The sequence below is a fragment of the Burkholderia ambifaria AMMD genome, assembly GCF_000203915.1.
In the GTDB taxonomy this organism is placed as follows: Bacteria; Pseudomonadota; Gammaproteobacteria; order Burkholderiales; family Burkholderiaceae; genus Burkholderia; species Burkholderia ambifaria.
The window spans coordinates 976,493-1,034,163 of record NC_008392.1; the positions used below are offsets into that span (position 1 = coordinate 976,493).

Annotated in this window: 44 protein-coding genes (1 of these 44 cut by a window edge); 18 read left to right on the forward strand and 26 right to left on the reverse strand. The window is 64.7% G+C overall.

The features are described 5' to 3' along the window. A protein-coding gene (locus BAMB_RS31695; RefSeq protein ID WP_011661236.1) for a GNAT family N-acetyltransferase crosses the window boundary here: on the forward strand, nt 1-714 show its 3' portion. Its footprint begins 189 nt before the window's first position; the window shows 714 of its 903 coding nt (coding positions 190-903); the start codon falls outside the window, past its left edge; the stop codon is at nt 712-714. 31 nt (nt 715-745) lie between these two features. Here BAMB_RS31695 and BAMB_RS31700 read toward each other — a convergent pair whose 3' ends face one another. Next, complete coding sequence (locus BAMB_RS31700; RefSeq protein WP_011661237.1) at nt 746-2,965, reverse strand: LamG-like jellyroll fold domain-containing protein; 2,220 nt, start codon at nt 2,963-2,965, stop codon at nt 746-748. Nucleotides 2,966-3,677: 712 nt separating this feature from the next. Here BAMB_RS31700 and BAMB_RS31705 point away from each other — a divergent pair. Beyond that, nucleotides 3,678-5,867 carry a TonB-dependent siderophore receptor gene (locus BAMB_RS31705; RefSeq protein ID WP_011661238.1) on the forward strand — a complete coding sequence of 730 codons (2,190 nt, stop codon included), beginning with the start codon at nt 3,678-3,680 and terminating at the stop codon, nt 5,865-5,867. Between the two features lie 24 nt (nt 5,868-5,891). Here the strand turns inward: BAMB_RS31705 and BAMB_RS31710 are convergent, their stop codons facing one another. Then, nucleotides 5,892-6,707 (reverse strand): response regulator transcription factor, encoded by an 816-nt coding sequence (locus BAMB_RS31710; RefSeq protein ID WP_011661239.1) that lies wholly within the window; start codon nt 6,705-6,707, stop codon nt 5,892-5,894. A 907-nt stretch (nt 6,708-7,614) separates the two neighbouring features. On the opposite strand from BAMB_RS31710, the gene BAMB_RS31715 reads away from it, so the two are divergent. After that, nucleotides 7,615-11,229: a YadA family autotransporter adhesin gene (locus tag BAMB_RS31715; protein ID WP_011661240.1), complete on the forward strand. Its 3,615-nt coding sequence runs from the start codon at nt 7,615-7,617 to the stop codon at nt 11,227-11,229. Nucleotides 11,230-11,344: 115 nt separating this feature from the next. Here BAMB_RS31715 and BAMB_RS31720 read toward each other — a convergent pair whose 3' ends face one another. From BAMB_RS31720 to BAMB_RS31755, 8 genes are all read right to left on the reverse strand, one after another. Then, nucleotides 11,345-12,715, reverse strand: a complete 1,371-nt coding sequence (locus BAMB_RS31720; RefSeq protein WP_011661241.1) for a TolC family outer membrane protein — start codon at nt 12,713-12,715, stop codon at nt 11,345-11,347. Nucleotides 12,716-12,895: 180 nt separating this feature from the next. Further along, complete coding sequence (locus tag BAMB_RS31725) at nt 12,896-24,106, reverse strand: Ig-like domain repeat protein (RefSeq protein ID WP_011661242.1); 11,211 nt, start codon at nt 24,104-24,106, stop codon at nt 12,896-12,898. An 89-nt stretch (nt 24,107-24,195) separates the two neighbouring features. After that, nucleotides 24,196-25,620, reverse strand: a complete 1,425-nt coding sequence (locus BAMB_RS31730) for an HlyD family type I secretion periplasmic adaptor subunit (protein ID WP_011661243.1) — start codon at nt 25,618-25,620, stop codon at nt 24,196-24,198. Beyond that, nucleotides 25,604-27,799 carry a type I secretion system permease/ATPase gene (locus BAMB_RS31735; protein WP_011661244.1) on the reverse strand — a complete coding sequence of 732 codons (2,196 nt, stop codon included), beginning with the start codon at nt 27,797-27,799 and terminating at the stop codon, nt 25,604-25,606. The genes BAMB_RS31730 and BAMB_RS31735 overlap by 17 nt, the downstream gene beginning before the upstream one ends. 595 nt (nt 27,800-28,394) lie before the next feature. Next, a complete protein-coding gene (locus BAMB_RS31740) occupies nt 28,395-29,636 on the reverse strand; it encodes a citrate/2-methylcitrate synthase (protein ID WP_011661245.1) in 1,242 nt (413 codons plus the stop codon). A 60-nt stretch (nt 29,637-29,696) separates the two neighbouring features. Next, nucleotides 29,697-30,089: a VOC family protein gene (locus BAMB_RS31745; RefSeq protein ID WP_011661246.1), complete on the reverse strand. Its 393-nt coding sequence runs from the start codon at nt 30,087-30,089 to the stop codon at nt 29,697-29,699. A gap of 60 nt (nt 30,090-30,149) precedes the next feature. Beyond that, a complete protein-coding gene (locus BAMB_RS31750) occupies nt 30,150-31,436 on the reverse strand; it encodes an MFS transporter (RefSeq protein WP_011661247.1) in 1,287 nt (428 codons plus the stop codon). Between the two features lie 96 nt (nt 31,437-31,532). Next, nucleotides 31,533-32,291, reverse strand: a complete 759-nt coding sequence (locus BAMB_RS31755) for an SDR family oxidoreductase (RefSeq protein WP_011661248.1) — start codon at nt 32,289-32,291, stop codon at nt 31,533-31,535. A 314-nt stretch (nt 32,292-32,605) separates the two neighbouring features. On the opposite strand from BAMB_RS31755, the gene BAMB_RS31760 reads away from it, so the two are divergent. From BAMB_RS31760 to BAMB_RS31775, 4 genes are all read left to right on the forward strand, one after another. Beyond that, nucleotides 32,606-33,568, forward strand: a complete 963-nt coding sequence (locus BAMB_RS31760) for a 2-hydroxyacid dehydrogenase (RefSeq protein ID WP_011661249.1) — start codon at nt 32,606-32,608, stop codon at nt 33,566-33,568. A 622-nt stretch (nt 33,569-34,190) separates the two neighbouring features. Further along, on the forward strand, nt 34,191-36,311 hold the full coding sequence (locus BAMB_RS31765; protein WP_011661251.1) for a polysaccharide deacetylase family protein: 2,121 nt from the start codon (nt 34,191-34,193) through the stop codon (nt 36,309-36,311). A 34-nt stretch (nt 36,312-36,345) separates the two neighbouring features. Next, complete coding sequence (locus tag BAMB_RS31770) at nt 36,346-37,578, forward strand: S53 family peptidase (RefSeq protein WP_011661252.1); 1,233 nt, start codon at nt 36,346-36,348, stop codon at nt 37,576-37,578. Nucleotides 37,579-38,113: 535 nt separating this feature from the next. Then, entirely contained in the window at nt 38,114-38,413 is a 300-nt protein-coding gene (locus BAMB_RS31775; RefSeq protein ID WP_011661253.1) for an H-NS histone family protein, read from the forward strand. 28 nt (nt 38,414-38,441) lie between these two features. Here BAMB_RS31775 and BAMB_RS36225 read toward each other — a convergent pair whose 3' ends face one another. The 4 genes from BAMB_RS36225 to pdxR form a co-directional block, all read right to left on the reverse strand. After that, nucleotides 38,442-38,885, reverse strand: coding sequence for a hypothetical protein (locus BAMB_RS36225; protein WP_158380556.1), 444 nt, complete (start codon nt 38,883-38,885; stop codon nt 38,442-38,444). A 48-nt stretch (nt 38,886-38,933) separates the two neighbouring features. Next, nucleotides 38,934-39,389: a carboxymuconolactone decarboxylase family protein gene (locus BAMB_RS31785; protein ID WP_011661255.1), complete on the reverse strand. Its 456-nt coding sequence runs from the start codon at nt 39,387-39,389 to the stop codon at nt 38,934-38,936. Nucleotides 39,390-39,414: 25 nt separating this feature from the next. Then, nucleotides 39,415-39,831: a cupin domain-containing protein gene (locus BAMB_RS31790; protein ID WP_011661256.1), complete on the reverse strand. Its 417-nt coding sequence runs from the start codon at nt 39,829-39,831 to the stop codon at nt 39,415-39,417. Nucleotides 39,832-39,950: 119 nt separating this feature from the next. Next, nucleotides 39,951-41,363 carry a MocR-like pyridoxine biosynthesis transcription factor PdxR gene (pdxR, locus tag BAMB_RS31795; RefSeq protein WP_011661257.1) on the reverse strand — a complete coding sequence of 471 codons (1,413 nt, stop codon included), beginning with the start codon at nt 41,361-41,363 and terminating at the stop codon, nt 39,951-39,953. A 147-nt stretch (nt 41,364-41,510) separates the two neighbouring features. Here pdxR and BAMB_RS31800 point away from each other — a divergent pair, with 147 nt between their 5' ends. From BAMB_RS31800 to BAMB_RS31815, 4 genes are all read left to right on the forward strand, one after another. Beyond that, nucleotides 41,511-42,167: an HD domain-containing protein gene (locus BAMB_RS31800; RefSeq protein WP_011661258.1), complete on the forward strand. Its 657-nt coding sequence runs from the start codon at nt 41,511-41,513 to the stop codon at nt 42,165-42,167. 313 nt (nt 42,168-42,480) lie between these two features. After that, nucleotides 42,481-42,921, forward strand: a complete 441-nt coding sequence (locus BAMB_RS31805; RefSeq protein ID WP_011661259.1) for an Hsp20/alpha crystallin family protein — start codon at nt 42,481-42,483, stop codon at nt 42,919-42,921. Nucleotides 42,922-42,936: 15 nt separating this feature from the next. Next, nucleotides 42,937-43,344 (forward strand): Hsp20/alpha crystallin family protein, encoded by a 408-nt coding sequence (locus tag BAMB_RS31810; protein WP_011661260.1) that lies wholly within the window; start codon nt 42,937-42,939, stop codon nt 43,342-43,344. Between the two features lie 95 nt (nt 43,345-43,439). After that, nucleotides 43,440-44,003: an Hsp20/alpha crystallin family protein gene (locus BAMB_RS31815; protein WP_011661261.1), complete on the forward strand. Its 564-nt coding sequence runs from the start codon at nt 43,440-43,442 to the stop codon at nt 44,001-44,003. A 36-nt stretch (nt 44,004-44,039) separates the two neighbouring features. On the opposite strand, the gene BAMB_RS31820 is transcribed toward BAMB_RS31815, so the two are convergent. The 4 genes from BAMB_RS31820 to BAMB_RS31835 all read right to left on the reverse strand — a co-directional run bounded on the left by BAMB_RS31820 (nt 44,040) and on the right by BAMB_RS31835 (nt 47,227). Next, a complete protein-coding gene (locus BAMB_RS31820; RefSeq protein WP_011661262.1) occupies nt 44,040-44,294 on the reverse strand; it encodes a hypothetical protein in 255 nt (84 codons plus the stop codon). Between the two features lie 105 nt (nt 44,295-44,399). Beyond that, on the reverse strand, nt 44,400-46,022 hold the full coding sequence (groL, locus tag BAMB_RS31825; protein WP_011661263.1) for a chaperonin GroEL: 1,623 nt from the start codon (nt 46,020-46,022) through the stop codon (nt 44,400-44,402). Nucleotides 46,023-46,099: 77 nt separating this feature from the next. After that, nucleotides 46,100-46,417: a co-chaperone GroES gene (locus BAMB_RS31830; protein ID WP_006759515.1), complete on the reverse strand. Its 318-nt coding sequence runs from the start codon at nt 46,415-46,417 to the stop codon at nt 46,100-46,102. A gap of 171 nt (nt 46,418-46,588) precedes the next feature. Beyond that, the gene (locus BAMB_RS31835; protein WP_011661264.1) at nt 46,589-47,227 is read right to left on the reverse strand and encodes a hypothetical protein; all 639 of its coding nucleotides are present in this window, start codon (nt 47,225-47,227) and stop codon (nt 46,589-46,591) included. Between the two features lie 198 nt (nt 47,228-47,425). Here BAMB_RS31835 and BAMB_RS34735 point away from each other — a divergent pair, with 198 nt between their 5' ends. The 5 genes from BAMB_RS34735 to BAMB_RS31855 all read left to right on the forward strand — a co-directional run bounded on the left by BAMB_RS34735 (nt 47,426) and on the right by BAMB_RS31855 (nt 49,321). Next, complete coding sequence (locus BAMB_RS34735) at nt 47,426-47,614, forward strand: hypothetical protein (RefSeq protein WP_227739247.1); 189 nt, start codon at nt 47,426-47,428, stop codon at nt 47,612-47,614. Nucleotides 47,615-47,850: 236 nt separating this feature from the next. Next, nucleotides 47,851-48,087 (forward strand): hypothetical protein, encoded by a 237-nt coding sequence (locus BAMB_RS31840; RefSeq protein WP_011661265.1) that lies wholly within the window; start codon nt 47,851-47,853, stop codon nt 48,085-48,087. A 145-nt stretch (nt 48,088-48,232) separates the two neighbouring features. Next, a complete protein-coding gene (locus tag BAMB_RS31845) occupies nt 48,233-48,475 on the forward strand; it encodes a hypothetical protein (protein ID WP_012372434.1) in 243 nt (80 codons plus the stop codon). Between the two features lie 214 nt (nt 48,476-48,689). Next, nucleotides 48,690-48,929 carry a hypothetical protein gene (locus BAMB_RS31850; RefSeq protein ID WP_011661267.1) on the forward strand — a complete coding sequence of 80 codons (240 nt, stop codon included), beginning with the start codon at nt 48,690-48,692 and terminating at the stop codon, nt 48,927-48,929. 176 nt (nt 48,930-49,105) lie between these two features. Continuing rightward, nucleotides 49,106-49,321, forward strand: coding sequence for a hypothetical protein (locus BAMB_RS31855; RefSeq protein ID WP_011661268.1), 216 nt, complete (start codon nt 49,106-49,108; stop codon nt 49,319-49,321). A 49-nt stretch (nt 49,322-49,370) separates the two neighbouring features. Here the strand turns inward: BAMB_RS31855 and BAMB_RS31860 are convergent, their stop codons facing one another. The 4 genes from BAMB_RS31860 to BAMB_RS31875 form a co-directional block, all read right to left on the reverse strand. After that, on the reverse strand, nt 49,371-49,682 hold the full coding sequence (locus tag BAMB_RS31860) for a hypothetical protein (protein WP_011661269.1): 312 nt from the start codon (nt 49,680-49,682) through the stop codon (nt 49,371-49,373). A 69-nt stretch (nt 49,683-49,751) separates the two neighbouring features. Further along, nucleotides 49,752-49,988: a hypothetical protein gene (locus BAMB_RS34740; RefSeq protein ID WP_011661270.1), complete on the reverse strand. Its 237-nt coding sequence runs from the start codon at nt 49,986-49,988 to the stop codon at nt 49,752-49,754. Between the two features lie 561 nt (nt 49,989-50,549). Beyond that, a complete protein-coding gene (locus BAMB_RS31870) occupies nt 50,550-50,864 on the reverse strand; it encodes a hypothetical protein (protein WP_011661271.1) in 315 nt (104 codons plus the stop codon). A 165-nt stretch (nt 50,865-51,029) separates the two neighbouring features. Beyond that, complete coding sequence (locus BAMB_RS31875; RefSeq protein ID WP_011661272.1) at nt 51,030-51,395, reverse strand: winged helix-turn-helix transcriptional regulator; 366 nt, start codon at nt 51,393-51,395, stop codon at nt 51,030-51,032. Between the two features lie 91 nt (nt 51,396-51,486). On the opposite strand from BAMB_RS31875, the gene BAMB_RS31880 reads away from it, so the two are divergent. Together BAMB_RS31880 and BAMB_RS31885 are read left to right on the forward strand one after the other, a co-directional pair. Next, nucleotides 51,487-51,813: a nuclear transport factor 2 family protein gene (locus BAMB_RS31880; protein ID WP_011661273.1), complete on the forward strand. Its 327-nt coding sequence runs from the start codon at nt 51,487-51,489 to the stop codon at nt 51,811-51,813. Further along, entirely contained in the window at nt 51,813-52,592 is a 780-nt protein-coding gene (locus BAMB_RS31885) for an SDR family oxidoreductase (protein ID WP_011661274.1), read from the forward strand. Before BAMB_RS31880 ends, BAMB_RS31885 begins: the two co-directional genes overlap by 1 nt. 49 nt (nt 52,593-52,641) lie before the next feature. Here the strand turns inward: BAMB_RS31885 and BAMB_RS31890 are convergent, their stop codons facing one another. The 4 genes from BAMB_RS31890 to BAMB_RS31905 form a co-directional block, all read right to left on the reverse strand. Next, nucleotides 52,642-54,096 carry an amidase gene (locus BAMB_RS31890; protein ID WP_041491818.1) on the reverse strand — a complete coding sequence of 485 codons (1,455 nt, stop codon included), beginning with the start codon at nt 54,094-54,096 and terminating at the stop codon, nt 52,642-52,644. 36 nt (nt 54,097-54,132) lie between these two features. Beyond that, complete coding sequence (locus BAMB_RS31895) at nt 54,133-55,362, reverse strand: MFS transporter (protein ID WP_011661276.1); 1,230 nt, start codon at nt 55,360-55,362, stop codon at nt 54,133-54,135. Between the two features lie 22 nt (nt 55,363-55,384). Continuing rightward, nucleotides 55,385-56,323 carry a SphA family protein gene (locus BAMB_RS31900; protein WP_011661277.1) on the reverse strand — a complete coding sequence of 313 codons (939 nt, stop codon included), beginning with the start codon at nt 56,321-56,323 and terminating at the stop codon, nt 55,385-55,387. Nucleotides 56,324-56,401: 78 nt separating this feature from the next. Continuing rightward, nucleotides 56,402-57,367, reverse strand: a complete 966-nt coding sequence (locus tag BAMB_RS31905) for a helix-turn-helix domain-containing protein (protein ID WP_227739246.1) — start codon at nt 57,365-57,367, stop codon at nt 56,402-56,404. Between the last annotated feature and the right edge of the window lie 304 nt (nt 57,368-57,671).

Here is a 57,671-nt window from a genome sequence, read left to right on the forward strand (position 1 = left end):
ATCGGTACGGCGATGTGCTGGAAGTATGGTGCGGACCGTGCCGCGATCGGACACGTGATCGTGTCGTCCGAGCATCAGGGCCGAGGGATCGGCCGCGCGCTGATGGAGATCCTCCTCGACGAGCTGGGGCAGCGCATCGTGTTCCTGCATGCGACGCCAGCCGGCCAGCCGCTCTACGAAAAGCTCGGTTTCAACGTGTGCGGATCGCTGGATCAATTTCAAGGGAACGTGAGTCAGCCGGCAGCGGTGGCGCTGCCCGACGGCGCTCGACTGCGGGCTGGCACGTCTGCCGATCTGAGCCGCTTCGTCGAGCTGGACGCGCATGCTTCCGGCCTCGAGCGCGACGCGCTGATGTCGGCGTTGATGAAGCGAGGCGAAAGTGTCGTGCTCGAGCAGGATGGCGAGATCGCCGGATTCTCAGTGCTGCGCCGCTTCGGTCGCGGTTACGTGGTCGGCCCGGTCGTTGCACGGCGTTCGAGCGACGACGCGCAGGCGAAGGCGCTGATCAGTCATTGGCTGAGCGCACGCGAGAACGAATTCGTTCGCATCGACGTACCGTCGGGTACGAGTTTGCCGGACTGGCTCGACGCGCAGGGGTTGAAACGCGTCGACACCTGCTCGAAGATGGTTCGCAACGCGCCGGCCGACGCGCACAGCGGCGCGACCGATCCGGTATATGTGCAGTACGGTTTGATCAGTCAGGCGATGTTGTAAGCGCCGGCCGCGCGGCCCGCGGCAGCGGGCATCACGCTCCCTGCGCGAGCGCCTTCACCTGTTCGGCCGACATCGCACCGCGATAGATGCGGAATTCGTCGATCAGGCCGTTGAAGAACGGATCGCCCGGATACTGCGAACGTCCGATCCAGTTCTGCGCGGTTTTCCCGATGCGCCACGGCGCGAAGATCACGTCGTTCGCCGAACCGATCGCATTGCCGTTCAGATAGAGCGTCGCGGTGTCGGCCGCCAGCGTGACGGCGACGTGCGCCCATTGCCCCGCCGGCAGTGCCGCGTTGCCGTCGATCGTGCACTCGCCATGTCCGCCGTTTGTCGTGATCGCGAAGCGCATCGTGCCGCCGAGGCTCTTCGGCGTGACGAACAGATAGCGGCCGGTGCCCGAACCGAAATCGAAGAGGCGCGCCCACGTCTGGCCGCCGCGCCAGTTGACCCACGCCGCGATCGTGAAATCCGACACGTCCGCGACGATGTCGTTCGGCAACGCGACGTAGCCTGTCGAGCCGTCGAGCGCCACCGCATTGCCCGTTTTGCCGGCCCCGCGCGATGCGCTGCCGACGAGCGTGCCCGCATGACCGTTGCCGCTCGCATCCGCCGCACTCGTGCCGCTTGTCTCGTCGAACGTCAGCAGCGTATGCAGTTGCAGTGCTGTCGATGCGGCCACTTCCGCCGAATTCGCGGATTCGCCCGATGCGGTGCGCGCGCTGATCGCGTAGTACCAGGTGCCCGCGGCCGGGTGGTCGGTATACGTCAACGGATCGACGATGCCGGTCGCGATGGTCGTATACGGACCGCCCGCGGTGGCGGCACGCTTCACGTCGTAGCTGACCGCGTTCGCGATGCCCCACCACGACAGCACGACCTTCCCTGCGGCCGGCCACGCGGTCAGCCCGCTCGGTGCGGTTGCGGGCGCAACGGGATCGCGCGTGCAGGTCAGCGTGCCGTAGCCGAGCTGGTCGTAGCCGCCGCTCGTTTCGCCGTAGTTGCCGCCGCCGCCTTCGGGCTGGATCGCGCGCGCGAACTTCTGAGACCACGGTGCGGCGAGTCCCCTGCGGTTCACGTAATGGTTGTAGACGAGCGCCCAGCACGGACGAATCACGCCCTGGCTGCCGGTCGAGAATTGCGCTTGCGTGACGTCGACGTTGGCATAGCGCGCGTACGGCACCGTCGGAAATGTGCCGTCCGGCTGCACGAGATTCGCTTTTGCAACGTATTCGGCGCCCGCGAGGAAGCGGTTGTTGTCGTGGCCGTACAGGTCGATGCCCTGGTTCCACGCCATTTCGCAGATCGCGCCGGCGAGCGCGATGCCGAGCGTGTTGTGCCCCTGGTCGCGGCCCGATTCCTGCCATTGGCCCAGGTGGCCGGGATGCAGGTAATAGACGGCCTGCGCGATCGCGCCGTTGCCGGCGCCGTCGATGAAATAGTTGACGGCTTCGTCGAACTTCGCGTGGTCGTCGCACAGCACGCCGATCGCCATGATCGACGCGATGTTGCACAGATCCCAGTTCGCCCAGTAGTGCGTGATGTCCGTGTTGTTGTGGCGGTTCAGGAAGTCGGCGTTGATCGGGTAGAACTTGTCGGCCATCATCGCGCGGAACGCGGCGAAGTCGGCCGCGGCCCAGCCGGTATACGTGCGCATGATTTCGCCGGCGTTCGCGAATTCGTACCCGTAGAGGCCGGCGGCCAGGTCGACGTTCGAATCGCCGGCGAGGTTCTGCAGCGTCGACGACCATTCGTTCATGATCTGCACGGCCTTGTCCGCATACGCTTTGTCGCCCGACACCTTCCAGCGCAGCGCGCACGCATAGGCGGCCGCGATGTCCCTGTACAGCACCGGATAGTTTTGCGCGCCGGTGCCGCCGCGCGTGACGACGGCTTGCGGCCGCGGCGACCACGTCAGCTGCGCATGGCTGTTTGCGATCAGCGTGTTCCAGCCGTCGCGCCACGGCGATGCGGCGGTCGCGACCTTCTGCGCGATCCGGTCGAAATCGGCTTGCGTGTGCAGCAGCCCCGGATGGACGAAAGCCGTGCGGGTCGTGACGGCGGCCGTGCCCGTCGCCACGCGCGCGAGCGCACGGTTGCCGGCCGCCGCTGCCGTGGTCGTGACGCCGCGGACGTTCTCACTTGCGCCGGAGCCGTTGCATGCCGACAGCGCGAGCGCACCGACGCTGTAAAGGAAGGTGCGCCGGGAAACGCGCGCGTTCGATTCAAGCAGGAGAGGGGTGTCGTGCATGTCGCGTGGGTTCCTTGACGAGTCTCACAGGAGGCAGGCGATGTCGTGCGGCGAAATCGGTCATCGCATGACGACGCGGATTGTAACGGAACGGAGGGCGCTGAGGACCACGAATTTGCGGCGACGCGCCAAATTTTCAGATAGCAGATTGTCGCTCGGCGGTTGATTAACATGCTAAGAATGCGGAAAAAAATGGCGATTGATACGTTTGCGAGATATGATCGTCGCCGGCACGCGGGCGGCAGACTTTTCAGGTGTGCAGAGCGATAGATTCCCACTATTTCATACAGTCGTCATACGACGGATGACGTGGGGCGCGTTTTATGTCGCACTCGCGGTGCGCATGCCGCGGCAAGCCCAATGCCGGTGAAGCCACGAACGACAAGAATCGGAGATCGACACGATGACGAGCAGCGTCCCACGTTTGAACGAACGGTTTGAACGACGCGCGGCGTGGGTCGTGTCGCGCTCGACGCTGGCTTGCGCGGGGGTGACGGCAATGCGGGCACGCGGTGAACGATCTCGCGCTCGCAGGTGTTTTTTCTAAAGACCGCGCAACGTCGCGCCGATATCATTCAGGCGCTCAAAAACGACGCAATCGAACGATGCGCACCGACTCGTGCGCGACAGGCCCGCACCGCCGGCCGGCCCGCAACGAAGCACGACCGGGCGCGCGGCACCCGGGCAACAAGACGGAGACACTAGCTAAACGATGGGAACGGCAACAGGTTCGGTGCGACGCGCAATCGCGATCGCGGCCGGGGGAACGTTGTGCGCGGCGGCCGCGGGCGGCGCGCACGCGCAGGCATCGAGCGCGGCGGCATCTCCGTCGGCCGATGCGGCGGCGATGCTGCCGAAGATCGATGTGACGGGCGAGGCCGGCCGCGCGTCGCTCGGGCTCGTCGGGTTGCGTACCGCCACCGCGACGAGGACCGACACGCCGGTCGCCGAGATCCCGCAGACGACCAACGTCGTCACAGCACAGCAGATCGAGATGACCGGCGCGACCGACCTGAACCAGGCGCTGCGCTACGTGCCGGGTTTCGCGACGTTCGGGTCCGATACGCGAACCGACTGGTATGCGGCGCTGCGCGGCTTCACGCCGACGCTGTATGTCGACGGCGTGGCGGCGCCGAACACGGCGGTCATCGCGAACTGGCGCGTCGATCCTTACACGATCGACTCGATCGCCGTGCTGCGCGGGCCGACGTCGGTGCTGTACGGCGCGGGCGAGCCGGGCGCGATCGTCGATGCACATACGAAACTTGCCGACGGCGAGCGCGTGCGCGAAGCCGGCGTGCAGATCGGCAACGATGCGCGCAAGCAGACCATGCTCGACATCGGCGACAAACTGGATCCGGACGGCCGATATGCGTACCGCTTCGTCGGCGTCGCGCGCGACGGCAATGCGGTGACCGGCCCGAAGGCCGACCGGCGCGTCGCGGTGGCGCCGTCGTTCCGCTGGCGGCCGACGGCCGACACGTCGCTGACGGTGTCCGCTTCGTTCCTGCAGGATCACGGCGATATTTCGTCGAACTTCCTCCCGGCGTCGGGCACGGTCTTGCCGAATCGGAACGGGCGTCTGTCGCAGGACATCTACATGGGCGACCCCACGTTCAACGACTACCGGAAGAAACAATGGTCGCTCGGCTATGCGCTCGAGCATCGCGTGAACCCGATCTGGACGCTGCAGCAGGACGTGCGCTGGTCGCGCCTGTCGCTCGACGACGCGACGGTGTTCGGCAACGGCTTCATGCCCGGCAGCACGACGAACATGATGCGGTTCGCGGGCCTGTTCCAGTTGAACTACAGCCGGCTCGACATCGACAACCGCGCGCAGGCGCGCTTCGCCACCGGCCCGCTCGAGCACACGCTTTTGCTCGGCCTGCAGTTCGACCGGCAGACGACGACCAACAGCGTGTGGCTCGCGCTCGCGCCGTCGCTCAACCTGTACCACCCCGTCTATCGTCCGGTGACGACCGCGATCTTTTCCGGCCGCACGTCGCTCGGGCACGTCGATCAGTACACGGCGATGAATTCGCTCGGCGCGTATGTGCAGGACCAGATTCGCTGGAACCGCTGGACGCTGACGCTCGGCGGCCGCGAAGATCGCGTGAACGCGCGCTTCGACGACCGCGCGGCCCGCATCGGCACGCAGCAGGACGTCAGTGCGTTTTCAGGTCGCGTCGGGCTCACCTATCAGGGCGATGCGGGATTGTCGCCTTACGTGAGCTACTCGACGTCGTTCGATCCGGTGATCGGCGTGCGGATGTACGGCGGCGGCCTGCCGAAACCGACGCGCGGCAAGCAGACCGAAGCCGGGCTGCGCTGGCAGCCGGCCGGCCGGAACCTGATGCTCACCGCGGCCGTTTATCGGATCGACCAGACCAACGTCGTGACGCCGACGCCGACGAATCTCGACCCCACCGGCACGTCGTCCGTGCAGACCGGCAAGGTGCGCTCGCGCGGTATCGAACTGAGCGCGGTCGGGAACGTGACGCGCGAGCTGTCGATCGTCGCGTCGTACGTCTATCAGGACGTCAAGAACGTGCAGGCGAACGATGCATCGCTGAACAATTGGCCGGTGTCCGTGCCGCTGCCGCGGCAGATGGCGTCGCTGTGGACGGACTGGACCTGGCACACCGGCGCGCTGTCGGGCCTCGGCGTCGGCGCCGGCATGCGCTACCAGAGTGCGTCGGCCGGTGCGCCCGACAATTCGCTGACGGTGCCGAGCGCCACGCTGTACGATCTCGCGATGCACTACGAGCTGCGTCACTGGCGATTCGCGCTGAATGTCGCGAATGTGTTCGACCGCCGCTACGTCGGCGGCTGCCAGTCTTACGCGGTGTGCGTGTTCGGCAACGAGCGCACGGTGCTGGCCAGCGCGAAATACAACTGGTAGCCGTACCCGTCATGCCGGGCGCGACTACGCGTCGCGCTGCGGTTCCCGCGCGGCATCACGCCCGGCCGCATCGCGCTGTCGCCGCCATTCGGTCGGCGTGATGCCGAACCGTTCGCGAAACGCGGTGGCGAAATTCGCCGGCGTCGAAAAGCCGATCTCCTTCGCGATGCTCGCAATGCTGAGCGACGTCGTATCGAGCAGGTCCTGCGCGATGCGCAGGCGCTCGTGCCGCAGATATTCGAACACCGTCTGGCCCAGGTTGTCGCGAAACGCGCGCGACAGCCGCTTCTCGTGCGTGCCGACTGCGCGCGCGAGCTGCTCGACCGTCGGCGGATCGTTCAGCGTGCGCGACAGATGCCGAATGGCCGCGCGCACGATGATGTCGTCGTCCTTGCCTGTGGCAAACGGATCGTGCACGGCGGGCGCATCGATCGGCAACGGCCGTTTCGTCCGCGCGAGCTGCACGCGGATTCGCGCGACGACTTCGGCCGGTTCGAACGGCTTCACCACATAATCGACGCCGCCGATTTCGAGTCCTTCGACGCGCTCGTGCAAATCGCCGGCCACCGTCAGGAAAATGACAGGGATCGCGCTCGTCAGCGGATCGGCCGCCAGCCGCCGGCACGCGGTGAAACCGTCCATGCGCGGCATCCGGACATCCATCAGGATCAGATCGGGCGCGAGTGCCTGCGCGCGCTCGCACGCCTGCACGCCGTCGAATGCGATGCTGATCCGGCATCCGGTGCCGCGCAGGATATCGATCAGCAAACGGAGCTGGTCGGGCTGATCGTCGACGATCAGGATATGGGCATTATTCAATGCGGCGGTCGATGGAGACATCGTGTACCTGTTCAGGAAAGGCTGCGGGCAGCGTTCCTGCGCGCGGTCGATTCCGGGTCGGGAAAATCGTCGGAAGCCGCGACATGGCTTCGCGAACACGCACGGTACGCTCGCATCGATAAACGGACTTCGCCGGACTGCACGGCAGGCAGTCGGTCGGCGCATTACTCGGCGTTGTTTCTTTTGATCGCTGAGCCGATAAAGGGGCGGAAGATTGCCGCTGCCGGAATCGATGCGAGCGGAATTGTAGGGGGATATCTCGATTCTCGCTAGAGTGCCTATCTCTATTATCGGGATGCGCGTCGGGACTAACATTCAATCCCTTGTCGATATTTTGCATTTTTTTGCGAGATTGCTTTTAATGGCGCGGCGCTCCAGCAAAGTATCCATCCTTCCGGGAAAACATTTTTATTAAGCGCGGCAATACGAAATCGTTTGCGAGTTCGGTGTTTTTAACATAAGCCTTTGAAAACATTGAATTTTGCAATCTATGAAGAATGCCGCCTTCTCTAATCCCGGGGTCCGTCTCATAATTCGTCCGAACTTTGGATGACGGATGGATTCGACGGGTTGGACCTCCGGCATACCGCGGCAGGCATTGACGTGAACGAAAAGCCGTTCACGTGCAGCAGATGAAATAAAAGAAACGGGGTTGGTCGCGCCACGCGCGGCATTCAATTCGGAATGTCAATGACAACAGGTTGACTCGCGAGAGTCGGCGGGACGCGCTCGTCCATGACAGTCATTTTGTATTCCTGATGGTTTTTATCGAATGAACGGAACGGGCCGTCGACCGAGCGACGCGCCCGGGCAGCGTATCGCGCATTGAGTTCGAAGTTGAAGTCGAAGCTGTGAATAAAAGTAAGTAGTCCAAATCCAAACGAAAGACACGAAACGGAGCAAAAAAATGCAGAGGAACCAGATTTCGGCGCTCGTCGCCGCCATGTTCGCAAGCGCAGGCGTGCTGGTCGCGGGGGCCGCACACGCGGACAACTTCGTCGATCGCGGCAACCCGGACAACGCACTGAACGGGCAGTGCATCGACGGTACGAACCCGTTGTGTGTCGCGACGAAGAGTGGGACGTTCGTCGCGACGAGCAGCACGAACTTCACGTCTGGTACGAATGCGAAGGCCGGCTCCAGCGGCATTGCGATCGGCGACCAGTCGAACGCAGGCAGCCAGGGCGGCTCCGGCAGTGGCGGCGGCATTGCGATCGGCGTCGGCGCGCAGGCACTGGCGAACTCGGCCACGGCGATCGGCACGGTGGCCGTCGCGCAGGGCAATACGGCGCTCGCGGTGGGCCGTCAGTCCGCCGCGATCGGCGATTACTCGATGGCGCTCGGCAACGTCGCCGATGCGCACGGCACGAGTTCGATCGCACTCGGTCACTCGGCGCTGGCGAGCGGCGATCGCTCGATCGCGATCGGCGGCGCGAATCCGACCACGAGCGACGGCGTGTCGAACGGCGCATCCTACGATGCCGCAACGCAAACCCGTGCGGGCGGCACGCAATCCGTCGCGATCGGCGCCGGCGCGCAGACGAACGACAACAACCAGGTCGCGATCGGCTCGGGCAGCGTCGGTGCGAACAACGGCGGCACGCCGGTATTCGGCGGCACGGCCGCGCCGGTCGGCGGCGCCGTCTCGTTCGGTTCGCTCGGCCACGAACGCCAGATCAAGAATGTCGCGGCGGGCGCGGCCGACACGGACGCCGTGAACGTCGAGCAGCTGAAGAACGTGAACAGCACGCTCAGCACCGGCATCGCAAACGTCGACGCCCGCGTGACCTCCGTCGGCAATACGCTGTCGACGTCGATCGCGAACGTCGACCAGCGCGTGTCCAACGTCGGCAACAGCCTCAGCACGAGCATCGTGACGGCGACACAGAACGTCGTCAAATACACCGACGATTCGCACGCCGCGATCGCGCTAGACGGCAGCAACGGCACGACGATCAACGGTGTCGCCGCCGGTGTCGCCGATACGGACGCGGTCAACGTCGGCCAGCTGAAGGGCAGCGTTGCACCGTTGCAGACCTCGCTGTCGACGGCCGCCGCGAACATCACGAACCTGCAGAACAACGTGACGGGCCTCAACGCATCGCTGAGCACGGCCGCATCGAACATCGGCGGCCTGCAGGCAGCCGATGCGCGCAACGTGAAGTACGACGGCGCGAGCGGCTTCGACTCGGTCACGTTCGCCGGCCCGAACGGCACGACGCTGCACAATGTCGCGGACGGCAAGGATGCGCACGATGCCGTGAACGCCGGCCAACTGGGTAGCGGCCTCGCATCGCTCAGCACGAGCGTGACCAGCAGCGTGAGCACGACGATCGGCAACCTGAGCACGTCGATCACGAGCCAGATCGGCAACGCGACGAAGAACGCGGTGCAGTACGACGACGATGCGCATGGCGGCGTCACGCTCGGCGGCCAGGGCGCGCCGGCACCGGTCGCCCTGCACAACGTCGCGGACGGCGTGAGCGCGAACGACGCGGTGAACGTCGGCCAGCTCGGCAAGGCGACCGATACGCTGAACCAGTCGATCGCCAACGTCGGCAACAGCGTGACGAAGCTCGGCGACCAAGTGACGACGAACACCGGCAACATCGCCGCGCTGCAGCAGGATGCGCTCCAATGGAACCCGAGCCTCGGCACTTACGATGCGAGCCACGGCGGCAACAGCCCGCAACGCATCGGCAACCTCGCGGCCGGCCAGAATGGCACCGACGCGGTCAACGTCGACCAGCTGAACGCGGCGATTCACGACGGCACGAGCCAGCTCGACGCGCTCGCCGTGAAGTACGACGATGCGAGCAAGCATCAGGTTTCGCTCGGCGCGGGCAACGGCGGGATTCCCGTGCGCGTGACCAACGTCGCCGAAGGCAACGTGTCGGCCGGCAGCACGGACGCCGTGAACGGCGCGCAGCTGCGCCGCGCGATCGACGGCACGGCAGCCGCGCTCGGCGGCGGGGCGACGGCGAATACGGATGGCTCGATCACGGCGCCCGCGTACAAGATCGGCGGCGATTCGTTCAACAATGTCGGCGACGCGCTGACGAACCTCGATGGCCGTGTCGGCAGCAACACGACGACGCTCGCGAATCACGAGACGCGCATCGGCAACGCCGAAACGAACATCGCCGTCAATACGACCGCGATCGCCGGGCTGCAGAAGGACGCGCTGCAGTTCGACCCGACGCTCGGCGCATACAACGCCGCCCGTGGCGGCGCGCCGACGAAGCTGACCAGCGTCGCCGACGGCAATGTTGCGGCCGGCAGCACGGACGCGGTGAACGGCGGGCAGTTGTACGGCGTGAAGTCCGATCTCGAGCAGCAGATCACGCAGGTGTCGAACCAGACGGGCGAGGCCGTGAAGAACGTCGTCAAGTACGACGTCGATGGCAACGGCAACCGGCTGAACTCGGTATCGCTGATCGGCGGCAACCCGAACGCGGCGGTCGTGTTGAAGAACGTCGCGGCCGGCACCGACGATACGGACGCGGTGAACGTGAAGCAGCTGAAGTCGGTGCAGTCGAACCTCGACCAGCTCGGCGCGCTCGCGGTGCAGTACGACGACAGCTCGAAGGGCTCGATCACGCTCGGCGGGGCGGGTGGCACGCGCATCACCAACGTGAAGGCCGGCACGCTCAGCGCGACCAGCACGGACGCGGTGAACGGCTCGCAGCTCTACGCGACGAACCAGCAGGTGTCGAAGAACACGACCGATATCGCGAACCTGCAGGACAACGTGACCAACATCGCGAACGGCAAGGCCGGGCTCGTGCAGCAGCAGGACCCGAAAGGCGCGATCACGGTCGGCAAGGACTCGGGCGGCACCAGCGTGAACTTCTCCGGCACGGCGGGCGACCGCGTGCTGACCGGTGTCGCGGCCGGCGTGAACGCCAACGACGCGGTCAACATGGCCCAGTTCAACGACGCGCTGAAGACGGCGGCGGTCAACGACCAGATCCGTGCGGCCGCAACCGATGCGAACACGACGTGGATCGCGCGTGCCGATGCCGGTTCGATCGGCTCGACGGCGACGGCAACCGGCAAGAACGCGGTGGCGGTCGGCCAGGGCTCAGTGGCGGATCGCGACAATTCGTTCTCGGTCGGCGCGAAGGGCAACGAACGGCAAGTCACGAACGTCGCGGCCGGCACGGCGCCGACCGACGCGGTGAACGTGCAGCAGCTGAACGACAACCTCAATGCCGCGTCGACGCAGGCGAAGGGCTACACCGACCAGCGCATCGGGCAGGTGTACAACTCGTTCAACGACCTGAAGAAGGACATGTACGGCGGCGTGGCGTCGGCGATGGCGGTGGCCGGTTTGCCGCAGCCGACGGGGGCCGGGCGCTCGATGGTGTCGGCGGCGACGTCGAACTATCACGGGCAGCAAGGCTTCGCGGCAGGCTATTCGTACGTGACGGAGAACAACCGCTGGGTCGTCAAGGCGTCGGTGACGGGCAATGCGCGCTCCGACTTCGGCGCGGTGGTGGGCGCAGGCTATCAGTTCTGATGCGGCGCGAAGGACGTTGAACGGCGGTAGTTGGGCACGCTGACGATGCCCGACACCGCAGGCAACGTCGACGACTGAAGGGCCCCGGGCGAGCGATCGCGACCCCGGGGCGTCGTCATTTGCCGGGATCGAATGCGCGCCGGTCGAAGGCCACCGGCTGCATGCCGCCGGCACCCCACGCCTGCGCCGGGCGCGCGACGTGAAGCGTGTCGAGCAACTGCCCCATCCCGGCGAACACGCGGTACGCGCTCGCCACTTCCGCGTACTGGCCGCTGATGTAATCGATGCGCGCGCTGTAATACTCGTTCTCCGCGTTGAGCAGGTCGAGCAGCGAACGTTGACCGATGCCGAACTGCAACAGGTACGCTTCGCGCGTCGACGCGCTGGAATCGACGTACTGCTTGAGCACGACCAACCGGTCGCGCGCGGTGACGTACGCGTTGTAGGCGTGCGATTCGCCTTCCGCGATCTCCAGGCGCGTGCGGTTGCGGTCTTCCTCGGCCTCCCGGATCTGCGCATGCGCTTCGCCGATATGCGCCTTGTCGGCGCCGCCCTGAAACAGGTTGTAGCGCAAACGCAGCATCACGCGGCGGTCGTTCGTCGGACCGAGCACGCCGTCACGGTCATGGCTCGCGCTCAGCTCCAGATCGATGCGCGGCCAGAGTGCGGCCTTCGCCGCGTCATAGTGCGCATTCGCCTGCGCGACGTCCGCCTCGGCGGCCGCGAGGGACGGGTGGTTCGCCAGCGCGGTATCCAGCGCGAATCGTTCCGTCGGCGGCAGCGTGGCTTCCGGCGCGACCGGCTTGACGAGCACGTTCGGCGGCGCGCCCACCAGCCGCGCGTAGGCCACTTCGGCGTCTTTCAGGTTGCTTTGCTCTGATCGTAAGTTGTCCTGCGCGAGCGCCAGCCGGCTTTCCGCCTGGTAAAGGTCGGCGCGCCGGCCGACGCCGCGGTCGCTGCGCAGCTTGATCTGATCGTGGATCCGGCGGTGGGACTCCAGGTTGTCGGTGGCGGCGGCGACCGTTTCCTGGCGGCGCAGGACTTCCAGATACGCGCCCACCACGCGCAGCGCCACGTCCTCCGAGGTTGATGCGACGCGATTCGCGGACGAGTCGATGCGTGCCCGTTGCCGCGCCACTTCGCTCCTGACCGCGAAACCGTCGAACAGCATTTGCGACAACGTCACGCTGGCCGTCCGGTGCGTGAACGTCGTGCGGTTCAGGCCGAGCAGACGCGTTTCGACGTCGTCGCGCTGCTCCTTGCCGATCGCCGCGTCGATATCCACGCGGGGCAAGTAGCCGGCTCGCGCCTGCTTCAGGCCTTGATCCGCCGCTTCCCGGTTGTATGTCGTGGCAAGGACTTCGGGGTTGGTCCGGATCGCCTGCTCGACCGCTTCCTGCAGGCTTTGCGCGGCGGCGGGCGCGGGGGTGCCCGCGAGCGCTGACGCGAATGCGAGCACGGCAAGCAGAGGGCAGTTCCTGTTCATCGACTGGTTCCTGTCGCCCGATGGCGGTTTGCAGCCAGCCTTGGGCACGATCAAACGTTGCGCGATGCCGGCGATCATGCGGCCGGCCATCGCGACAGATGCATCAAACACACTGCCGTGAACGACGATCCGGAGGAGCGTTTGTCCGTCGGACGTCGGTCACGGGGCATTCCGAGCGGCTCACACCTCCTGAATGTGCGGCAGCGGCGGCGGCACGTAAGTGATCACGGTGCCGCTGCCCTGATCGTGCGAGAGCTGGAAGCTGCCGCCCGCCAGATTGCCTTGAAGCGCGACCTGCGCGGTGTGGGCGCCGTCGCTCACCGTGAGCGTGCCGCCCGTTCCCGTGTCGTTGGCCGTGAAGCTCAGCGTCGTGTGATCGCCGAACAGCACGTCGGTTAGGTCGAGCGCGTCGCCGGCACCGAAGCCGCTGACCGTGCCGGTGAAACCGGCCGAATGGTCCAGCTTGAGCGTGCCCGCGGCGCCATCGGCGAACGTCGTGTTTTCCGCGGACGCGCCGCCGAACTCGAGCGTTGCGCCGCCGCTGATCGTCGCGCTGCCGGCACCCGTCACGTCGCCATGGATCGTCAGGTTGCCGTTGTTGGCCCACAGGTTGCCCGTGTTGTTCACCGCGCTTTCGATCACGAGGCCGCCGCTGCCCGTTGCCTCGAGCGTGCCGGCGTTGGCGACCGCGTGCGTGCCCGTGTCGATGACGAGCGCGTTGGCGCCGTCGGCGACGATCGTTCCTTCGTTGACGAGCGTCAGTTGGCCGGCGCCAAGCTGGCCGGCACCCGTGATCGTGTTGTCGACGTTCACGAGCGTGGCATCCGGCGTGCTGCCGAACACGACGTTGTGGGCGTCGTCGGACAGCGTTACGTGCCCACCACCTTCCAGCGTCGCGCTCTTCGGGAGGATTTCGAAGCGCGTGATGTCGCCGGTCGAGCCGAGTGCGATCGTGCCCGTGTTCTCCACGATCCCACCGATCGGCAGCATCGCGCCGTCGCTCACAGTCATGACGCCGGCGTTCTGCACGACCGGTTCCTGGTCGAACACGAAGTTGTTGCCGGTGAGGTCGGCCGAATGCACGCCCGTTACCGTGATGGTGGCGCCATCGCCCAGCGTGATCACCGCGTTGCCGTTCGCGTCGTCTGCCAGATGCGCCTGGACGTCGCTGAAGTTTGCGATGCCCGTGAAGCCCACGAGATCGATCTTGTCGGCGGCGAGGTCGAACGTGTGCAGCGTGTCGGCGCCGATCGGCTGCGAGAACACGAACAGGTCGTTGCCGGCCGATCCCGTCAGTTGGTCGTCGCCCGACCAGGCGAAGATCGGCGCGTTGGCTGCGTACGCTTCGACGTTGTCCGCGATCGTGGCGGCCGCGTGGGTGCCGTCCGCGGCCGTCCAGGTTTCGGTCACCGTAAGCACGGTCGCGCCGGTGAAGGAAGCGGCCGGCGTGATGGTGAGCGCGCCGAGGTCGTTCGTCGGCACGAGCCAGGTGCCGTGGCCGAGGTCGGTGCCGGCGTTCAGCGTCCAGCCGGACGGGATGCCGGCGATCGTCACCGCGAGGTCGGCCGCGTGGCCGGAGGGATCGGTGAGTGCCAGGTTGATCTCGGATCCGGCGACGCCGGCGGGTGCCGTCTGCGTCAACGAACGCGAGTTGCCCGCGGTGTCCCACTCGGTCACGGTGAGGGAGTCCTTGTTGAGATTCAGGCTCTGTTGCGTGTAGGTCCAGGTTCCGGCGGTTTGCTGCGTCGCGGTGTAATCGGCGTTGGTCGTGTTGTCGTGGATCAGGACTTTCCAGACATTGGACGTGTCGGTATTGGCCGTCAGCGTGTGCGTGCCTTGGTTGTATTGCCATGACAGTGTCGACGGCGCGGTGGTGTCGAGCGTGAAGCTTAAGCTCGTGGCGTTCGAGATATTGCCCGCGATGTCGACCTGGCGGACTTGAAGGTTGTTCACGCCTTCGGTCGCGCTGAAGCTCGAGTTCCAATGCGCGCCGTTGTCGACGCTGTATTGAACGGTGGCGCCGGTTTCGATGCCCGAGAGGTTCAGCGTGCCGACGTTGGTGATGTGGTCGGTGGCGCTGCTGCCGGAGTCGGTGGTCAATGCGACGCCGGGTGCCGCGGCCGACGTATCGAGCGTGAAGCTCAGCGATGTAGCCGACGATGTGTTGCCGGCCACGTCGATCTGGCGGACTTGGACGTTGTTTAACCCTTCGACGGCGCTGAAGCTCGTGTTCCAGTGCGCACCGTTATCGACGCTGTACTGAACGGTGGCGCCGGTTTCGATGCCCGAGAGGTTCAGCGTGCCGACGTTGGTGATGTGGTCGGTGGCGCTGGTGCCGGAGTCGGTGGTCAACGCAACAACGGGCGCAGCGGCTGAGGTATCGAGCGTGAAGCTGAACGACGTGGGCGAGGACGTGTTGCCCGCGATGTCGATCTCGCGGACCTGCACGTTGTTCACGCCCTGGACGGCGCTGAAGCTCGTGTTCCAGTGCGCGCCGTTATCGACGCTGTATTGAACCGTGGCGCCGGTTTCGGTGCCTGTGACGTTCAGCGTGCCGACACTGGTGATGTGGTCGGTGGCGCTGGTGCCGGAATCGGTGGTCAGCGCAACGCCGGGCGCAGCGGCCGACGTATCGAGCGTGAAGCTGAGCGACGTTGCCGACGACGTGTTGCCCGCGACATCGATCTGTCGAACCTGCACATTGTTCACGCCTTCGAGGGCACCGAAACTCGTACTCCAATGCGCACCGTTGTCGACGCTGTACTGAACGGTGGCGCCGGTCTCGATGCCTGAGAGGTTCAGCGTGCCGACGTTGGTGATGTGATCGGTGGCGCTGCTGCCGGAGTCGGCGGTCAGCGCGACACCGGGCGCAGCGACCGAGGTATCGAGCGTGAAGCTGAATGACGTGGCCGAGGACGTGTTGCCCGCGATGTCGATCTCGCGAACCTGCACGTTATTCACGCCTGCGACGGCACTGAAGCTCGTGTTCCAATGCGCGCCGTTGTCGATGCTGTACTGAACGGTGGCGCCGTTTTCGATGCCGGAGAGATTCAACGTACCGACATTGGTGATGTGATCGGTGGCGCTATTGCCCGAGTCGGTGGTCAGCGCAACGCTGGGCGGCGCGGCCGAGGTATCGAGCGTGAAGCTAAGCGATGTAGCTGACGATGTGTTGCCGGCCACGTCGATCTGGCGGACTTGAACGTTGTTCAACCCTTCGACGGCACTGAAGCTTGTGTTCCAGTGCACCCCGTTGTCGATGCTGTACTGAACGGTGGCGCCGGCTTCGGTGCCAGTGACGTTTAGCGTACCGACGTTGGTGATGTGGTCGGTGGCGCTGCTACCGGAGTCGCTCGTGAGCGCGATACCGGGCGCGGCAGCCGACGTATCGAGCGTAAAGCTGAGCGAGGTCGGGGTAGACGTGTTGCCCGAAACATCGATCTGCCGAACCTGCACGTTGTTCAGTCCTTCGACGGCGCTCAAGCTCGTGTTCCAATGGGCCCCGTTATCGACGCTGTACTGAACGGTGGCGCCCGTCTCGATGCCAGTGACGTTCAGCGTACCGACATTGGTGATGTGGTCGGTGGCATTGCTGCCGGAATCGGTCGTCAATGCAACGCCGGGCGCAGCAGCCGAGGTATCGAGCGTGAAGCTGAAAGAGGTCGGGGCGGACGTATTACCCGCGACATCGATCTGCCGAACTTGCACATTGTTCAGCCCTTCGACGGCGCTGAAACTCGTACTCCAATGTGACCCGTTATCGATACTGTACTGAACGGTTGCGCCGGTCTCGATGCCAGTGACGTTCAATGTACCGACATTGGAGATGTGGTCCGTGGCGCTGCTACCGGAATCACTCGTGAGCGCGACACCGGGCGCAGCAGCCGAGGTGTCGAGCGTGAAGCTGAGCGATGTGGGAGCCGATGTATTGCCTGCGATATCGGTCTGCCGAACCTGTACGTCATTCACACCTTCGACGGCGTTGAAGCTGGTGTTCCAGGTGTGGCCACCATCCGTCGAGTATTCGATCGTGGCGCCGGTTTCGACACCGGTGAGATTCAGCGTGCCGACGTTGGTGATGTGGTCGCTGACATTGCTGCCGGAATCGGTGGTCAGCGCGACACCCGGCGCAGCGGCCGAGGTGTCGAGCGTGAAGCTGAGAGATGTAGCTGACGATGTGTTGCCCGCGACATCGATCTGCCGAACCTGGACATTGTTCAGCCCTTCGACGGCGCTGAAACTCGTGTTCCAATGCGCGCCGTTGTCGACGCTGTACTGCACGGTGGCGCCGGTTTCGATGCCTGAGAGGTTCAGCGTGCCGACGTTGGTGACTTGATCGGTCGAGCTACTGCCGGAATCCGCGGTCAGGGCGACACCGGGCGCGGCAGCCGAGGTATCGAGCATGAAGCTGAACGAGCTCGGGTCCGACGTATTGCCTGCGACATCGGTCTGCCGAATTTGTACATTGTTCACGCCTTCGACGGCATTGAAACTGGTGTTCCAGGTATGACCGCCATCGATCGAGTATTCGACCGTGGCGCCGGTTTCAACACCGGTGAGATTCAACGTGCCAACATTGGTGATGTGATCGGTGGCGCTGCTACCGGAATCGCTCGTGAGCGCGACGCCGGGCGCGGCGGCCGAGGTATCGAGCGTGAAGTTGAACGAGGTCGGGGCCGACGTGTTGCCCGCGACATCGGTTTGCCGAATCCGTACGTCGTTCACGCCTTCGACCGCGTTGAAACTAGTGTTCCAGGTGTGGCCGCCATCGGTCGAGTATTCGACCGTGGCGCCCGCTTCGACACCGGTGAGATTCAGCGTGCCGACATTGGTGATGTGGTCGGTGACATTGCTGCCAGAATCGGTGGTCAATGCGACCCCGGGCGCGGCGGCCGAGGTGTCGAGTGTGAAGCTGAATGAAGTCGAATCAGATGTATTGCCTGCGACATCGGTCTGCCGGACCTGCACATCGTTCACGCCTTCGGCAGCGCTGAAGCTGGTGTTCCAGGTGTGACCACCATCGGTCGAGTATTCGACGCTGGCGCCCGTTTCAACAGCGGTCAGATTCAGCGTGCCGACATTGGTGATGTGATCGGTCGAGCCACTGCCGGAATCGGTGGTCAGCGCAATGCCGGGCGCGGCGGCCGAGGTGTCGAGCGTGAAGCTGAATGAAGTCGGGTCCGACGTATTGCCCGCGACATCGGTTTGCCGAACCTGCACATCGTTCACGCCTTCGACGGCATTGAAGCTGGTGTTCCAGGTATGACCGCCATCGGTCGAATATTCGACCGTGGCGCCTGTTTCGACACCGGTGAGATTCAACGTGCCGGCACTGGTGATGTGGTCGGTCGAGCTGCTACCAGAGTCAGTGGTCAGTGCGACACCGGGTGCGGCGGCCGACGTATCGAGCGTGAAGTTGAACGCCGTCGGATCCGACGTATTGCCTGCGATATCGGTCTGCCGGACCTGTACGTCATTCGCGCCTTCGACGGCGTTGAAGCTGGTGCTCCAGGTATGACCGCCATCGATCGAGTATTCGACGGTGGCGCCGGTTTCAACACCGGTGAGATTCAGCGTGCCGGCACTGGTAATGTGATCGGTAGCGCTGCTCCCGGAATCGCTCGCGAGTGCGACACCGGGCGCAGCGGCCGAGGTATCGAGCGTGAAGCTGAATGAAGTCGGGTCTGATGTATTGCCCGCAATATCGGTTTGCCGAACCTGTACGTCGTTCACGCCTTCGATGGCGTTGAAGCTGGTGTTCCAGGTGTGGCCGCCATCGGTCGAGTATTCGACGGTGGCGCCCGTTTCAACACCGGTGAGATTCAACGTACCGACATTGGTGATGTGGTCGGTGGCCCTGCTGCCGGAATCGGTAGTCAGTGCGACACCGGGCGCTGTGGCTGACGTATCGAGCGTGAAGCTGAACGATGTCGGGTCTGACGTGTTGCCCGCGACATCGGTCTGCCGCACCTGTACGTCGTTCACGCCTTCGACGGCGTTGAAGCTGGTGTTCCAGGTGTGGCCACCATCCGTCGAGTATTCGACAACTGCGCCAGTTTCCACACCAGACACGTTGAGTGTACCGACGTTGGTGATGTGATCGGTGGCGTTGCTGCCGGAATCGGTGGTCAACGCAACACCCGGTGCAGCGGCCGCGGTGTCGAGCGTGAAGCTGAACGCCGTCGGGTCCGACGTATTGCCTGCGACATCGGTCTGCCGGACCTGTACGTCGTTCACGCCTTCGATGGCGTTGAAGCTGGAGTTCCAGGTATGGCCGCCATCGGTCGAGTATTCGACGGTGGCGCCCGTTTCGACACCGGTCAGATTCAACGTGCCGACATTGGTGATGTGATCGGTCGAGCCACTGCCGGAATCGGTGGTCAGGGCGACGCCGGGCGCTGCGGCCGACGTATCGAGCGTGAAGCTGAACGCCGTCGGGTCCGACGTATTGCCCGCGACATCGGTTTGCCGAACCTGCACGTCGTTCACGCCTTCGACGGCATTGAAACTGGTGTTCCAGGTGTGGCCGCCGTCGATCGAGTATTCGACAACTGCGCCAGTCTCCACACCAGACACGTTGAGTGTACCGACATTGGTTATGTGGTCGGTGGCGTTGCTGCCGGAATCGGTGGTCAACGCAACACCCGGTGCAGCGGCCGAGGTATCGAGCGTGAAGCTGAGCGATGTGGCAGCTGACGTGTTGCCCGCGACATCGGTTTGCCGAACCTGCACGTCGTTCACGCCTTCGACGGCATTGAAACTGGTGTTCCAGGTGTGACCGCCATCGGTCGAATATTCGACGGTGGCGCCCGTTTCAATGCCGGTAAGATTCAGCGTGCCGACATTGGTGGTGTGATCGGTAGCGCTGCTCCCGGAATCGCTCGTGAGCGCGACACCGGGCGCGCCGGCCGAGGTATCGAGCGTGAAGCTGAACGAGGTCGGATCCGATGTGTTGCCCGCGACATCGGTTTGCCGAACCTGCACGTCGTTCACGCCTTCGACGGCATTGAAACTGGTGTTCCAGGTATGGCCGCCGTCGATCGAGTATTCGACAACTGCGCCAGTCTCCACACCAGACACGTTGAGTGTACCGACGTTGGTGACGTGGTCGGTAGCGTTGTTGCCGGAGTCGGCGGTCAGTGCAACGCCCGGTGCAGCAGCCGAGGTATCGAGCGTGAAGCTGAACGCCGTCGGGTCCGACGTATTGCCTGCGATATCGGTTTGACGGACCTGGACGTCATTCACGCCTTCGACGGCATTGAAACTGGTGTTCCAGGTATGACCGCCATCGATCGAGTATTCGACGGTGGCGCCCGTTTCAACACCCGTAAGATTCAACGTACCGACATTGGTGATGTGATCGGTGACATTGCTGCCGGAATCGGTGGTCAATGCGACACCGGGCGCGGCCGCCGACGTATCGAGCGTGAAGTTGAACGAAGTCGGGTCCGACGTGTTGCCTGCGACATCGGTTTGCCGAACCTGCACGTCGTTCACGCCTTCGATGGCGTTGAAGTTGGTGTTCCAGGTGTGGCCGCCATCCGTCGAGTATTCGACCGCGGCGCCCGTTTCAACACCCGTAAGATTCAACGTACCGACATTGGTGATGTGATCGGTGACATTGCTGCCGGAATCGGTGGTCAATGCGACGCCGGGCGCGGCGGCCGACGTATCGAGCGTGAAGTTGAACGAGGTCGGGGCGGACGTATTGCCCGCGACATCGGTTTGCCGAACCAGCACGTCGTTCATGCCTTCGACCGCGTTGAAACTAGTGTTCCAGGTGTGGCCGCCATCGGTCGAGTATTCGACCGCGGCGCCCGTTTCAACACCCGTAAGATTCAACGTACCGACGTTGGTGATGTGATCGGTCGAGCTACTGCCGGAATCGGCGGTCAATGCGACCCCGGGCGCGGCGGCCGAGGTGTCGAGTGTGAAGCTGAATGAAGTCGAATCAGATGTATTGCCTGCGACATCGGTCTGCCGGACCTGCACATCGTTCACGCCTTCGGCAGCGCTGAAGCTGGTGTTCCAGGTGTGACCACCATCGGTCGAGTATTCGACGCTGGCGCCCGTTTCAACAGCGGTCAGATTCAGCGTGCCGACATTGGTGATCTGATCGGTCGAGCCACTGCCGGAATCGGTGGTCAGCGCAACGCCGGGCGCGGCGGCCGAGGTGTCGAGCGTGAAGCTGAATGAAGTCGGGTCCGACGTATTGCCCGCGACATCGGTTTGCCGAACCTGCACATCGTTCACGCCTTCGACGGCATTGAAACTGGTGTTCCAGGTATGGCCGCCGTCGATCGAGTATTCGACAACTGCGCCGGTTTCCACACCGGAAACATTGAGTGTACCGACGTTGGTGATGTGGTCGGTCGAGCTGCTACCAGAGTCAGTGGTCAGTGCGACACCGGGCGCGGCGGCCGAGGTATCGAGCGTGAAGCTGAGCGATGTGGCAACTGACGTGTTGCCCGCGACATCGGTTTGCCGAACCTGCACGTCATTCACACCTTCGACGGCGTTGAAGCTGGTGTTCCAGGTATGGCCGCCATCGGTCGAATATTCGACGGTGGCGCCGGTTTCGACACCGGAGAGATTCAACGTACCGACATTGGTGATGTGATCGGTCGAGCCACTGCCGGAATCGGTGGTCAGGGCGACACCGGGTGCAGCGGCCGCGGTATCGAGCGTGAAGCTGAGCGATGTGGCAGCCGACGTGTTGCCCGCGATATCGGTTTGCCGAACCTGTACGTCATTCGCGCCTTCGACGGCATTGAAACTGGTGTTCCAGGTATGGCCACCATCGGTCGAGTATTCGATCGTGGCGCCCGTTTCGACACCGGTGAGATTCAGCGTGCCGACATTGGTGGTGTGATCGGTAGCGCTGCTCCCGGAATCGCTCGTGAGCGCGACACCGGGCGCGCCGGCCGAGGTATCGAGCGTGAAGCTGAACGAGGTCGGATCCGATGTGTTGCCTGCGATATCGGTTTGCCGGACCTGCACGTCGTTTACGCCTTCGACGGCATTGAAGCTGGTGTTCCAAGTGTGGCCGCCATCGGTCGAATATTCGACCGTGGCGCCCGTTTCGACACCGGTGAGATTCAGCGTGCCGACATTGGTGATGTGGTCGGTCGAGCTGCTACCAGAGTCAGTGGTCAGTGCGACACCGGGCGCGGCGGCCGCGGTATCGAGCGTGAAGCTGAACGAGGTCGGGGCCGACGTGTTGCCAGCGATATCGGTTTGCCTGACCTGTACATCGTTCACGCCTTCGACGGCGTTGAAGCTGGTGTTCCAGGTGTGTCCACCATCGGTCGAGTATTCGACGGTGGCACCCGTTTCAACACCGGTGAGATTCAGCGTTCCGACATTCGTGATGTGATCGGTCGAGTTGCTACCGGAATCGCTCGCGAGCGCGACACCCGGCGCAGCGGCCGAGGTGTCGAGCGTGAAACTGAACGACGTGGCCGACGAGGTATTGCCCGCGACATCGATCTGCCGGACCTGCACATTGTTCACGCCTTCGAGGGCACCGAAACTCGTACTCCAATGCGCACCGTTGTCGACGCTGTACTGAACGGTTGCGCCGGTTTCGATGCCAGTGACGTTCAGTGTACCGACATTGGAGATGTGGTCCGTGGCGCTGCTACCGGAATCACTCGTGAGCGCGACACCGGGCGCAGCAGCCGAGGTATCGAGCGTGAAGCTGAGCGATGTGGCAGCCGACGTGTTGCCCGCGACATCGGTTTGCCTAACCTGCACGTCGTTCACGCCTTCAACGGCATTGAAACTGGTGTTCCAAGTATGGCCACCATCGGTCGAATATTCGACGGTGGTGCCCGTTTCGACACCGGTGAGATTTAACGTACCGACGTTGGTGATGTGGTCAGTCCCGCTACTGCCCGAGTCGGTGGTCAGCGCAACACCCGGCGACGCGGCCGACGTATCGAGCGTGAAGCTGAACGATGTAGCTGACGATGTGTTGCCGGCCACGTCGATCTGGCGGACTTGAACGTTGTTCAACCCTTCGACGGCGCTGAAGCTTGTGTTCCAATGCCCACCGTTATCGACGCTGTATTGAACTGTGGCGCCGGTTTCGATGCCAGTGACGTTCAACGTACCGACATTGGTGACGTGATCCGTGGCGCTGCTACCGGAATCGCTCGTGAGCGCAACACCCGGCGCAGCAGCCGACGTATCCAGCGTGAAACTGAACGAGGTCGGGGCCGACGTATTGCCTGCGACATCGATCTGCCGAACCTGCACATTGTTCAGCCCTTCGACGGCGCTAAAGCTTGTACTCCAATGCGCCCCGTTATCGACGCTGTACTGCACTGTTGCGCCGGTTTCGATCCCCGAGAGATTCAACGTCCCGACATTGGTAACGTGATCTGCGGCATTGCCACCGGAGTCGGTACTCAACGCAACACCCGGCGCCCCAGCCGCCGTATCCAGCGTGAAACTGAACGAGGTCGGAGCCGACGCATTCCCCGCGACATCGACCTGCCGAACCTGCACATTGTTCACGCCTTCCACGGCACTGAAACTTGTACTCCAATGCGCGCCATTATCAACGCTGTACTGCACGGTAGCGCCCGTTTCGACCGCGGTAACATTCAAAGCCCCGACATTCGTAACATGATCCGCCCCGCTACTACCCGAATCAACCGCCAACGCCACCCCAGGCGCCATCCCCCCAGCCGTATCCAGCGTGAACGTGCACGAAGAAACAGCCGACGCATTGCCGATAACGTCGATCTGCCGCACCATCACGGTATTCGTTCCTTCGACGGCGCAGAAGCTGGTGTTCCAGTGCGCGCCGTTGTCGGTGCTGTATTGAACGGTCGCGCCGTGCGCCACCGCGCCGACCGACAGCGTACAGTCCGACGTGAGGTGGTCGGTCGCCGACATCCCCGTGTCGTGCGCCAGCACGACGACAGGCGCGGGCGGTGCAATGTCGACATAGGCGGTCGCCCAGCTCAGCGTACCGTTGCCCAGCCGGATCGCATACGTGAAGCTGTCCTGCGCGTAGCCGAGCGTATTGAAGCTGTTCGACAACCACGACGCGTCGAGATGGCTCGCGTCGTACCCGACCTTGCCGTCCGACGTGATCCAGATGTGCGCGCCGTGCGCACTGAAATCCGTGCTCACCGATTCGGCCCGGACCGTATCCTGCGTCAGCAACGCCGCCTGTTCGAGCGAGACGGTCGTTTCAGTGCCGGAGTCGAGCGAGTAGAGCGTCTTGGCCGCACCGCCGAGATCGTTCGCCATCACGTTCAGGTAGACGGTGGTGAGCGAGTTGTCTGTGAGCCCCGTCTGCGCCGACGTAAATACGTCGTTCGTTGCCTGCGGCGTATTGCTGATGGAAACCGCGGTCCCGTTTGAAGTCGTCGCCATGTCGTGCTCCTCGTCCTGTCATGATTTGATGCGGGCGCTGCGGCGCCCGATGCGGCGCATGCCCGATGAACTGCAAACCGGTTCTCGTGTCAGCGCTCGCGCAACGCCATTTCCTTGGTCTTGATGACGGGCTTGAGCAGGTAATGCAATACGGTTCGGCGCCCGGTGCGGATGTCGACGGTCGCGATCATGCCCGGCACGATCGCGACCGGCTGGCTCCGGCCGCTCGGCTTGCTTTGCCGGGTGCGCACCAGTACGCGGTAATAGCTGTCCGGTTTCTCGCCGGGACGGTCCGGCACGATCGTGTCGGCGCTGATGTCCTCGACGACGGCGGGAAAGCCGCCATAGATCGAGAAGTCGTACGCGGACAGCTTGACCGTCGCGTCCTGCCCCGGATGCAGGAACGCGATGTCCGCCGGCCGCACGCGCGCTTCGATCAACAGCGTGTCGTCGAGCGGCACGATTTCCAGCAGGTCCATCCCCGGCTGGATCACGCCGCCCACGGTGTTGATCTTGATCTGCTTGATCATCCCTTTCAGCGGCGCACGCACGAGCGTGCGCGTGACGCGATCCTCGAGCGCGACGTTGGCCGCACTCAGCGCCGACTGATCGGCGCGCGCGAGATTCAGTTCCTTCATCGCGTCGGCGCGAAAATGCGCGGTCGTTTCGTCGATTTTCTGGCGCGCCTCGCGATAGGCGGCTTCCAGCCGCGGCATCGCGAGCCGCGTCGCATCGAGGTCGCCCTTCATGTCGGTCGCCTGCCGCTCGAGCCGCAGCACCTCGACGTCCGATACCGCGCCTTTTTCGACGAGCGGGCTCGTCAACGCCAGCTCCTTCGCGACGAGCGCGTAGCTGTGTTGCAACTGCCCCTCGCGCGAGCGCTTTTCCGCGAGCTCCTGCCGGTGCTGTTCGGCCTGTTGCCTGAGCACGTCGAGATTGGCCTGCAATTCGCGCTGACGCGACTCGAACAGCGAGCGTTCCTCATCCAGCAGGCCCGGATTCGCGCGCGCCAGGGCGGCCGGCACGACGAACGCGGCGCCGTTCGCTTCGGCGCTCAGCCGCGCGATGCGGGCGAGGAGCGCGGCATCCTTCGCCTGTCCTTCCTTGTACGACGACGTGAACCGCGTATCGTCGATGCGCATCAGCGGCTGGCCTTTCTGGACGACCTGGCCGACACGCACCATGATCTCGGAGACGATCCCGCCCTCCAGGTTCTGCACCACCTGCACACGGCTGGACGGAATCACCTTGCCTTCCCCGACAGTGACTTCGTCGACTTCGGCGAATGCGGCCCAGAGGAGCGCGATGACGATGAACGCGAGCGTCGCCCACAGGATCCAGTGAGTGAAGTAGCGCGGCCCCTCCATCGCGGCCGCGCAGCGTTCGCGCATGAACGCGGTATCGTCGGCGCGCGGCTTCAGCGCGGCGCCGATGCGCGCGCGCAGCGCGTTGAGCGCGGCGATGCGTTGCGTCGTCGGCGCGCCGGCGCCGTCGGGTTCAACCAGCAGCGACATGGAGCTTTCTCCCTGCAAGAGCCGCGAGGACCTGGTCCTTCGGGCCGTCAGCGACGACGCGGCCCTGATCCATCACGATCAGGCGGTCGACGAGCGTGAGCAGCGACGGACGGTGCGTGACCAGCAGCAGCGTGCGGCCGGCGAGCTGGGCCGACAGACGCGCCTTGAACAGCTCTTCGGAGCGGTTGTCCATCGCGCTGCTCGGCTCGTCGAGCAACAGCACCGGCGGCGACAGCAGCATCGCACGGGCGATGGCGATGGCCTGGCGCTGCCCGCCGGACAACGCTTCGCCGCGTTCGCCAACCGCGAGGTCGAAGCCGTTCGGCACCCGGTTGACGAAGTCCGCGACGCCGGACACCTGCGCGGCGCGCAACACGGCGTCGTCGTCCGCGCCCGGCGCGCCCAGCACGATGTTGTCGCGCACGGTGCCGTTGAACAGCATCACGTCCTGCGGCACGTGACCGATCCCGCGCCGCAGCGCGGCAGGATCGTACTGACGCAGTTCGACGCCGTCGATCAGGACGTTGCCGGACGAAGGCGGGTAGAGACCGAGGACGAGTTTTTCGATCGTGGTCTTGCCCGAGCCGACGCGCCCGATGATGCCGACACGCTCGCCCGCGGCGACGCGGAACGACACGCCTTCGAGCGACACGCCGCTCTGGCCGGGGTACGCGAAGCTGACGTCGCGGAATTCGATCTCGCCGGCGAGTGCCGGCCGATGGACGAAGCGCTGCTCGGCCGGACGCTCGCCGGGCAGGTTCATCACGCCGTCGATCGACGCGAGCGCGCTGCGCGACTGGTGGTAGCGGGTCAGCAGTGACGCGACCTGGCCCATCGGCGCGAGCGCGCGGCCGGTGAAGATCGTGCAGGCGATCAGTCCGCCGGTCGTGAGGCGGTCGTCGCCGATCATGTACACGCCGCACAGGACCACCGCGAGATAGGCCGCCTGCTGCGCGAACATCGCGAAATTGACCGCGCAACCCGACAGCAGGCGCGACTTGAGCCCGAGCCGTGCGATCTCGCCGAGCATCTGCTCCCAGCGCGCCTGCATCGGTCCTTCCGCGCCGTTGACCTTGATCGTCTCGAGGCCGACCAGCGTTTCGATCAGCAGGGCCTGACGCTGGCTCGCGTGGCGCTGACTGGCTTGCACGGCGCGCGCGAGCGGCCCCTGCACGGCCACGCCCGCGCCGATCACGAGCGGCAAGGCCAGCAGCGGCAGCCAGCCGAGCCCGCCGCCGACCCAGAACATCGCCACGACGAACACGATCGAAAACGGCAGGTCGATCAGCGCCGCCGCGGTCGCCGACGTGAGGAATTCGCGCACGGCTTCGAATTCCTGGATCTGCGAAGCGAATCCGCCGACGGACGGCGGCCGCGCCGCCATCCGGATGCCGAGTACTTTCTCGTACAGGTTTGCCGACAGGATCACATCGATCTTCTTGCCGGCGACGTCGATGAAATAGCCGCGCAACGTGCGCATCACGACGTCGAACACGATCACGAGCACGATGCCGGCCGCCAGTGCCCACAGCGTCTCGAGCGCGCGGTTCGGCACGACGCGGTCGTAGACGTTCATCGTGAACAGCGGCATCGCCAGCGCGAAAAGATTGACCAGCGTCGACGCGAGCATCACTTCCGCATAGATCGGCCACGATTGCGCGACCACGCCCCAGAACCAGTGGCGCGGGCGCGGCACGACGCTTTCCGTGTCGCGTGCATCGAATCGGTGGGCCGGGCGCGCGAACAGCACGTGGCCGGCATGGCGTTGCGCGAGTTCGGCCGCGTCGACGGCTTCCTCGCCGATGCCGGTTTCAGGAAGGATCACCTGCAGGGTGCCGCACGCGTTGCGGCGAACCAGCACGCAGGCCTGGCCGTCGTTGAGCAGCAACACCGCGGGCAGGACCGCATCCGGGATGTCGGGCAACGCGCGCCGGGCCAGTTTGGCCGACAGGCCGGCGCGCGCCGCGGCCCGCACGAACAGGGCGGGCGTGAGGCGCCGGCCGGCGAGCGGCAGGCCAGCCACGAGCGTGTCGACGCCCACCGGCCGGTCGAACAGCCGCGTCAGCACGAGCAGGCAACCGAGCAACGGATCGTCTTCGATACCCGATCCGTGCGGCAGATTCCAGCCGTGCGCGGCGCACGGCTCCCCGGCCGCGGCTTGTGTGGCGGCGGCCTGCATTACAGCACGCCGCCGGCCTGGTGACGGTCCGACCGGTGCGGCAGCCCGCCGCGCGCGCACTTCGCCGCCGTCAAGCGCTCCGTCTTGTTCATGCCTCACCCCGATTGTTTATGTGCTGTTGGTCGCTTGTGCGACTGCTTGTGACTGCTCGTGTTTGCTTCTGTTTGCGTCGGAGCAACAGCAAGGAGCGGGCCAGATGCGGCGACTGCCGCGCCTGGTGGGGCTTAGGCAGGCATGCGCCGGCCGACGGTGGTATCCGAATGCCGGTTTGGTTTCAGGTCTGATACGTTGCGGCTGCGCGGGCGCCGTGGGATTTCGTGCCTATCCAGCGGCAATGGCGCACTGGAGAAGGCGCGCACGCTACGGCTGATGCGGAATCGCGGTCGGCACGGGGCCGGATCGGGTATCGATAATGTTTCAGGCGTGAAACGTTGCGGTTAGGGGGGCGTATCGGCGGTGTACATATGCGTCGGTTCAACGCACCGTCGGGCGCCGGCACTTCATGCGCCTACGCGCCGGGAGGCTTCGATCGGAATCGTGACGAATCGAAAAGGCCGCGTCGATGCTTCGCGGTCCATCTCCATCGCAGCCGCGGTCAATCCACGATCTTGAACACCCGGTTCTTCTCGATCACGCCGGCTTTCGGCAGTTTGCCGTCGTCCTCTGCCTCGGGGCGCAGATGCCGTTCATCGAGCGTCGGCCCCGTATAGCGGCTGCGCGGCCGGATCACCTTGCCCACGCGCAGCTGTTCGATGCAGTGGGCCAGCAGCCCGACGCTGCGCGCGATCGCGAACAGCCCGAACGCCGCGTCGCGCGGCAACCGAAGCTGCACCGACAGCATCGCAAGCGCGACATCGATGGTCGGCCGCTGGCCGGTGAGCGTCGTCACTTTGTCGATGAAGCGCGCGAGTTCCGCCGGCGGATCGAGCCGCGCGAGCAACGCGGCCGCGCGCGGGTCGCCGTCGGGGTACAGATGATGACCGAAGCCGGGGATCGGGATCGCGGACTTCAGGTGATGATCGACCACGTGCGCGGCGCCGAGCCGTTGCACGTCGTCGAACACCGCGCGCACGCGTCCCGACGCGTCGCCGTGCAGCGGGCCCGACAACGTCGCGAGCCCGGTCAGCAGGCAGCCCGCGAGCGACGCGCCGGTCGACGCGGTGATGCGCGCGGCGAACGCCGAACTCGTGATCTCGTGATCGGCGACGAGCACCATCGCGCGACGCAGCAGGTCCGCGCCGCGATCGTCCAGGCCCCAGCCCGCCGCGAGCCGCTGATGGGTCCACGGCAGGGCCCCATCGTCGTGTGCGCCGAACGCGCGCGCGACGATCGCGACGAGTTGGCCGGCCTCGGCGTGCAGCGCGCTGTCGAGCCGGCCCAGCGTCGAGTGGCCATGCGCCGCCAACGTGGCAAGCAGCGTGAACGCGCACTGGCGATCACGCTCGCCGGCCGGCAAGGCAACCGCGGGCGCGTCGAACGTCACGGGCGTGGTGGCTTGCCAGAGCAGCGCGGCCGTGTCCTCGAGCGTGGCGGTGTCCGACAGTTGAATGCTGTCGCGGCCGCGATACCACGCACGGCCCTTGGCGAAGGTGGTGATGCCGCTCGGGATGCATGGCTCGGCGCCGAAGATCGTGCCAGCCGCCAGCGCCGCGCGCTTGCGGCCGACCTGTTTCTTGCGACACAGCGCGATCACGTCCTCGGCGCGATACAGGCTCTTGCGCGGATCGTCGGGATCCTGCATCACGGCGATGCTGCCGCGGCTCGCATACGCGTAGACGGTCTGCGCCCGCACGCCGAGCCGCCGCGCGGCTTCCGTCAGGGTGATCCAGTTGTGCATGGGGAGTCGTGATGAGGACGCGGCCGGTGCCCGGCCGCTTGCGCCGACTATAGACCGGGTTCAGCCCGATGTCATCTCGGCGGGGCGCCGCTCGAGCACCTCGACGAGGATCTCGCCCGGCGCGCGCACGAAACAGCCACGCACGCCGGCGCGGATCCGCGTCACCGGCTGGACGATCTTGGCGCCGTGCTCGACCAGATGGGCGTACGCGGCGTCGAGATCCTCGACCAGCACGCCGAAGTGATCGATGCCTTGCGCACGTGCGCCGTCGGGCACGGCGGCCGGTCGTGCGTCGGGCAGGGCCGTGATGAACAGGTTGATGGCGCCGATCCGCAGGTCGACGCGGCCGGGGCGTCGCACGATCTCGGCGTTCAGGCAGCGCGCGAACCACGCCGCGGTGGCCTCGGCATCAGCCGAGCAGAGTTGCAGGTGATCCCATTTGAATTCGATCATGATCGTGGGCCGGATGAGGGTTGAGCCGCCGCGGCGGCCGGTCAAGGGATGCGAATGCGCTCACAGCTCGATGCGCGACAGCTTGCCGAGCAGCACGGAGTACGACAGCGTGCCGACGAGGCAGATCGCGCCCATCAGGTTCAGCGCCCAGAAGAAGTTGCCGGTGTGCTGGGTCACGTAGCCGATCATCAGCGGCGTGGTGACCGCCGCGATATTGGCCGCGAGGCTCGTGATGCTGCTGGTGAGCCCGACATAGCGTCTCGGCGCGATCTCGGATACGGCGGCCCAGGACATCGAGCCGATCCCCTGCGCGAAGAACGCGACGGTCAGGATCGCGATCACCAGCGCGTTCGAGTGCACGAAGTTGACCAGCACGATCGACGCGCCGAGGAAGGTGCCGATCACGAGCGGCGCCTTGCGCGACGACGACATCGACACGCCGCGCCGGATGCAAAGATCGGACAAGTAGCCGGCGATCAGGATTCCCAACGTTGCACCAATGAACGGCATCGCCTGAAAGAAGCCGACCTTGATCATCGACATGTGCCGTTCCTCGACCAGGTAGGTCATGAACCAGGTCGTGAAGAACACCAGCAGCGTGTTGTTGCAGAACTTGCCGAGACAGATCGCGAGGATCTGCCGGTAGCCGAGCAGGCGCAGCGCCATGCGCCAGTCGAAGCGCTCGCGTGCGGTCACGACAGGGCGCCCTTCGGTGATGTACTGCAGCTCGGCCGCGTTGACGCTGCGATGCCGCGACGGATCGCGATAAAGCCGGTACCAGACGAGGCTGAACAGGATGCCGAAGCCGCCCGTCGCGAAGAACACCGCGCGCCAGCCGAACGCCGACGAGATCCACAACAGCAGCCCGGCGAAGAGCGGCGTGCCGATGTACTGACCCATCACGTAGACGCTCGTCGCGAAGCCGCGCTCCTGGACCGGGAACCACATCGTCACCGCGCGGGCGTTCGACGGGAAGGCCGGCGCTTCCAGCGCGCCCATCGCCAGCCGCGAGCCGAGCAGCATGTGATAGCCGTGCGCGAGCCCCTGCGTCAGCGTCGCCAGCGACCAGCCGACCAGCGACAGCGCATAGGCGACGCGCGAGCCGAGCATGTCGGCGAGCACGCCCGCCGGCACCAGCGCGATCGAATAGGCGAGGCCGAACACGGCGAACAGCTCGCCCATCTGCACGCGGGTGAGGGCGAGATCCTTCGACAGCGCCGGTGCGACGATGCCGAGCGCCGAGCGGTCGACGTAGTTGAGGATGGTCGCCACCAGCAGCATCGACAGCACGCCGTAGCGCACTCGCGATCTCCTGGCGACGTCCGCGTGCGAGCCGAACTCGCGCATGACCGAAACCTGTTCTTCTGCGGTTTTCAAGGTTGTCTCCTGTCTCCTGATGGGTGGGCCGACGCGTTGTCGTCATGCGCGCCGGCGATCGTCGGGTCAGCCGCGCCCGACGTAGGGCATCGCGCTTGCCATGATCGTCATGTTCAGAATGTTGGCTTCCAGCGGCAGGCTCGCCATCTGCACGATGGCGTCCGCGACGTGCGCGACGTCGACGCGCGGCTCCGGTGCGACGCGACCGTCGGCCTGCAGCACGCCGCTGTTCATGCGCTCGGTCAGCGACGTGGCGGCGTTGCCGATGTCGATCTGGCCGCACGCGATGTTGAACGGCCGGCCATCGAGCGCGAGCGAGCGGGTGATGCCGAGGACGGCATGCTTGGTGGCCGTGTACGCGATCGTGTTCGGGCGCGGCGAGTGCGCCGAGATCGAACCGTTGTTGATGATGCGGCCGCCTTGCGGAGTCTGGCGCTTCATCTGGCGCCACGCGGCGCGCGCGCACAGGAAGACGCCCGTCACGTTGGTCGCGACCACGTCGTTCCAGAATTCGAGCGAGTAGTCGTCGAGCGGCACGGCGCCGGCATTGCGGCCGGCGTTGTTGAACAGCACGTCGAGGTGTCCGAACTCGCGTTCGATCCGCGCGAAGCTTGCGTCGACCGACGCCTCGTCGGCGACGTCGGTCGGAATCGCCGCGGCAATCCCGCCCGCCTGCTCGATGAGCTCCTTCGTCGCGAGCAGCGGCTCGATGCGCCTGCCGAGCAACGCCACGCCGAATCCGGCTCGCGCCAGCGCGACGGCCGCTGCGTGGCCGATTCCCGTGCCGGCGCCCGTCACTGCCGCGATTTTTTTCCGTGCCTGCATTTTCACGACCTCGTCTTCCGTCCGTTGAACATGCAAAAAGCATTGCGCGGCGGCGATTGCCCAGCAATCTTGATTCTTTCAATCAATATCAAGTGCCCCGTCGCGACGGGGCTGCGTCAGGGTTTTCCTGAGTTCGCGGGCACGTCGTGCACGGGCCCGCGATGGGGGATGCGCATGATGCGCCGCAACCGGAACCGGCCGGGGAAGCCGGCAGTGCGATGCCGCGCGGACACGTTGATTGAATCAATCAATATTGACCCGCGCCGAGCGCGCTTCGTAGGCTGTGCTCCGTTTTCCGACCCAAGGACGAGACCATGCCTGACAACAATTCCCCCCGCCTGCTGGTAGCGCGACGGGTCCCCGCCGCCGTGGCCGCACGCGCCGAAGCCGAATTCCATGCGTACGTGACGGACGCCGACATGGATGCGCCGTCCGTCGTCGAGTTCTGCAATCGCTACGCGACGCCGGCGGTGCTGATAGGCAAGAAATCGGGGCTGCAGGCCGAGCACATCGCGGCATTGCCGCCGAGCGTGAAGATCATCGCGAACGCGAGCGCCGGCTACGACCACCTGGATGTGGCCGCCGCGCGCGAGCGCGGGATCGTGGTCAGCAATGCGCCCGACGCGCTGACCGACTGCACGGCCGATTTCACGATGCTGCTGATGCTGGCCGCGTGCCGGCGTGCATCGGAGTACGAGCGCATCGTGCGCGCGGGGTGGGGCAAGTCGTTCGGCATGACCGACATGCTCGGCACGCGCGTGAACGGCAAGACGCTCGGGATCGTCGGCTTCGGCCGGATCGGCCGCGCGGTCGCGCAGCGCGCACGCGGCTTCGGGATGAAGATCGTCTATACCGACAGGCAGCCGGCGCCGCCCGAGGTCGAGGCGGGCGCCCGCTATTGCGCGGATCTCGACACGCTGCTGCCGCAGTGCGACATCGTCACGCTGCACGTGCCGGGCGGCGGCACGCCGTTGATGACGCGCCGCGCGTTCGGCCTGATGCGCGACGGTGCGGTGTTCGTCAACGCGGCGCGCGGGAGTCTCGTCGATGAGGATGCGCTTTACGACGCGTTGACGTCGCGTCGGTTGTTCGGCGCGGGGCTGGACGTCTATCGGAACGAGCCCGATATCGATCCGCGTTTCGCCGCGCTCGATAACGTGTTTCTGTCGCCGCACATGGCCAGCGCGACGATCGAGACGCGTGACCAGATGGGTTTTACCGCGCTCGATAACGTCGCCGCGGTGCTTGACGGAAGGGCGGCGCCGAACGCGGTTTGACGGGGAACGCGAGGGGGTGGGGTGCAGCTCGCGGGGCGCATCCCTGCCGCTGGCATGACGCAGTGTCGGGGCTTCCGATGACCGGAGGCACCCGGCTGTCAGCACGGCGTTACACGTCAGAATCATTTTCCGTCGATGTCCTGGCGCCCCCCCGCCAATGTCCGGCCCATGCCGCTAGCGATCTCACGGGGCCGCGGCGCGCGACGCGCGTCCGTGCGACGCCGCACCAACGGATCGCATCGTCCATCGCGACGCTTCCCGCCGGCTTCGTTCCATTGCGCGATCCGGTACGCCGTATCGACGCTGTAACGTTTTTTGCGCGATTTTTCCCGTGCGCGGTGCTTCGCACGGCCGCCCGCTGTCCCGGCAGAGCGATGGCGAGACTGGCACATTGTTAGCTTCACCGGTTGTGGTGGGAACGAGGGTCGCCGCGCATTCGTGATCGTCCGACGAATCGATGCGCATGCGCCGCCGGTGACGCGTTCGAAACGCGGCACATTCGCTCGCCGCCAGCCGATGGCGCCACACGGCAAACGCCGGCCGCACGTACGCGATGTGCGGAACGCGCCGGCAGCAGCGTGCTGGACATCGGCAGTCATCACACCTCCGCCGGGAGAGCATAATGTTGGCCAACTCAATTCGCACCCTACGAGCCTTTCTGATCGTCTTCACCGTTTGCGTGATGACGTTCGCGCCCGGACGGGCAAACGCGCTGTCGAACCAGTTGCTGTTGCTGCTGCCGGACAACTTCACGCTGCCCGACCCGCGTGTGTCCGCGTGGCTCGATTCCGCGTCGGAGGAAGGGCTGCAGATCTCGCTCATCAGCGACACGCAATTCAAGCAGGGCGGCACGTCGCTGCAGCAGTACCAGGGGCTCATCCTCCCGGACCAGGTGCATACGGTCGCCGACGATACCCTCGTGACCGCCATCCAGAACTATGCGTTGAACGGTGGCCGCGTGATGCTCGTCTATGATTTCGGCGTACTGAACGCGACGGGCTTCTATCCGCCCGGGCAATCGCGCTTCAGCTCGATGGCCGGTGTCAACTACGTGCTCTACGACACGCTCGGCGGCAGCATGATCGGCCTCGGCCCGGTGACAGGGATGGGCAGCACGCTGCGCGCGCTGCAGGTTCCGCCCGGGAAGTCCATGGCATGGTCCGGCTCGACGACCGCCGCAACGGCGTTGGCCGCCACCGCGTCGATTGCTTCGACCGGCTCGACGACGGATCAGCAGCTCTTCCTGCAGCCGAGCCCGTCGAACGCGGGCGGGCTGGCCGGTTACAACCATCAGGCGTACTTCACATACAAGATGAATAACGGCCGCATGACCGGTGTGCCGCTGAATCTCGGGCGCGTGTGGAAGGGTGGCAAGGTCAAATCCGGATCGTATTCGCCAACCTCGTCGAAGCTGCCGGCGGTGAATGGCGCGACGTCGCTCGTGACCGCGTCGCCCACCGTGACGACGGACGTGCTCGAAGGAATTTCCGGCTACGTATACGGCTTCCTCACCTATCCGAGCTACGTCACGCAAGGCACGTATACCGGCACGACGCTGCTGACTTCACCGAACTTCGGTCTCGTCGCCGGCTATCAGCCGTACGGAAACGGCGGCGTGATGTTCGTCAACCTGCCGCTCGCCTATCTCGACGGACAAACCGACAGCATGCCGATCCACGGCTTCCTGCGTTACTTCACGACGAACATCGTGCCGATGCCGCACCTGTCGCTGCAGCCGCGCGCCCAGGCCGGGATGGTGCTGAACTGGCACTTCTGTGCGGCGGACCAGATCCAGCCGGCGCAGTACCTGAAGAATTACGGTGTCTGGAACAGCGGCCCGTACTCGATCGTCGTGACGGCCGGCCCGGACGACGTGACGATCGGCGACGGTCTCGGGATCAACCTGAAGAACAACACGCCGGCGAAGCAACTGATGTCGTTCCTGCTCAAGCGCGGGCACAAGATCGGCAGCCACGGCGGCTGGGCGCACGACTACTGGGGGGCGAACGCCAGCGAAACGAACGCGAGCACGTTCACGCAATATCTGGTGCTGAACCACAATGCGGTCCAGTCGGTCACCGGAAAGCCGGACGTCGAATGGGCAGCGCCGGAAGGCAACACGCCGACGTGGGTAGTGAACTGGCTCGAAGCGAACGGCTATTCGGGCTACTACTTCACCGGCCATACCGGCAATGCGCAAACGCGCGCGTATCGCAACGGGTCGCTGCTGAACCCGGGCGTCTGGGCGTTTCCGGTGATGCCGTTCGGCAAGTATGCGACGTTCGAAGAGTTCCAGGAGTTCGCGGTGCCGACGACAGACGTGCAGAACTGGTATCAGTCGCTGATGGATTTCGTCGTCGCGAACCGCACGAGCCGGCTGATCTACATGCACCCGCTGGGCGCGTCGTGGTATCCGAACGTCGTCACGACGATACTCGGCTATGCAGCATCGCTCGCGGCGACCGGCCAGTTCAAGTGGTTCACGATGGACCAGCTCACGCAGTTCGACCGGCGCCGTCTGCTGGTGAACTGGACGGCGACCGATACCGGCACCGGCTGGACGTTCAGCGCGACGCATCCGACGAGCCTACAGGACATGACCTGGCTGCTGCCGAAGAGCACCTATCAGATGCCGAGCGTGCAAAGCGGCAGCGCGACGGTCGTGATCACCGATCCGAACAACTGGATGGTCATCGCGGGCACGGGCAAGTCGCTGTCGTTCACGAGCGCGAAGGCGCATTGACGCACGTCGGCTTGCTTGCCAACCGGGAAACACCATGAAACGAGCTTCGTTCATGCGTGCGCTGCGCACGCTCGTCTCGGCGAGCGTCGCGCTCACATTCGGCGTGTCGTTCGCACAGCACGCGCCGCGGGCCCCGCACGCGTTCGCGCGGCCGCCGCTCCATCTGCACGGGCCCGCGAAACGGAACCCGGTCGGGCTGTCGCCGCAGCGGATCCGGAGTTTCTACGGGTTCGATCAATTGCCGGCGCGCGGCTACGGCGGCGACGATCAGGTCATCGCGATCGTCGATGCGTACGACAACCCGAACGTCGAAGCGGACCTGCGATCGTTCAGCAGCACGTTCGGCCTGCCGCCGTGCGCGTCCCCGCACTGCTTCACGAAGATCTACGCGACCCCGGACAAGCGTCCGCCGCCACCCGACGCGCTGTGGGCGCTGGAGAGCTCGCTCGACGTGCAGTGGGCGCACGCGATCGCACCGAATGCGCGGATCGTGCTGGTCGAAGCCGCATCGAGTTCGCTCGACGACCTGATGAGCGCGATCGCGCTCGCGACGACGCCGGCTCCCGCCGGCCCCGGCGCGAAGGTCGTGTCGATCAGCTGGGGCAGCCCCGAATTCCTGGCCGAAACGCAATTCGATGGACAGTTCGCCAGCGCGAACGGCGTGTCGTTCGTCGCCGGGTCCGGTGACGGCGGCAATGGGATCGACTACCCGGCCGCGTCGCCGTATGTGCTGAGCGTCGGCGGTACGTCGATCGCGACCGATGCGAGCGGCGCCTATGCGGGCGAAACGGCGTGGGCGGGCAGCGGCGGCGGACAGAGCGCCATCGAGCCGGAGCCGACGTATCAGTCGAACCTCGGGATACCGTCGGATAGCCTCGGGCTGCGCGGCGTGCCCGATGTCGCCTATCACGCCGACCCGGCGTCCGGCTTCGCGGTCTACGATTCGTACGGCTACGCGGGGCAGCACGGCTGGTTCGTCGTCGGCGGCACGAGTGCGGGTGCGCCGCAATGGTCCGCGTTGATCTCGATTGCGAACAGCGTGCGCGTCGCGCGCGGCAAGACGACGTTGAACGCGGTGGGGGCGATCCACACCGTGCTGTACGGGCTTGCGTCGAGCGCCTCCGCGACGAACTTCCGCGACATTGTCAGCGGCTCGAACGGCGCGTGCGGCACGCTTTGCACCGCGACGGCCGGATACGACTACGTGACCGGCCTCGGGCGGCCGATGGCCGCCAATCTGGTCCAGGCGCTGATCGCCGCACCTTGATGCGGACGTGCGCGACGAACGCACGATCGCGCGAATAAGCGGCTTCCCGGCTTCTCGGCTTGGGGCAGTCATTGGGTGTGCACACTGTCCCGATACGAAATCTTGAACTCCGCATTCCGGCAGCCGGCCCATCAGCCGGCGAGCTTGCCGCATGGTCAATTCAAGCCGTTGCGTTGCACGCCACGGCTTGCGTCTCCCATCCGCCGCTGAATGACCTAGAACCGGCCCAATTCACGCGTCGTCATCGTAATCCGTTCCGTCGCAGTCATCGCAAATCTCCGGCCGTGGACACCGCGACCCGATCGCTTGCGCGGCGCGAAAGCGGATATTCCTATAAAACTACGACGCCGCTTCCGGTTTTCAGTTTGATTTATATAAAGACGATAGGGCATACTGCGGAAATCGATCGCTATCGATTGTCGTCAATGTCGTCAATGTCGCGAATATAATGCCGATGGTGTAGTCGACGGCCTTTCGCGACGACATAAAGGGCTGTTGAGCCACTTCCCACATTTCAAGGAATCCTTTCATATCCATGGCTACCTACCTCGAACTCAAAGCACAGGCAGAAGCGCTGGCACAGAAAGCGGAAGCAGCGCGGCTCGCCGAACTGGAAAGCCTTATCGCGACGATGCGTGAGCAGATTGCCGAATATGGCATCACGCCCGACCAGCTTTTCGGGCGACGTCGTGCCGCTTCGTCGGGCGCCACCCGCGCGCCGGTCGCACCGAAGTATCGCGATCCGAAAACGGGCGCGACGTGGAGCGGGCGCGGCAAGCCACCGCATTGGATTGCAGGCGCAAAGAACCGTGACCGGTTTTTGATCGAGCAGTGAAGGGAGTCGACGGTTGAGTCAGATGCCGTCAACACTCCCCGATGGAAAATACCGGGCGACGTGCCGCGAGCGGACGATCTTTGCGGCCAGGGCGATGGGACACGGCGACGTATTTCCGGACGCCGAGTTGATCGTCGAGAATGGATGGGCCACCTTCACCCGGAATGCCGCTGAAGTGTGGAGTTGCAGTGCGCGCTATGCCGCTGCTCACTTCGACATTCAGTCCGCCTAGGAAGCGCCGCAAATGAGCGAGCTTGTTCAGATTGCGCCGGGTGTTGTGTTCTCGTCCGATGTGCTTGGCATCGCGTGGGCGCGCAAGTATCAGCCGGGCGGTGGGAATGCGGCGCGCAATGGAAACATGCCGTCCGCGGACCGCCCGGGCCCACCGGCACAGGAAAGCGAACACGACGCTCGCGCAACCGCGTCGGGCCAATTGTCGTTGTTGTAGAGAGCGCGACAGGATGACGGGCATCCTGCGACTATCGACTATCGGCTGTGGGCCTTCACATTGCGGCCAACATCACTGCTCCAGCACGGCCTGCGGCGTATTGCGGAAGCTGATCGCCATACGGTTGTAGGTGTTCATCAGGCTGACTGCAATCGTGAGGTCGACGATCTCGCGTTCATCGAATACGGCGCGCGCCGCCTCGTAGGCGTCGTCCGGTACGCCGGTAGCCGCGACCAGCGTGACCGACTCGGCCCATGCCAGCGCGGCACGCTCGCGTTCGTCGAACAGATTCCCGGCTTCCCGCCACGCCTGCACCAGCGCCAGCTTTTCAACCTTCACGCCTTTCTTCAGCAGGTCGCGCGTATGCATGTCGAGGCAGTACGCGCAGTTATTGATCTGCGACACGCGAAGGTAGACGAGGTCGACGAGAACCGGCGACAACCCGCTCTGCATGACATAACCATACACGCCGCCCAGGGCCTTCACGCCCGCGGGCGCAATCTGGTTGTAATCGAGACGCTTGCTCATGACGTAACTCCTTGATGAAGGGGATTTACTTGACCGGGGTGGTCAGGACCGTGTCGTTGCTGTCCGCGACGAATACCGCGAGCAACCTGGCGGGCCGCGATTCGCTCGCATTGCGGCTCACGCGATGAACGGCGCCGGGCTCCTCGAAGAAGCTTTCTCCGGCGTGATAGACGCGCTTCGGGCCGTCGTTCACCTGAGACTCGATGTCGCCCGACACGACGTACGCATAGATGAAAGCCGAGCCTGCATGCCGGTGCGCCGGTGATGCGGCGCCCGGTGCGTAGTCGACGACGACGGCGGTCAACGACTTGCCCGGAATGTTGGGGATCGCATGCTGGAAGTTCGGCGTGACGGTTTCACCCGCGCCGTGTGCCGCGGCCGGCACCGCGATGCACAAGGCGATGCTGGTGCAGGCGGCAGCTGCAAAGGACTGAATGTTCATGGTCGTCTGGCTCGTTGATGTTCGCCCATTGTGGTGTGGGACGCGGACACCCGAAAGCACCAGGAATGAACATTTTCGTTGTACCAAGACGCAAGGGCGGCGATGCGCTTGCGGGCCGGTCAGTTGCCCGCGTGAACGAGCTCCAGCAGGCGGGAACAGTCGGTGGCGAGCGTGCGTTCGGTCAGGTTCGTCACGCCGAGCAGCAGGCCCTGTGGCCGCGACGTGCCCGTGTACCACGGCGAAAGCGGGACCGGAGCCAGCCCGAACGCGCGTGCCCGCAACGCGATATCGACATCCGACACCTCCGCGGGCAGCGTCGTCACCACCGCCATGCCGGCAGTGGCGCGGATTTGGATCGCGTTCGAGCCCAGTTCCTTCAGACAACTAAGCAGCGCCTCCCGGTGCGATGCGTAGAGACGTTTCATACGACGCAAATGGCGAAGATAGTGCCCGTCATGCATGAACTCGGTGACGGCGTGCTGGATGCACGCCGCCGGCGCGGGCGCGAGGCACGCCGCGATATCGCCGAAGCGGCGCGTCATGTCCGGCGGCACCACGAGAAAGCCAAGACGTAGCGCCGGGCTGATCGTCTTGCTGAAACTGCCGACGTGCAGAACCCGTCCGTCCTGATCGATCGACGCCAGCGCGGGCGCTGCCCGGCCGGTCAGCTGCAGCTCGCTCAGGTAGTCGTCTTCGACGATCCACGCATTGTTTTCTCGGGCCCAGGCGAGCAGTGCAATCCGCCGAGGGAGCGACATCGTCATCCCGAGCGGCGCCTGCTGGCCGGGCGTGACCACGGCAAGCGCCGCTTCCTTCGCCTGCCGGATGCCTGCCTCCACATCGAGGCCGTCGGCGTCCACCGGCACGGCCGTCACGGTCATGCCAGCCAGCCCGAGCGCGGTGCGCGTGAGCGGAAAACCGGGGTCTTCGATCCATGCTTGCCGGCCTTCGATTCCGAGCCCGCGAATCGCGAGGCTCAGTGCGCCTGAGAAACCGGCCGTGACGAAGACCTGCGACGGACTGCAACGAAGACCGCGGGCGACACCGAGATAGGCGGCGATTTCCCGGCGCAAGTCCGGTTCGCCGCGCGGATCCGGGTAGCCGACCGGCGCCGCGGAGGCCCGGCGCGCCGCACGCGCCAGGATGCGCGACCACAGCTTGAACGGAAACGCGTCCTGTGACGGCACGCCCATTTGAAACGCGCGAGGCGCCGCGCCGAACGCGTCGAACAGATCCGGCAGGGGCGGCGCTTCCGGCGACCAGCCGGCCGCGATCGGCACGGCCGGACGCTCTGCGACCCGCGTGCCGGCCGCGCCGAGGCCGATCGCGAATTGCTCGTCGATCAGACGCTCGTAAGCGGCGCGTACGGTGCCCCGCGATACGCCGAGCTGGGCGGCCAGATCCGACCAGGAAGGCAGCCGCGCGCCCGAAGCAAGCTTGCCGGACTCGATCGCGTCGCGAATCGCGCTGTAGATCTGCGCGGACAGCGACGTGCGTCTGGAGTGATCCAGGCCAATGGAAAGCGTCGTCATGTGTCGATGGTGCATTCGAATGTGTCGATCTTGGGACTGTTGCATGCCCCGGGAGAAGCGTAGCTTTTCTCCGTGGCCGCAGCCAATCGGTCCCGGCCCGAATCCTACGCGATAGGGCAGGCGAGCCACACGAAATCGAGCGAACAGATGAAGGAAGATACCGTGCAGACGAATGGATCGATCAACGCCGTGATCCCGGACAGCCAACTGGCCCGCGAGGTCACGCAACTCATTCGCGATACCGAGGGCGAGTTGCTGTTCAACCACTCGACTCGCGTCTACCTGTGGGGTGCGCTGCTCGGCGCACGAAACAACATCGCGTTCGATCGCGAGTTGCTCTACGTGGCGGCCATGTTTCATGACATCGGGTTGACGTCGATCTATCACGAAAGCCAGCTTCGCTTCGAAGTGGACGGCGCCAATGCGGCGCGCGATTTCCTGCGAAGCCATCGCATCAGCGAGGCAGACATCGAGAGGGTGTGGACAGCGGTGGCGCTCCACACGACGCCCGGCATTCCGGAGCACATGCATGGAGAAATCGCGCTGGTACAAGCGGGCGCGGGGATGGACGTGGCAGGGCGCGGCTTCGAGCAGTTCACCGACGAACAACGCGCCGCGGTGGTCGACGCCTATCCGCGCGGCGCCGACTTTGCCAACAAGATGATCGATGCGTTCTACGACGGCATGAAGCATCGCCCGGGCACGACGTTCGGCACCTTCAACGACGACTTCCTCGCGCACAAGGATCCGGGATTCGTCCGCGTCGATCTGTGCAGCGTCATGTTGAATTCGAGCTGGGGCTGAGGTTTCTTCGCTTTGCGTGCGGACTCATCGGTGCGACCGAATGCCCGCTGAGATCTGGCACGGATAATGGTCGGAAGAAAGTGTGTCGGCGCCGACGCGCACAGGCGCCGGCGCAAGAATTCGGGCGCAAAAAACGGCCCTCCATCCCCTTGAAATTTTCCGCAGAATACCTATCTTAAGTTTCGCTCAGGCAGACGCGCGGGCCGCTTCACTCCGCGCGCTGCGTGTTTCGATTTGTTTGCCAGCAAGGTGGCAGGCGAACTGGAGCGCGTAGGCCCGTTCGCCTCCATGCTGCCTCGAGGAGGATGTGATCATGAGCGATCTCTACTTCGGAACCGACCTCTTCAGCGAGTTCGACCGCCTGCAGCAGCAGATGGCGCAACTCTTCGGCGGTTTCCCGTCCAGCATCCGCGCGAGCCGTTTCGGCACGTTCCCGCAGGTCAATATCGGTGCGACAGACGATTCGATCGAGATCGTCGCGTTCGCGCCCGGCGTCGAGGCCGGCGCGTTCGACGTGTCGATCGACAAGGGGCTCTTGACCATCAGCGGCGAGCGCAAATCGTCGCAGCCCGACACGGACAGCGAGCGGCGCACCTATGCGCAGGAGCGTTTTAGCGGGATGTTCCGGCGCGTCATCGAGCTGCCCGAAACCGCTGATCCCGACAAGGTTCAGGCGCGCTACGAAAACGGCTGTCTGTCGATCAGCATCGGCAAGCGCGAATCGTCCAGGCCGCGCGCCATCACCGTCCAGTAATACGAGGAGCCGATCATGAAAGACACTACCCAGCTGGCGGAACGGGATTCGTCTGCCGTCGCCCGTCGCGGAACCGAGCAGCCGGTGCGCCGCATGACACTCGTGCCGGCCGTCGACGTCTACGAGGACAGCCAGGGCGTCACGCTGTGGGCCGATTTGCCCGGCGTCACGAAGGACAAGCTCGACGTCAAGGTTCACGACAGCAGTCTACTGATCGAGGCCGAGGCAATGGTGCCGACGCCGCAAGACCTGCGGGTGCAGCATGCCGAGATCCGTGAGCCGCATTTCGCGCGCACGTTCACGCTGTCGGCGGACTTCGACACGTCCAGGATCGAGGCGAGCCTCCAGGATGGCGTGCTGAAGCTGACGATCCCGCGCCGCGACGAAGCGCGTCCACGACGCATCGAAATCAAGACCAGCTGATGCGTCGGCTGCCGCGGTGCAGCACGGGGTGCCTCGCTCGGTACCCGCTGCGCTGCCCGCGGCTCAAACCAGTTGAAGCTGAATTGGAGCACGCCATGAACACCGATCCGAAAAAGTGGAACCCCTTCAAGTTTCTTCGCGGCGCTGCCCGCAAGTCCGATGCGGAAGGCGCGGAAAACGCGTCGGCCAGCGAGCAATGGCGCGCGTCGTGGCCTGACATTTCGCGCCTGTTCTCGCGCGAATCATGGGGTGCGATGGAGGACTTCTTTCATGACCCGTTTGCCGGCCGCGGCGCGCTCGAGCGCTGGTTCGGCGACTTCAGTTCATCGCGCTTCCAGCCGCGCATCGACGTCGTCGACGAAGGGCCGGTGCTGCGCGTGACCGCCGAACTGCCCGGCATGGAGCGCGACGATCTGAAGGTGAGCGTCGAGGATGGGGCAATCGTGCTGCGCGGCGAGAAAAGGCAGGACGTGCACAGTGAGGAAAACGGCTGCTACCGGCTGGAGCGCGCGCATGGAAGCTTCACGCGCACGATCCCGATGCCGGAAAACGCCGATCCCGAGCACACGTTGGCAAAGTTCGACAACGGCGTCCTCACGCTGACCGTGCCGAAATCGGAACCGGCCAAATTCACGAGCCGCACGATCGATATCGGCTGATGTAACGCACCGCGCGTCGGAACCGACGCGCCCGGCTCACTCGTCCGCCATCAAATGACGAATCACGAGTGCCGGATCGGCGATATCCAGAATCAGACGGCGCAGGATGCGCCGGCGCATGTGTTCCTCGTCGAGTATCCAGGGCGCGCCCTTCTCGCTGAGATAACGGGTGATCGCGTCCTGGTGATCGGCGTTGGCGGGCAGGTTCAAGCGGACCGCCAGCAGTCCAGCCACGACGTCGTCGATATCGACGTCCAGCGGTTTCGAATCGATGTTCAGCTTCAGTTTCATGGTCGCTCCGCCACAAAAAGCGGCGCCGCATGACGGGAACGACTTGCGGCGCCGAACGCATTGCGCCGGCCGCGACTGTCAGCCGGCGCGTGCAAGACCCGCAGGTCAGTACTCGAGCTCCGGCGCGGGCGCCTGCGCAGGCTTTTCGTCCTTCGGTGCATCGGCAACCGTTGCATCCGTCGTCAGAATCAGCCCGGCAATCGATGCGGCGTTCTGCAGTGCCGTACGCGTGACCTTGGTCGGATCGACCACGCCGGCCTCGACCAGATCGCCATACTCGCCGGTGGCCGCGTTGTAGCCGAAGTTGCCCTTGCCTTCGAGCACCTTCGCGATGACGACCGAAGGCTCGTCCCCGGCATTCGACGCGATCACGCGCAGCGGTGCCTCGAGCGCGCGCAGCACGATCTGGATGCCGGCGTCCTGATCGCTGTTGGCGCCTTTCAGGCTCGTCGCCGTCGAACGCGCGCGCAGGAGCGCCACGCCACCGCCCGGCACGATGCCTTCCTCGACCGCCGCGCGTGTGGCGTGCAGCGCATCGTCGACGCGGTCCTTTTTCTCCTTCATCTCGACTTCGGTGGCAGCACCCACCTTGATGACGGCCACACCGCCGGCGAGCTTCGCCACGCGTTCCTGCAGCTTCTCGCGATCGTAGTCGCTCGTGGTTTCGTCGATCTGCGTACGGATCGACTTCACGCGCGCCTCGATGCGCTCCTGGTCGCCCGCGCCGTCGATGATGATCGTGTCTTCCTTGCGGACCTCGACGCGTTTCGCACTGCCGAGATCTTCGAGCGACGCCTTCTGCAGTTGCTTGCCGGTTTCTTCCGAGATGACGGTCGCGCCGGTGAGGATCGCGATGTCCTCCAGCATGGCCTTGCGCCGGTCGCCGAAACCGGGCGCCTTGACGGCCGCGACCTTCAGGATGCCCCGCATCGCGTTGACCACGAGCGTGGCCAGCGCTTCGCCGTCGATGTCTTCCGCGACGATCAGCAGCGGCTTGCCTGCCTTCGAGGTCGCCTCGAGAACCGGCAGCAGATCCCGGATGTTCGAGATCTTTTTGTCGTGCAACAGGATCAGCGCGTCGTCCAGATACGCGGCCTGCTTTTCCGGATCGTTGATGAAGTAGGGGCTGACGTAGCCGCGGTCGAACTGCATCCCTTCGACCACGTCCAGCTCGTTCTCGAGCGACTTGCCGTCCTCGACCGTGATGACGCCTTCCTTGCCGACCTTCTCCATCGCGTCGGCGATGATCTTGCCGATCGCCTCGTCGGCGTTCGCCGAGATCGAACCCACCTGCGCGATCTCGCGGTTCGTGGAAATCGGCTTCGACAGTTTGCGCAGCTCGTCGAGCACGGCGGCCACGGCCTTGTCGATGCCGCGCTTGAGGTCCATCGGATTCATGCCGGCGGCCACGTGCTTCATGCCTTCCTGCACGATCGCCTGCGCGAGCACGGTGGCCGTGGTCGTGCCGTCGCCGGCCACATCGGCCGTCTTCGAGGCGACCTGCTTGACGATCTGCGCGCCCATGTTTTCGAAGCGGTCCTTCAGCTCGATTTCCTTCGCGACCGACACGCCGTCCTTCGTGATCGTGGGCGCGCCGAAGCTGCGCTCGATCACCACGTTGCGGCCTTTCGGCCCGAGCGTCACCTTCACGGCATCGGCGAGCACGTTCACGCCCTTGACGATGCGGGCGCGGGCGCTGTCATGGAATTTGACGTCTTTTGCACTCATGTTGTTGCTCCGGATAGTAGTCGTTGACTCAACGCGGCGCGAACGGCCCTTCGGGCGTTCGCGACCGGCTCAGGATCTCAGGCGGCCTTGCGGGACGCGCCGGTATCGGACTCGAGGACGCCCATCACGTCTTCCTCACGCATGACGAGGAGTTCGTCGCCATCGACCTTGACGGTCTGGCCTGCGTATTTGCCGAAGAGAACCTGGTCACCGACTTTCACCTGGAGCGCGCGCAGCGTTCCATCCTGCAGCAGCCGGCCGCTGCCGACCGCGACGACTTCACCCTGTTCGGGCTTTTCCGCGGCCGAGTCGGGAATCACGATGCCCGAGGCCGTCGTCCGCTGCGTCTCGATTCGCTTGACGATAACCCGGTCGTAGAGGGGACGAATCTGCATTCTCATCTCCTGAGCGATTGAAGGTTCACGAAAAAGGAATCCGGTTGCCGGGCGTCCTCACACGTAAGAGTCGCCGCCGGGCAGCCGCACCACTGTCTGGCGGATAGCGAAATAGAGGCGCCCATCGCGCCCTTCAAGAGGCGTGAAAAAGCCTCTTTGTAACAAATTGTTTCAGCGCGGCAGCAGGATGCGGCGGACCGCACCGAGGCGGTAAACCGTGCGGCCGCGCCCATTCGCACGACGCGGCACAGGCGGCACAGGACAGGGCGGCTCGCGTCCGCCATCGGCGTCGAGCGTGTCGTCCGGCTCGTCGAGCGTGCACCACACGCCGCCCTTGACGGGCCGGAACAGCCAGCGCACGTAGCCTTTGCGCGCGGCAAGCTGCATCAGCTCGTCGCGATCGGTTTCGTCAACGAGAAGCTGCGAGGGGTCGGCCGCGTGCTCGCCATAGTCGCCGAACGCCTGACGGCACGCGAGCGCTTCGGCAGCGCTGGCGCCAATCACGTTGCAGCCGCGCCGCTCGACGCGCTCCACGTCCCATGCGCCGGATTGCCACGCGGCATCGAGCAGCATGGCTTCGACGGTCTCGAAGCTATGCCAGGGTGCATCGATCTGGAAAGCCGAGCCCGGAACCGGCCGCGGCGGAATCTCGACGCCGGGCAGGGCGAGCGGTGTCGCGCGCCGGAATCCATGCCAGTGGAGTATCGCGAAGAGCGGGGTATTGACCTGTGCGGCCGCCGTGACCGTGACGGCAAAGAGCGGCATGCGCACGCTGTCCATCTGTTCCCGAAGCATATCGAAAAGGACCATGAAGCCTCCCGGATGACATGTTGCAGGGCCTCTTGAAATTTCCGTTGCTTGCGCTATTTTATGCATCGCTCAGGCAGTCGCGATAAGCGCTGCGTGTTTCGATTTGTTTGTCGGTGGAGCTTTTCCACGGACGGGCGAACTGGAGCGCGTGGTCCGGTTCGTTCTTCGTGAGAGGCCTCCGGTTTCAAGGAGCCAGTCATGAGCGATCTTTTCTTCAGCACAAATCTGCTGGGCGAATTCGACCGCCTGCACCGGCAGATGGCCAGCGTCCTTGCTGGCTTTCCCGCGCGCCCGCGCGCGATGCGCAACGAACTTTTTTCTCCACATCGGCCGCACCGACGACAGCGTCGAGATCGCCGCGATCGCTGGCGGCGCTCGACCGTGTAGCGACCGATGGATCGCTTGACCAGGGGCGCTGACGATCAGCGACGTGTGCAAGCCGCCAACGTACGCGACACGCACCCTCGGCACCGGCTGTCTCGATGACACCGGCTCGGCGGCGCGCTTCCTTGCGTGAGCGCGCCGCGGCGCATGGCGGCGGCGCCGTTCCATACGGCCTGCACGACGCGTCACTTTTCTGCACCGTACCCCTGCATTGGGACGATGTCTTATGGGAGACCAAAATGCTCAGCCCGCACGAATTTGCGACCTTGATGCTGGTTCGCCAGGCGCCGGACCAGATCGATATGAATCGCGCCGAGCTCGACGCACTGTTGGAGCGCCAACTGGTGATGCTCGAACATTGCGCCGCAGGCGCACGCCGCGCCTACCTGACCGAGAAGGGCAAAACGTTCCTCGACGCGCTGCACCCGAGCGACACACCACGCCGCAGCCGGCAGACTACTGACAACGGCGGTTGACGAAGCAGGGAGGCGGCTACTGGACGCGCTGCGTGATTGACTGCGCGATCTCAACGACAAGCTTTCCGTCGCGCGTCGGGCTTGCGGCAGCGACAGCCGACATCGTGTGGCCCGCGCTCAGGCGATGCACTGCAGGAGGTGTCGTATGCAAACGGACAACGTCATCGAGTATCACGGCTGCGAGGTCCGGCCGGTGGTAACCGCCACCGGCGGTGGTCGCTATGCAGCATCGGCCATCGTCACCGACCGCGCCGGCGAAACACGCACGCTCGGCGTCGATGGGGACTTCGCCGATGCGCAGGAAGCGCGCAATGAAGCGCTGGAGCTTGCCGTCGCATGGATCCAGCAGCGCTCGGTCGTGTCGGAGCGGTATGTCCGACGGACCTAGCGTGCCGGTTGGAAACGGGGCTCGCCAGGCGTTCCATGCATGAACGTCCGCACGAACCACGATATCGAGCCGATGCAGTCGTGCATATAAGCCAAATGTGCTCACAGGGTACGAATCGCCGATGAAACGACCGGAAAGGAGGGGTTTATAGGCGAATACGACTGGATGTTGACGAGCATACTTGAGATCCCAATGACTCGAACCGGGCTCGTCCATGGTGACCCTGAATATGCAAGCGATTGCGTGCGGCAAGACGATTCACGTTGTGCTGATGGCTGATGCCGGGAGTGCCAACGTTTTCGTGATGGACAACGAGAACGGCTCCCGTCAATCGCAGAGCATGAAGGTTCGCCAATACCTCGACGCAGGGATGACCGACGCGAGTGTTGCCCGCCATGTGATCAGTGTTGTCGTGGCGGCGATCGAACGTCGTGGTCACCGATGGGCGCACTGAACTTCTGCTTGCTCGTTGAGGTTGATTAACCGGTACGAGGCTCGCGTTCGCGTTGACGGTCGGCTACGTGCTCCCCTTCATGCCGGGATACGGTTCAATTCTCAACGCCCGACGCGCGTTCCGCGCTGCTTCTGCGACAGCACGGCTCGCGGCAACCGGCCACGGAGGAGTGGCAAATGCTCATCAATTCGACGCGGTTCCGAATCGATCCGACGCCGCGCAGGGCTGACGGAGAATTCATCGCGCACGTGAGGATCATCACGATTCTGGAGGACGGCGACGAGAGAGAAGTGCACGCCAGCGGCGACCTGGCCGGCTTCGATGTGCGTGACGATGCAGTTGCGTATGCAACGAAGTGGGCCGAGGAATGGCTGGCCGCTCAATTTGGCTGAACTTGGGGAACGGTAACGCCGCTTCTTCGGCCATCGCGGCGCGCTACATTCACGGCCGCTTCATCTCCTCGCTTTCCATCACTGCCTGTCGCGCTTCGCTTGCGGAAACGGATTCCATCGCTGCGTCGACCGACGCCAATGCATACTCGCAGGCCAATTTCGTTTCTTCGATGTCGGCCTCCGGCTCTTCGTCGTCGTTCGGAGGCGGATCGAGCATGTCCCGAAGCATCGTCGCCAGCTCCGGCGTGTCCCACGGTTCGCCTTTTTGATTTTTCCGCTTGATGTAGTGGCGAATTTCCGCGTCTTGTTCGAGTGTGAGCGGCAGGTGCCGAAACGTGCTGTTCGGGTTCGCGTCAAGCATGATGTTGCTCCCGGGTCATACAGGGTGGATGCCGCGACTGTCGAGGGCCCGCACGCGCTCGGCAAACGCTTATTTGCGGAAGCTCGCATCCTGGATTCGCTGGAGGCGAGCAAAAAGCTCATCCATCTGGAGTTCGAGGACCTTGTTTCGCTCGAATCGCAAGCGGAGTTTGTTGAGCTTGACTCGCCAGTACGCGGGATCATTGACGGACGATCGGTTGACGAACGCATGTTGCGTCTTTTCAAGTAATCCGATCGATCGCCTGATATTGGCCAGCTCGTGCTCCACATCGCAGTACCAGCTCATGATTGCCACCTTCCATTTGGGATTTGAAATTATTGTTCGCTGAGCTGCGAAAACTCGTCACGAACCGGGTGGCGCTCGTGGCGACGAACCGTGAGGATGAGCCCGTTCTTTCCGGATCGCCGACGCATGGCGGGGTGACGCGAAAGGGGCAACGACACGTGCGAGAGAGGGGCGGGGGCGGGGTGAGCAGTCAAGCCGCTTACGTGCACTCGGGCAAATTCATCATACGCGCATCCAACTTCGCGCGCGGGTCTTATTTTTGCCGCGGTGAAGCGGCGTTCGGCGGGAAATTGGGCTAGACGGGTATCGAGATGAGGCGTGACGTGTTTGCGTGGAATCGGAGTGCGTGACGGTCGGCGGATTCGTGTCGATCATTGCGATCGTGGGGGACGTCGTGGAGACGGTGTACGCGGCGGGGGCGCCGTGACAGCGAGCGGGGCCGGCGCGAGATCGGCATCCGCAAGGCGCTGCGTTCAATGCTTGAGCGACGCACAAGCTCGAATTCGAAGTGCTGCACGGAACAAGCACAACGCTCCCGTCGGCTACCGTTCCGACCGCCTTTTACGCGTCTTTCAGCCAGGGCATTTCCACGGGCGACACGACCAGTTGCCGGAATTCGCGTTTCAGATCGAAGATGAATCCGACCAGGATCATGGAGTCCGCGTAAGGAATCGGAAAGACATGCGGATTTTCCGGAGTACGCAGCGGGCGCTCGGGTGTGTCCGCTGTCGCCGCGGCGTTCTCGCGAACGCTTTCCAGTTCGTCGGCCATGGCCGGGCCACTGACTTTCAGCACACGGCTACGCAGGTCGCTAAAGGGCTCGATGCGCGCGGCGTCTTCGTGGTATTCGGGCACTTCGTAAATGAACCAGGACATTGTCGTCTCCCATGAGAAGGGGCGCTATTCTAACGCTGCGCGAGGATCCGCCGAAAATCGACCATGTTGTGTGATGGCCGCGGTCGCTGCGAGTCAGTCTACCAGCGGCGATTTCTGACGATGCGGGCCGCCGCCGCGGAAGCGTTCTGCCGGCTAACCCAATCATCAGTCGTCAGTGTTCTCGTCCGGAGCAGGCGTCGCCACCATGGCTTCACGTTTTTCCGCCCATTTCAGCATCGCGTCCAAAGCAGGACACAAAGCCTGCCCCCAATCCGTTAGACGGTACTCGACTTTCGGCGGCACTTGCGGATACAGCTTTCGCGACACGATTCCATCGGATTCCAGTTGCCGAAGTTGTTGGGCCAGCATCTTCTGAGAAATCCCGGGGATCAACTTCTCGAGATCCGAGTAGCGTTGTACTTTTCCATCGAACAAATGGAAAAGGATGATCAGTTTCCATCGACCTTCCAGCAGTCGAAGAACTTCCTCTACCCCCAGTGCGGCGGTCGCGGGTGTGTATATCTTTCCCATAGCGCAGTAACTTACTTTCCGGTGCGTTCTTGTTGAATAGATAGTCTATGGCGAAAATACTAGTACAGCCAACTATTGCGAGAACGCAACCATGTCCCTTTCACTACCCGGTCCAGTCTCTGCCTACTTCAAGATCACCAATGGCGAGGACGTTACGCACATCGTCCGCGTCTTCTCGCAGGACGCGGTCGTCGTTGACGAAGGGCGGACGCACCGAGGCCATGGTGCCATCGAGTCGTGGCGACAGGAGGCGCGGAAGAAATACGAGTACACCGCGGAGCCTGTCAGCGCTTCGCAGGAAGGCGATCGGCTGACGGTCACGGCCAATGTTGTGGGCAACTTCCCGGGCAGCCCTGTCCAGCTCGATCATGTGTTCAGCCTTGAAGGCGACAAGATCAAGTCGTTGGAGATCGGTTGATGGCCATGAACCTGGAATTGCAAGGCAAGCGCGTCCTGGTGACGGCAGGCACCAAGGGGATCGGAAAGGCCGTCGTCGGCCTGTTCCACGAACTCGGCGCGAAAGTACTCACCGCGGCCAGAGGACAGCCGACCGATACGTTGGCTGACGTCTTCGTCGCAGCAGACTTGACGACAGTCGACGGCTGCGATGCGGTGGCAAGGGCCGTCACGGGCCACTTTGGAGGCGTGGACATCATCGTCCACGTCGCGGGTGGTTCGATGGCACCTGGTGGAGGGTTCGCCGCATTGGGTGAAGACGAGTGGGGGCAAGAATTGAACCTCAATCTGCTTCCTGCCGTCCGGCTGGATCGTGCATTGTTGCCCGGCATGTTGGCACAGGGTGCCGGCGTCGTCATTCACGTCACCTCGATCCAACGCGAACTTCCGTTACCGGAATCGACCACCGCCTATGCGGCGGCAAAGGCCGCGCTCTCGACATACAGCAAGAGCTTGTCGAAAGAGGTTTCACCGAAGGGCATTCGTGTCGTTAGGGTGGCGCCCGGGTGGGTTGAAACCGAGGCATCCGTGGCGCTGGCCGAGCGGCTTGCCTTGCAGGCGGGCACCGACTACGAGGGTGGGAAAACGATCATCATGAATTCACTGGGCGGCATTCCGCTGGGGCGGCCGTCGCAACCCATCGAGGTGGCGAACCTCATTGCATTCCTGGCTTCTCCGCGCGCAGCCACGATCACCGGAACGGAGTATGTGATAGACGGGGGCACGATTCCTACTGCGTAGGCATTCGGAAATATGAAGCGGCAAGGGAATCATCGCCCCGCGAAGCGCGCTATACGCATAACCCAACGGATAGAGGCGGTACGCGATTCGCCCAAGGTTGCGCACGCTCGAGTTGAGCAGCGAGCGAGAAGAGGAGCGATTCCGCACCGAACGCCCCAGCGAAATGGCTGCCGATCGGCAGGCCTTGCTCGTCCCAGTAAAGCGGCACCGACATCGCGGGCTGGCCGGTCGCGTTGAACCATGCGGTGAATGGAGAAAACCGGTGCGATCGCTCGATGACTTCGCTCAGCGATTGCGTGTCGTCCGTGGTGGCGAGTTCGGCCGGCGCAAGCGGCGGCATCGCGAGCGTCGGCGTCAGCAGCGCGTCGTAGCGCTCCATCAAACCGCCGAACGTGCGGCCCAGCGCATGAATCCAGTCGACGGCGCCCGCATATTCCGCGCCGCTGACATTACCCTTCTCCCGAAGGATGATGCGCGTGCGGGCCTCGACTTCGTCGTCGCGTACGGCACGGCCGCGCTGGCTGCCGACCGCGTCGACCAGCGCGCGGGTCTGCGCGCCGATGATCGTGAATACGCGGCCATAGAACGCTTCCGAATCGACGGGGCTTTCGAGCGGTTCGACGTGATGGCCGAGCGAGCGCAGCAACGCGACGGTATGGTCGAGTGCGGCACGACATGATGGGTGAAGCGGCCACGGCGGCGCCTGTTCGATGACGGCGATTTTCAACGGGCGTGGATCGCGCTGCGTGGCGGCGACGAACGTGTCGGCCTCATACGGCGCCGCATACGGCGCACCGGTATCGGCGCCGGCGGTCAGGTCGAGCAGCGCGGCGCTGTCGCGAACCGAGCGCGTGATCGCGTGGTTGATCCCCATGCCCGCCCATCCTTCGCCGATCATCGGGCCATTCGGCGTGCGGCCGCGCGTCGGCTTCAAGCCGAACACGCCGCAGCAAGACGCCGGCACGCGCAATGAGCCACCGCCGTCGTTGCCGTGCGCGAACGGCAGCACGCGGGCAGCGACGAGCGCCGCCGCGGCGCCGCTCGACCCGCCTGCGGTTACGTGCGGACTCCACGGATTGCGGGTGATGCCGAAGCGCGTGGACGACGTGCAATACGATGTCCCAAGTTCCGGCGACAGCGACGTTCCCGCGATTGGTATGCCCGCGCGCCGCAGGCGCGCCACCAGTTCGCCGTCGAAGTCGGGCCGGTAGTCGCCGAACAGAAAAGAGCCGTTCGTCATGCGTGCGCCGTGCACCGGCATGAACAGGTCCTTGATCAGTGTCGGTACGCCGGCGAGCACGCTTTCGCCGCCGGTCAACGCAGAGGCCGCGTGCCGCGCCGAGTCGTCGAGCCGTTCCGCAACGGCATTCAGCATGGGGTCGATCGCGTCGAGATTCGCGCGGACGGCATCCAGCAGTTCCGTCGGTGTCACTTCTTTTGCGCGGACGAGTGCCGCGAGCGCGATCCCGTCGTGCGTGGCGATGAGCGTCTGGAAGTCTTTCATGGGTCTATCGTTGGAGAACATGAGTACGTGAGTGGATCATTCGTCGCCGCGGCAGCGAGCTGCCGGCAACAACCAGAGCAACGCGATGACGGCCGTGCCCGCCGCAATCGCGAACACGGCGGGGCGTAGGCCGCCGAACGCCTGTGCGCAACCGAACACGACCAGCGGGCTGACGAACTGCCCGAGATAGAGCGCGGCAGTGAACCCACCGAGGCCACGCCCGCGCATCGCGAGCGACAGCTTGCGCATCAGCGGCAGGACTGCATTGGGAACCAGCATCCCGCCGCCGAAGCCGTGAATCACGACCGCCGCGACGATGGCCGGTACCGTATGGGCGCGGGCCAGCAAGGCGAGGCCCGTCGCAAGCAGCGCAAGCAGCACGACGTTGACGAAGCGGCGGCCGAGCGCACCCCGCAACCATGGCCATGCGATCGAGCCGGCCAGCGTCGACAGCAGACCGACGCCGGCTACCGCGCCGATCACCGTCGACGAGCGCTGGCCGATGTCGATTATCAGCTGCGGCATCTGCACCGGAACCACGAACGAGCTGACCATTCCGACGCAGATCAGCACGTAGCCGGTGGCGAGCGTCGATGCGAGCCGGGCACCGGACAGCGTCGTGACGCCATCGCCCGGTTCGGCGGGTTCGCCGTCGCGCAGCGGTTCCCACAGTACGGTCGCGATCGCCGGCACGAGCAGGATCGGCAGCAGATAGAGATAGAACGGATAGCGCCACGCGTGCTCGCCGGCGGCGCCGCCGAGCACGAAGAACACCGTGCCGACAAGGCCGATCGTGACGACCTGCCGGTTCACGTAGCGTACGCGTTGTTCGCCACGCCAGTAGTCGCCGATCAGCGTCGTGCAGCACGTCATCACGCACGCTTCCGCGGCGCCGAGCGCGAACCGGCAGGCGAGGATCGCGCCGAGGTCGTTGAGCCATGCTGGCGCGGCGCCGACCAGGCCGTACAGGAGCGTGGCGAGCAACAGCAGCATCTTGCGTCCGACGCGATCGGCAAGCCAGCCGGCGAGCGGCGCGCACAGCGCGATCGCGAGCGCCGGGCCGGTCGCAACGAGCGGCACGAGCCCGGCCAGCCGCGGATCGGCCGGCACGAATTCGGCTGCGAGTTTGGGCAGGATCGGTGCGATCATCACCGCGCCCATGACGGTGAGGCTGCTGCCGAGCAGCAGCACGGCGCCCTGGCGTGCGCCGGCCTGCCTGACGGCACCCGCATAGCGCGCGGCGGGCGTTGAAGAAAACGGATTCATCGACGACTCCCGAAACGGAACATCAGAATGACAGCGCCGCACGCAGTGCGACCTGGTACCCCTGCGCGCGGTTTTGCGCACCGAATTCCTTGTATGCGTGCAGCCATATCGCGGGCCTGCCCGGTTCGACGTAGCTGATCGCCGGGCCCAGCGCGTTGACGCGCGCACGGTTGCCGTCGACGTTCGGGCCATGGTCGTTGCTCAACTGCCGCTCGATGTAGCCGCCGAGGCCCGCGGTAAACGGGCCGATATGCTGGCCGACCGCAAATTCCTGGCGAAAGCCGGTGCCGCTGCGATAGTTCGTCGCGCGATTGGTCGTGTTCTGGTCGATCTCGATGCTGGTCGAGATTTCGAATCCGCTGTCGGTGATGTAGGTCGCGCCGATGATCGGCGAGAAGGTCCAGTGGTTGACGCCGGGATTGAAGAGCCGCGACGCGCGATAGGCACCAGTCGGCGCCTGCGCCTGCAGCGCGATGTTGACGAACAGATTGGGCAGCGTCCACGCGAGGATCAGCGGCTGGAAGTCCGCATCGCCGATATTGGTCGGATTGGCCGACATCGCGAGCGTTCCTGCCGGCGTCGGCACGTTTACGTGCCCGTTCAGGTTCAGGAACGGCACGATCGCGCCGAAGCCGACGTTGGCGCCGAACAATTTGACGTTAGTCATCCTGATGTACGCGAGGCTCCACGACGCGGCAGTCAGCGAGAAGTCGGCGTTGCCGCCGTTGCGGAGCGTGTGAGTCGAGTAGTACGCGAAGCGCGTCGCGAGCGTGCCGTTGGGCGTGGGCGGCGGGGCGATTCCCGCGCCGAAATCGAACACGCCGAACGGCGTGATGGGACCGTCGTTTTCGAGCGCCCGGGCGGGATTGCAGGCGAGCGTGGCCGCCAATGCGCCGATTGCGACGGTGGTCGTCCGTGCGCCGCGGCGCTGCGCGCCGTGCGGACGTCTGAGGATCTTCATCGTGCCGTTCCCCGTACAGTTGAAATGTGTACGGAGTCTAGGAACGTCAAAATCCGGCGCGTTATCCGCTTTTGGTAATTATCGCGATGGGCGTTTGAGCGTGTCGGACGGCAGTTCGCCGAACAGTTCACGGTAGTGCGCCGCGAACCGGCTCAGGTGCCAGAAGCCCCAGCGGCATGCGACGTCGCTGACCGAAGCGTTCGATGGAGAATGCTCGCGCAGTTCGCGGCGCACGGCGTTGAGCCGCAGCACGCGCAAGTACCACGCGGGATGCGTGCCGAGGATCTCCTCGAAGCAATACTGCAATTTGCGCCGGCTTGCGCCCACCGCGCGGCACACGTCGAGCACGGTCAGCGGCGCGTCGGGCTGCGAGACGACGAGTTCGCGCACGCGCTCGACGACGCGGCGGCGCGCGGACGGATCGAGGCGAACCGGGCGGCCGGCTGCTTCCAGCGCGTCGACGAGCTCGACCAGAATGGCGTCGCGTAGCGTCCTGCGCGCTTGCGGCAGCGCGAACGGGCGCTCGGACGTGTCGGCCGCATCGAAGCTGGCCACCAGCAGGGATGTCAACGCGTCGTAGCGGGCGGCCGGCACACGGACGACGCTGGTTTCGTTCGACAAGGTTCCGGTGCAGTCGCCGTCGTCTTCATCGGCGAGCCATGCCAGCGTGCGCAGCGTGTCGGTCGGCACCGTCAGCAGCACGACGTCCTGATGGTCGGGCGTGCGCAGCTCGGGCAGCGACGTACCGCCGGAGACGAGCAATGCCTTGTCGCGCAGCGGCGTGCCGCCGCAGTATCCGGCGCCCGCGGTTTCCAGCGGGATGCTGAATGATGTGCTGCCGGCGCGCTGATCGCCGCGCTTGAGCAGCGCGCGATTCACGCGTTCGCGCAGCAACTGCATGCCGTCGAAACGAATTTCGTGCAGCGTGCCCTGGAACGGCCCGGGCGACAATTGATCGAGCCGGATGGACCAGCCGTGCGTACATTCCGCATGGCTGTCGACGTCATTGCACGTGAAGCGCCGGTTGAATGGCGTCGCGCCCAACGTAGGATCGACTTGCGAACGAGTAATGGACCGACCGAGGTGCACCGGGTCGTCTTTCATGATGGCGGGTGACGAAGGAGATTCCCGGCGACATTGTTTCGCCAAAAAGACATTGGCAAGTCGTTTTTACCCGAGCTCACCGTATGGCGAGCCCGGTGGGAATGCCTGCGTCAGGTCCTGTACTTCGGCCGGCGTCGCCGGTCCGTTGATCAACTGCTCCAGCAGTTCCGCGGACGGTTCAGGCAGCAGCCCGCGGGCCGCTGCCTCATGACGTGCTTGGCTCACACAATGACGGATCGGTCGA

Excerpts from the sequence above, each read along its gene's own strand:
- BAMB_RS31735 (WP_011661244.1), bottom strand. The coding sequence starts at position 27,799 with ATGCAGGCCGCCGCCACACAAGCCGCGGCCGGGGAGCCGTGCGCCGCG.
- BAMB_RS31745 (WP_011661246.1), bottom strand. The coding sequence starts at position 30,089 with ATGATCGAATTCAAATGGGATCACCTGCAACTCTGCTCGGCTGATGCC.
- BAMB_RS31810 (WP_011661260.1), top strand. The coding sequence starts at position 42,937 with ATGAAAGACACTACCCAGCTGGCGGAACGGGATTCGTCTGCCGTCGCC.
- BAMB_RS31885 (WP_011661274.1), top strand. The coding sequence starts at position 51,813 with ATGGCCATGAACCTGGAATTGCAAGGCAAGCGCGTCCTGGTGACGGCA.
- BAMB_RS31830 (WP_006759515.1), bottom strand. The coding sequence starts at position 46,417 with ATGCAGATTCGTCCCCTCTACGACCGGGTTATCGTCAAGCGAATCGAG.
- BAMB_RS34735 (WP_227739247.1), top strand. The coding sequence starts at position 47,426 with ATGAGCGATCTTTTCTTCAGCACAAATCTGCTGGGCGAATTCGACCGC.
- BAMB_RS31770 (WP_011661252.1), top strand. The coding sequence starts at position 36,346 with ATGAAACGAGCTTCGTTCATGCGTGCGCTGCGCACGCTCGTCTCGGCG.
- BAMB_RS31805 (WP_011661259.1), top strand. The coding sequence starts at position 42,481 with ATGAGCGATCTCTACTTCGGAACCGACCTCTTCAGCGAGTTCGACCGC.
- BAMB_RS31820 (WP_011661262.1), bottom strand. The coding sequence starts at position 44,294 with ATGAAACTGAAGCTGAACATCGATTCGAAACCGCTGGACGTCGATATC.
- BAMB_RS31835 (WP_011661264.1), bottom strand. The coding sequence starts at position 47,227 with ATGGTCCTTTTCGATATGCTTCGGGAACAGATGGACAGCGTGCGCATG.
- BAMB_RS31720 (WP_011661241.1), bottom strand. The coding sequence starts at position 12,715 with ATGAACAGGAACTGCCCTCTGCTTGCCGTGCTCGCATTCGCGTCAGCG.
- BAMB_RS31850 (WP_011661267.1), top strand. The coding sequence starts at position 48,690 with ATGGTGACCCTGAATATGCAAGCGATTGCGTGCGGCAAGACGATTCAC.
- BAMB_RS31740 (WP_011661245.1), bottom strand. The coding sequence starts at position 29,636 with ATGCACAACTGGATCACCCTGACGGAAGCCGCGCGGCGGCTCGGCGTG.
- BAMB_RS31875 (WP_011661272.1), bottom strand. The coding sequence starts at position 51,395 with ATGGGAAAGATATACACACCCGCGACCGCCGCACTGGGGGTAGAGGAA.
- BAMB_RS31715 (WP_011661240.1), top strand. The coding sequence starts at position 7,615 with ATGCAGAGGAACCAGATTTCGGCGCTCGTCGCCGCCATGTTCGCAAGC.
- BAMB_RS31755 (WP_011661248.1), bottom strand. The coding sequence starts at position 32,291 with ATGCAGGCACGGAAAAAAATCGCGGCAGTGACGGGCGCCGGCACGGGA.
- BAMB_RS31700 (WP_011661237.1), bottom strand. The coding sequence starts at position 2,965 with ATGCACGACACCCCTCTCCTGCTTGAATCGAACGCGCGCGTTTCCCGG.
- BAMB_RS31790 (WP_011661256.1), bottom strand. The coding sequence starts at position 39,831 with ATGAACATTCAGTCCTTTGCAGCTGCCGCCTGCACCAGCATCGCCTTG.
- BAMB_RS31760 (WP_011661249.1), top strand. The coding sequence starts at position 32,606 with ATGCCTGACAACAATTCCCCCCGCCTGCTGGTAGCGCGACGGGTCCCC.
- BAMB_RS31895 (WP_011661276.1), bottom strand. The coding sequence starts at position 55,362 with ATGAATCCGTTTTCTTCAACGCCCGCCGCGCGCTATGCGGGTGCCGTC.
- BAMB_RS31775 (WP_011661253.1), top strand. The coding sequence starts at position 38,114 with ATGGCTACCTACCTCGAACTCAAAGCACAGGCAGAAGCGCTGGCACAG.
- groL (WP_011661263.1), bottom strand. The coding sequence starts at position 46,022 with ATGAGTGCAAAAGACGTCAAATTCCATGACAGCGCCCGCGCCCGCATC.
- BAMB_RS31845 (WP_012372434.1), top strand. The coding sequence starts at position 48,233 with ATGCAAACGGACAACGTCATCGAGTATCACGGCTGCGAGGTCCGGCCG.
- BAMB_RS31785 (WP_011661255.1), bottom strand. The coding sequence starts at position 39,389 with ATGAGCAAGCGTCTCGATTACAACCAGATTGCGCCCGCGGGCGTGAAG.
- BAMB_RS31880 (WP_011661273.1), top strand. The coding sequence starts at position 51,487 with ATGTCCCTTTCACTACCCGGTCCAGTCTCTGCCTACTTCAAGATCACC.
- BAMB_RS31725 (WP_011661242.1), bottom strand. The coding sequence starts at position 24,106 with ATGGCGACGACTTCAAACGGGACCGCGGTTTCCATCAGCAATACGCCG.
- BAMB_RS31860 (WP_011661269.1), bottom strand. The coding sequence starts at position 49,682 with ATGCTTGACGCGAACCCGAACAGCACGTTTCGGCACCTGCCGCTCACA.
- BAMB_RS31705 (WP_011661238.1), top strand. The coding sequence starts at position 3,678 with ATGGGAACGGCAACAGGTTCGGTGCGACGCGCAATCGCGATCGCGGCC.
- BAMB_RS31890 (WP_041491818.1), bottom strand. The coding sequence starts at position 54,096 with ATGAAAGACTTCCAGACGCTCATCGCCACGCACGACGGGATCGCGCTC.
- BAMB_RS31900 (WP_011661277.1), bottom strand. The coding sequence starts at position 56,323 with ATGAAGATCCTCAGACGTCCGCACGGCGCGCAGCGCCGCGGCGCACGG.
- BAMB_RS31855 (WP_011661268.1), top strand. The coding sequence starts at position 49,106 with ATGCTCATCAATTCGACGCGGTTCCGAATCGATCCGACGCCGCGCAGG.
- BAMB_RS31750 (WP_011661247.1), bottom strand. The coding sequence starts at position 31,436 with ATGCGCGAGTTCGGCTCGCACGCGGACGTCGCCAGGAGATCGCGAGTG.
- BAMB_RS31730 (WP_011661243.1), bottom strand. The coding sequence starts at position 25,620 with ATGTCGCTGCTGGTTGAACCCGACGGCGCCGGCGCGCCGACGACGCAA.
- BAMB_RS31765 (WP_011661251.1), top strand. The coding sequence starts at position 34,191 with ATGTTGGCCAACTCAATTCGCACCCTACGAGCCTTTCTGATCGTCTTC.
- BAMB_RS36225 (WP_158380556.1), bottom strand. The coding sequence starts at position 38,885 with ATGCCCGTCATCCTGTCGCGCTCTCTACAACAACGACAATTGGCCCGA.
- BAMB_RS31710 (WP_011661239.1), bottom strand. The coding sequence starts at position 6,707 with ATGTCTCCATCGACCGCCGCATTGAATAATGCCCATATCCTGATCGTC.
- BAMB_RS31870 (WP_011661271.1), bottom strand. The coding sequence starts at position 50,864 with ATGTCCTGGTTCATTTACGAAGTGCCCGAATACCACGAAGACGCCGCG.
- pdxR (WP_011661257.1), bottom strand. The coding sequence starts at position 41,363 with ATGACGACGCTTTCCATTGGCCTGGATCACTCCAGACGCACGTCGCTG.
- BAMB_RS34740 (WP_011661270.1), bottom strand. The coding sequence starts at position 49,988 with ATGAGCTGGTACTGCGATGTGGAGCACGAGCTGGCCAATATCAGGCGA.
- BAMB_RS31840 (WP_011661265.1), top strand. The coding sequence starts at position 47,851 with ATGCTCAGCCCGCACGAATTTGCGACCTTGATGCTGGTTCGCCAGGCG.
- BAMB_RS31815 (WP_011661261.1), top strand. The coding sequence starts at position 43,440 with ATGAACACCGATCCGAAAAAGTGGAACCCCTTCAAGTTTCTTCGCGGC.
- BAMB_RS31800 (WP_011661258.1), top strand. The coding sequence starts at position 41,511 with ATGAAGGAAGATACCGTGCAGACGAATGGATCGATCAACGCCGTGATC.